47 protein-coding genes and 1 tRNA gene are annotated in these 54,465 nt (G+C 32.4%); 25 read left to right on the top strand and 23 right to left on the bottom strand.

Annotated elements, in window-relative coordinates:
• Positions 1-875 (top strand): SDR family oxidoreductase (locus tag OU788_RS03410; protein WP_274633852.1); only part of this gene is annotated, 875 nt, incomplete at its 5' end.
• Positions 876-879: 4 nt separating this feature from the next.
• Here the strand turns inward: OU788_RS03410 and OU788_RS03415 are convergent.
• Genes OU788_RS03415 through OU788_RS03425 form a run of 3 tightly spaced genes read right to left on the bottom strand, consistent with a single transcriptional unit; the run spans position 880 to position 3,415 of the window.
• Positions 880-1,350: a DUF4296 domain-containing protein gene (locus tag OU788_RS03415; protein ID WP_274633853.1), complete on the bottom strand. Its 471-nt coding sequence runs from the start codon at positions 1,348-1,350 to the stop codon at positions 880-882.
• Positions 1,351-2,688: a dihydroorotase gene (locus tag OU788_RS03420; RefSeq protein WP_274633854.1), complete on the bottom strand. Its 1,338-nt coding sequence runs from the start codon at positions 2,686-2,688 to the stop codon at positions 1,351-1,353.
• A 4-nt stretch (positions 2,689-2,692) separates the two neighbouring features.
• Entirely contained in the window at positions 2,693-3,415 is a 723-nt protein-coding gene (locus OU788_RS03425) for a polyprenol monophosphomannose synthase (protein WP_274633855.1), read from the bottom strand.
• Positions 3,416-3,491: 76 nt separating this feature from the next.
• On the opposite strand from OU788_RS03425, the gene OU788_RS03430 reads away from it, so the two are divergent.
• The 10 genes from OU788_RS03430 (at position 3,492) to OU788_RS03475 (ending at position 15,557) form a co-directional block, all read left to right on the top strand.
• Positions 3,492-4,130 (top strand): DUF4271 domain-containing protein, encoded by a 639-nt coding sequence (locus OU788_RS03430; RefSeq protein WP_274633856.1) that lies wholly within the window; start codon positions 3,492-3,494, stop codon positions 4,128-4,130.
• Between the two features lie 14 nt (positions 4,131-4,144).
• The gene (locus OU788_RS03435) at positions 4,145-4,891 is read left to right on the top strand and encodes a uroporphyrinogen-III synthase (protein ID WP_274633857.1); all 747 of its coding nucleotides are present in this window, start codon (positions 4,145-4,147) and stop codon (positions 4,889-4,891) included.
• Positions 4,892-5,031: 140 nt separating this feature from the next.
• Complete coding sequence (locus tag OU788_RS03440; RefSeq protein ID WP_274633858.1) at positions 5,032-5,775, top strand: hypothetical protein; 744 nt, start codon at positions 5,032-5,034, stop codon at positions 5,773-5,775.
• A complete protein-coding gene (locus OU788_RS03445) occupies positions 5,768-6,652 on the top strand; it encodes a sterol desaturase family protein (RefSeq protein ID WP_274633859.1) in 885 nt (294 codons plus the stop codon). Before OU788_RS03440 ends, OU788_RS03445 begins: the two co-directional genes overlap by 8 nt.
• Before the next feature lie 142 nt (positions 6,653-6,794).
• Complete coding sequence (locus OU788_RS03450; RefSeq protein WP_274633860.1) at positions 6,795-8,888, top strand: S46 family peptidase; 2,094 nt, start codon at positions 6,795-6,797, stop codon at positions 8,886-8,888.
• Between the two features lie 152 nt (positions 8,889-9,040).
• A complete protein-coding gene (locus tag OU788_RS03455; RefSeq protein WP_274633861.1) occupies positions 9,041-10,375 on the top strand; it encodes an NAD(P)/FAD-dependent oxidoreductase in 1,335 nt (444 codons plus the stop codon).
• An 18-nt stretch (positions 10,376-10,393) separates the two neighbouring features.
• Positions 10,394-11,974: a 4Fe-4S binding protein gene (locus tag OU788_RS03460; protein WP_274633862.1), complete on the top strand. Its 1,581-nt coding sequence runs from the start codon at positions 10,394-10,396 to the stop codon at positions 11,972-11,974.
• A 50-nt stretch (positions 11,975-12,024) separates the two neighbouring features.
• Positions 12,025-12,717, top strand: coding sequence for a glycosyltransferase family 2 protein (locus OU788_RS03465; protein WP_274633863.1), 693 nt, complete (start codon positions 12,025-12,027; stop codon positions 12,715-12,717).
• Entirely contained in the window at positions 12,717-14,207 is a 1,491-nt protein-coding gene (locus tag OU788_RS03470; protein ID WP_274633864.1) for a cellulose synthase family protein, read from the top strand. The genes OU788_RS03465 and OU788_RS03470 overlap by 1 nt, the downstream gene beginning before the upstream one ends.
• Positions 14,208-15,557 carry a mannosyltransferase gene (locus tag OU788_RS03475; protein WP_274633865.1) on the top strand — a complete coding sequence of 450 codons (1,350 nt, stop codon included), beginning with the start codon at positions 14,208-14,210 and terminating at the stop codon, positions 15,555-15,557.
• Positions 15,558-15,691: 134 nt separating this feature from the next.
• On the opposite strand, the gene OU788_RS03480 is transcribed toward OU788_RS03475, so the two are convergent.
• From OU788_RS03480 to OU788_RS03510, 8 genes are all read right to left on the bottom strand, one after another.
• The gene (locus OU788_RS03480) at positions 15,692-16,264 is read right to left on the bottom strand and encodes an acyltransferase (RefSeq protein WP_274633866.1); all 573 of its coding nucleotides are present in this window, start codon (positions 16,262-16,264) and stop codon (positions 15,692-15,694) included.
• 24 nt (positions 16,265-16,288) lie between these two features.
• Complete coding sequence (locus OU788_RS03485) at positions 16,289-17,032, bottom strand: energy transducer TonB (protein ID WP_274633867.1); 744 nt, start codon at positions 17,030-17,032, stop codon at positions 16,289-16,291.
• Between the two features lie 105 nt (positions 17,033-17,137).
• Positions 17,138-17,860 (bottom strand): energy transducer TonB, encoded by a 723-nt coding sequence (locus OU788_RS03490; protein WP_274633868.1) that lies wholly within the window; start codon positions 17,858-17,860, stop codon positions 17,138-17,140.
• A 63-nt stretch (positions 17,861-17,923) separates the two neighbouring features.
• Positions 17,924-18,301 carry a VanZ family protein gene (locus OU788_RS12965; RefSeq protein WP_446751474.1) on the bottom strand — a complete coding sequence of 126 codons (378 nt, stop codon included), beginning with the start codon at positions 18,299-18,301 and terminating at the stop codon, positions 17,924-17,926.
• A complete protein-coding gene (gcvH, locus tag OU788_RS03495) occupies positions 18,267-18,647 on the bottom strand; it encodes a glycine cleavage system protein GcvH (protein WP_274633869.1) in 381 nt (126 codons plus the stop codon). The genes OU788_RS12965 and gcvH overlap by 35 nt, the downstream gene beginning before the upstream one ends.
• A 26-nt stretch (positions 18,648-18,673) precedes the next feature.
• Positions 18,674-25,795, bottom strand: coding sequence for a T9SS outer membrane translocon Sov/SprA (gene sov, locus OU788_RS03500; RefSeq protein ID WP_274633870.1), 7,122 nt, complete (start codon positions 25,793-25,795; stop codon positions 18,674-18,676).
• Positions 25,796-25,816: 21 nt separating this feature from the next.
• On the bottom strand, positions 25,817-26,398 hold the full coding sequence (gene ruvA / locus OU788_RS03505; RefSeq protein WP_274633871.1) for a Holliday junction branch migration protein RuvA: 582 nt from the start codon (positions 26,396-26,398) through the stop codon (positions 25,817-25,819).
• A gap of 66 nt (positions 26,399-26,464) precedes the next feature.
• Entirely contained in the window at positions 26,465-28,765 is a 2,301-nt protein-coding gene (locus OU788_RS03510; protein WP_274633872.1) for an NADP-dependent malic enzyme, read from the bottom strand.
• Between the two features lie 217 nt (positions 28,766-28,982).
• On the opposite strand from OU788_RS03510, the gene OU788_RS03515 reads away from it, so the two are divergent.
• A complete protein-coding gene (locus OU788_RS03515) occupies positions 28,983-29,600 on the top strand; it encodes a PAS domain-containing protein (RefSeq protein WP_274633873.1) in 618 nt (205 codons plus the stop codon).
• 321 nt (positions 29,601-29,921) lie between these two features.
• Entirely contained in the window at positions 29,922-30,560 is a 639-nt protein-coding gene (locus tag OU788_RS03520) for a PAS domain-containing protein (protein ID WP_274633874.1), read from the top strand.
• Positions 30,561-30,591: 31 nt separating this feature from the next.
• Here the strand turns inward: OU788_RS03520 and queG are convergent, their stop codons facing one another.
• Positions 30,592-31,521: a tRNA epoxyqueuosine(34) reductase QueG gene (gene queG / locus OU788_RS03525; RefSeq protein WP_274633875.1), complete on the bottom strand. Its 930-nt coding sequence runs from the start codon at positions 31,519-31,521 to the stop codon at positions 30,592-30,594.
• Positions 31,522-31,640: 119 nt separating this feature from the next.
• Here queG and OU788_RS03530 point away from each other — a divergent pair, with 119 nt between their 5' ends.
• The 3 genes from OU788_RS03530 (at position 31,641) to moaD (ending at position 37,101) form a co-directional block, all read left to right on the top strand.
• Positions 31,641-34,241, top strand: coding sequence for an AsmA-like C-terminal region-containing protein (locus tag OU788_RS03530; RefSeq protein ID WP_274633876.1), 2,601 nt, complete (start codon positions 31,641-31,643; stop codon positions 34,239-34,241).
• A 129-nt stretch (positions 34,242-34,370) separates the two neighbouring features.
• Positions 34,371-36,836: a DUF5686 family protein gene (locus tag OU788_RS03535; RefSeq protein ID WP_274633877.1), complete on the top strand. Its 2,466-nt coding sequence runs from the start codon at positions 34,371-34,373 to the stop codon at positions 36,834-36,836.
• 22 nt (positions 36,837-36,858) lie between these two features.
• A complete protein-coding gene (gene moaD / locus OU788_RS03540) occupies positions 36,859-37,101 on the top strand; it encodes a molybdopterin converting factor subunit 1 (RefSeq protein ID WP_274633878.1) in 243 nt (80 codons plus the stop codon).
• 100 nt (positions 37,102-37,201) lie between these two features.
• On the opposite strand, the gene OU788_RS03545 is transcribed toward moaD, so the two are convergent.
• Genes OU788_RS03545 through recO form a run of 3 tightly spaced genes read right to left on the bottom strand, consistent with a single transcriptional unit; the run spans position 37,202 to position 40,721 of the window.
• Positions 37,202-37,483: a DUF3817 domain-containing protein gene (locus tag OU788_RS03545; RefSeq protein WP_274633879.1), complete on the bottom strand. Its 282-nt coding sequence runs from the start codon at positions 37,481-37,483 to the stop codon at positions 37,202-37,204.
• A 10-nt stretch (positions 37,484-37,493) separates the two neighbouring features.
• The gene (locus OU788_RS03550) at positions 37,494-39,995 is read right to left on the bottom strand and encodes a TonB-dependent receptor (protein ID WP_274633880.1); all 2,502 of its coding nucleotides are present in this window, start codon (positions 39,993-39,995) and stop codon (positions 37,494-37,496) included.
• Between the two features lie 3 nt (positions 39,996-39,998).
• Complete coding sequence (recO, locus tag OU788_RS03555) at positions 39,999-40,721, bottom strand: DNA repair protein RecO (protein ID WP_274633881.1); 723 nt, start codon at positions 40,719-40,721, stop codon at positions 39,999-40,001.
• 92 nt (positions 40,722-40,813) lie between these two features.
• On the opposite strand from recO, the gene OU788_RS03560 reads away from it, so the two are divergent.
• Positions 40,814-41,290 carry a CYTH domain-containing protein gene (locus OU788_RS03560; protein ID WP_274633882.1) on the top strand — a complete coding sequence of 159 codons (477 nt, stop codon included), beginning with the start codon at positions 40,814-40,816 and terminating at the stop codon, positions 41,288-41,290.
• Here OU788_RS03560 and trhA read toward each other — a convergent pair.
• Both trhA and OU788_RS03570 read right to left on the bottom strand, forming a co-directional pair.
• Positions 41,287-41,928, bottom strand: coding sequence for a PAQR family membrane homeostasis protein TrhA (gene trhA, locus OU788_RS03565; RefSeq protein WP_274633883.1), 642 nt, complete (start codon positions 41,926-41,928; stop codon positions 41,287-41,289). The genes OU788_RS03560 and trhA overlap by 4 nt on opposite strands.
• Positions 41,921-42,691: a lysophospholipid acyltransferase family protein gene (locus OU788_RS03570; RefSeq protein ID WP_446751475.1), complete on the bottom strand. Its 771-nt coding sequence runs from the start codon at positions 42,689-42,691 to the stop codon at positions 41,921-41,923. The genes trhA and OU788_RS03570 overlap by 8 nt, the downstream gene beginning before the upstream one ends.
• A 148-nt stretch (positions 42,692-42,839) precedes the next feature.
• Between OU788_RS03570 and trpS the strand changes: the two genes are divergently transcribed.
• The 4 genes from trpS to OU788_RS03590 all read left to right on the top strand — a co-directional run bounded on the left by trpS (position 42,840) and on the right by OU788_RS03590 (position 44,825).
• On the top strand, positions 42,840-43,808 hold the full coding sequence (trpS, locus tag OU788_RS03575; protein ID WP_274633884.1) for a tryptophan--tRNA ligase: 969 nt from the start codon (positions 42,840-42,842) through the stop codon (positions 43,806-43,808).
• A 36-nt stretch (positions 43,809-43,844) separates the two neighbouring features.
• Entirely contained in the window at positions 43,845-44,150 is a 306-nt protein-coding gene (locus OU788_RS03580; protein ID WP_274633885.1) for a DUF6370 family protein, read from the top strand.
• A gap of 159 nt (positions 44,151-44,309) precedes the next feature.
• The gene (locus tag OU788_RS03585) at positions 44,310-44,558 is read left to right on the top strand and encodes a hypothetical protein (RefSeq protein ID WP_274633886.1); all 249 of its coding nucleotides are present in this window, start codon (positions 44,310-44,312) and stop codon (positions 44,556-44,558) included.
• The gene (locus OU788_RS03590; protein ID WP_274633887.1) at positions 44,559-44,825 is read left to right on the top strand and encodes a type II toxin-antitoxin system RelE family toxin; all 267 of its coding nucleotides are present in this window, start codon (positions 44,559-44,561) and stop codon (positions 44,823-44,825) included.
• 51 nt (positions 44,826-44,876) lie between these two features.
• On the opposite strand, the gene OU788_RS03595 is transcribed toward OU788_RS03590, so the two are convergent.
• Together OU788_RS03595 and OU788_RS03600 are read right to left on the bottom strand one after the other, a co-directional pair.
• The gene (locus tag OU788_RS03595) at positions 44,877-45,917 is read right to left on the bottom strand and encodes an NADP(H)-dependent aldo-keto reductase (protein ID WP_274633888.1); all 1,041 of its coding nucleotides are present in this window, start codon (positions 45,915-45,917) and stop codon (positions 44,877-44,879) included.
• A 140-nt stretch (positions 45,918-46,057) separates the two neighbouring features.
• Positions 46,058-47,245 (bottom strand): phosphoglycerate kinase, encoded by a 1,188-nt coding sequence (locus OU788_RS03600; protein ID WP_274633889.1) that lies wholly within the window; start codon positions 47,243-47,245, stop codon positions 46,058-46,060.
• Positions 47,246-47,366: 121 nt separating this feature from the next.
• Here OU788_RS03600 and OU788_RS03605 point away from each other — a divergent pair, with 121 nt between their 5' ends.
• The 3 genes from OU788_RS03605 to OU788_RS03615 all read left to right on the top strand — a co-directional run bounded on the left by OU788_RS03605 (position 47,367) and on the right by OU788_RS03615 (position 48,472).
• Positions 47,367-47,789: a molybdenum cofactor biosynthesis protein MoaE gene (locus tag OU788_RS03605; RefSeq protein WP_274633890.1), complete on the top strand. Its 423-nt coding sequence runs from the start codon at positions 47,367-47,369 to the stop codon at positions 47,787-47,789.
• A gap of 59 nt (positions 47,790-47,848) precedes the next feature.
• Positions 47,849-47,921, top strand: a tRNA-OTHER gene (locus tag OU788_RS03610).
• A 17-nt stretch (positions 47,922-47,938) separates the two neighbouring features.
• Positions 47,939-48,472 carry a GNAT family N-acetyltransferase gene (locus OU788_RS03615; RefSeq protein ID WP_274633891.1) on the top strand — a complete coding sequence of 178 codons (534 nt, stop codon included), beginning with the start codon at positions 47,939-47,941 and terminating at the stop codon, positions 48,470-48,472.
• On the opposite strand, the gene OU788_RS03620 is transcribed toward OU788_RS03615, so the two are convergent.
• The gene (locus OU788_RS03620) at positions 48,469-51,219 is read right to left on the bottom strand and encodes a PD-(D/E)XK nuclease family protein (protein ID WP_274633892.1); all 2,751 of its coding nucleotides are present in this window, start codon (positions 51,217-51,219) and stop codon (positions 48,469-48,471) included. The genes OU788_RS03615 and OU788_RS03620 overlap by 4 nt on opposite strands.
• A 68-nt stretch (positions 51,220-51,287) precedes the next feature.
• Between OU788_RS03620 and OU788_RS03625 the strand changes: the two genes are divergently transcribed.
• Positions 51,288-52,073 carry an amidohydrolase gene (locus OU788_RS03625; protein WP_274633893.1) on the top strand — a complete coding sequence of 262 codons (786 nt, stop codon included), beginning with the start codon at positions 51,288-51,290 and terminating at the stop codon, positions 52,071-52,073.
• A gap of 30 nt (positions 52,074-52,103) precedes the next feature.
• On the opposite strand, the gene OU788_RS03630 is transcribed toward OU788_RS03625, so the two are convergent.
• From OU788_RS03630 to OU788_RS03640, 3 genes are all read right to left on the bottom strand, one after another.
• Positions 52,104-53,084 (bottom strand): acyl-ACP desaturase, encoded by a 981-nt coding sequence (locus tag OU788_RS03630; protein WP_274633894.1) that lies wholly within the window; start codon positions 53,082-53,084, stop codon positions 52,104-52,106.
• Between the two features lie 36 nt (positions 53,085-53,120).
• The gene (locus tag OU788_RS03635) at positions 53,121-53,849 is read right to left on the bottom strand and encodes a lysophospholipid acyltransferase family protein (RefSeq protein WP_274633895.1); all 729 of its coding nucleotides are present in this window, start codon (positions 53,847-53,849) and stop codon (positions 53,121-53,123) included.
• A gap of 139 nt (positions 53,850-53,988) precedes the next feature.
• On the bottom strand, positions 53,989-54,411 hold the full coding sequence (locus OU788_RS03640) for a hypothetical protein (RefSeq protein WP_274633897.1): 423 nt from the start codon (positions 54,409-54,411) through the stop codon (positions 53,989-53,991).
• Between the last annotated feature and the right edge of the window lie 54 nt (positions 54,412-54,465).

The raw sequence follows: 54,465 nt of genomic DNA on the forward strand, positions 1-54,465 counted from the left end.
TTTCTTTTTATACGGATGATGTGCAGCAGTACTTTTCAAAAATTGAATGGGTTAAAGCTGATATTACCGAAACTCCTTCTTTAGAAACTGTTTTTAATAATGTAACAGAAGTTTATCACTGCGCTGCCTTAGTTTCTTTCAACCCAAAGGATTACAGAAAAATGCGTCAAGTCAATATTGAAGGAACTGCAAACCTTATCAATTTTTCTATTGATGCTGGCGTTAAAAAATTCTGTTTTGTAAGCTCTATCGCCGCTGTGGGGAATTCTATTAACGGAAAGCCAATTAATGAAGAAAACGAATGGTCTGATGCTGATGAAAATCACGGATATGCAATTACTAAATACGGCGCCGAAATGGAAGTGTGGAGAGGAAGTCAAGAAGGTTTAGAGGTCGTAATCGTGAACCCTGGTGTTATTTTAGGTAGTGGTTTTTGGAACGAAGGGTCAGGAAAAATGTTTACCCAAGTACATAATGGATTTAACTTTTATACCGAAGGTAAAACTGGATTTGTTAGCGTAAAAGATGTGGTAAAAGCAATGATAAACTTGATGAATTCTGACATAAAAAACGAACGTTATGTTCTAGTTTCAGAAAATAAATCGTTTCAAGAAGTATTTAATGCTATTGCTGATGGGTTACAGAAAAAAAGACCTTCTAAAAAAGTAGGAAAATTAGCAACTGCTGTTTTTTGGAGAATTGATTGGCTTATAACAAAACTTACAGGAAAAGAGCCTTTATTGACCAAAAACTCAGCTAAATCTGCTCATAACACCTCGTTTTATACTTCAAAAAAGATTATAGAACAACTTGATTTTGAATTTGAATCAATTAATGAAGTGATTTCAGAAACTTGTAAAGACTTTAGAAAATAGATTCTTATTTTACTTTCTCTAGTTCTTTATAATCTCTTTCTATTAATAACTCTTCAGGAACTTCTTTGAACACTCGCTTGTCATTTAAAACAGAATCTTTTAGTATTTTGTCTTTTCTTTTTATAGAGTCTTGCTCTTTTTTCATTTCTTTATAAAAAGTAGCTAAAGAGTCTATATTACGTTTTACCTTTTTTAAGATTTCTGTATATTCATCAACTTGTGAGGTGTAATAAACATTGCTAATATCAAAACGAGTGGTGTCTATTTTATATTTTTCATACACCAAAAACATGTAATTATCCTCTTGTTCTAAAAACTTATTTTTTTGATTTTTAGCGGAAGAAGCTATATACATATCAGTTAACAACAAAACCATCGAATCTTTCGAAATCAGATTTTCTGGCTTTTTATAAATCGTATTACTGGTACACGAAACTAAAAGTAAACCGATAAGTGTATAAGCTGCTTTTCTCATCTATCTGTTAAATAGTAATCGTTTTCCTTTAATTTCTTCGTTAAACGTTCCTTCGTTATACATAAGGTTTCCGTTTACAAAAGTATGTGTAATTTGGTTTGAAAATTCAACATCTTCAAAAGGAGACCATCCACACTTGTATAAAACATTGTCTTTGGTAACTGTCCATTTTTTATCAGCATCAACTAAAACCAAATCGGCATAAAAACCTTCTTTTATAAATCCTCTTTTTTCAATTTTGAAGATTTTTGCTGGATTGTGGCTCATTTTTTCTACTGCTTTTTCAATTGGCAGCACTCCTTCTTTCACCTTTTCTAAAACAGCAATAACCGCATGTTGTACTAACGGACCACCACTTGGCGCCTTGGTATATACGTTATCTTTTTCCTCTATCGTATGAGGTGCGTGGTCGGTTGCAATGATATCAATTCTATCATCTAACAACGCTTTCCATAATCCGTCTTTATCTTTTTGCGTTTTCACAGCTGGATTCCACTTAATAAGTGTTCCTTTTTTATCGTAATCAGCATCGGTAAACCACAAATGGTGCACACAAACTTCAGCAGTTATTTGCTTTTCTTCTAACGGAATATCATTTCTGAATAAATGCGTTTCTTTTTCTGTAGATAAATGGAAAATATGTAGGCGAGCTCCTGTTTTCTTAGCTAATTCAATTGCTTTTGATGATGATAAATAACATGCCTCTTCACTACGAATTAACGGGTGATATTTTACCGGAATATCATCTCCATATTTTGCTTGATACTCTTCTGTATTTTTTCTGATAGTTGCTTCATCTTCACAATGAACTGAAATTAACATATCTGTTGAAGAAAATATTTTTTCTAATACTTCTTCATTATCTACCAACATATTTCCTGTTGATGATCCTAAGAATAGTTTGATTCCAGCAACATCTTTCGGATTCGTTTTTAACAACTCCTCTAAATTATCATTCGTTCCTCCGAACATAAAAGAGTAATTAGCATAGGATGTTTTGCTAGCAATGTCAAACTTATCTGCTAACAATTCTTGAGTTGTTGCTTGCGGTACCGTATTTGGCATTTCAATAAAAGAAGTGATACCTCCAGCAATAGCTGCCTTACTTTCTGTTGCAATATTTGCTTTATGTGTTAATCCAGGCTCACGAAAATGTACCTGATCATCAATCATTCCTGGAATTAAGTATTTACCAGCAGCATCAATTACCTGCATATCATCAGCAGGTACAATGGTTTCATCTATCTTTTTAATAAATTCTCCTTCTAATAAAACATCGCCTTTAAAAACCTTGTTTTCATTAACGATTTGTGCATTTTTAATTAAAATTGATTGCATGTTGTTATTTTGGTAATCCGTTAATTCTCATTTTTATCACGCCAAAAACAGCTTCTTTGATAATTCCTTTGCTGAGTTTCGATTTTCCTAATACTCTGTCTGTGAAAATAACCGAAACTTCTTTTATATTAAATTGATGTTTCCAAGCTTTGTATTTCATTTCAATCTGAAATGCATAGCCTACAAATTTCACTTTATCTAACTTAATCGTTTCTAACACTTTTCTTTTATAGCATACAAAACCAGCGGTGGTATCATGAATTGGCATTCGTGTAATCAATCGTACATACTTTGATGCAAAATATGATAGCAACACTCTACTCATAGGCCAGTTTACTACATTTACCCCTACTGAATATCTTGATCCTATTGCTACATCGGCTCCTTCAATAGCACATTCGTTATACAATCGAATTAAATCGTTGGGGTTGTGTGAAAAATCGGCATCCATTTCAATAATGTAGTCATACTTCTTGGCAATGGCCCATTTGAATCCATGAATGTAGGCAGTACCTAAACCATTTTTTCCTTTTCTCTTTTCAATAAAAAGCTGACTAGGGAACTCTTGTTGTAAATTTTCTACGATTTCAGCAGTTCCATCAGGTGAGTTATCATCGACCACTAATACATGAAATGCCTTTTCTTGACTAAAAGTTGCTCGAATAATAGCTTCGATGTTTTCTTTTTCGTTATAAGTAGGGATTATGACTAAGGCGTCTGACTTCATGTAATTTTCATATAAATCAAGGCAAAGATACACTAATTTATTACTAATTTTGTTTTAATTAAAAGTATAAAAACAATTGCAAGCAATAGAGCGAATTATTAATGATAGTAGTTGGATAACCTTGGTTATTGTTACAGCAATTATATTGCTAGCCTTGATGAAACTACTTAAACCTACGCAATTATATGGTTACGTTGTTGCTTTTATTTCTCCTGGTTTTTTTCATAAAAGAATTGAAGAAGGAGATTCTTTTTTCACGCCTTTTAGGTTGTTTTTATTTTTCTTTTCTACGATTGTAATTTCCTTATTTTTATTCCAAGCTGTACTTGCAGAATTATACTCTCAAGGTTTTTTAGCTTTTCTTGGACTCTTTTTCTTTGTTACAACATACCTTGCAATACGAGTATTTTTAGATCATGTAATTGCTAATATTTTAGGATTAACACCTATAATCACCTATTTTTTATACACAAAATCAGGCTATTTGTATGTACTTTGTATATGGTTACTTCCTTTCATCATAGTGTATCAATATACATTTCCTAATAAACTATTCTTAATTTCCTCATTCTGTGCATTGCTTATTATTAGGGCTTTTTTAATATTAAACAATAATAAAAAGCTTGTGCTTAGTAAGTTGTTCTATTTTATTTTGTACTTTTGCACCCTTGAAATAGCACCGCTATTAATTCTTTATAAAACAACAACTACGTAATAAAGAGAATGTTTATGAAAGTGAAAACTATTTTAGTCTCTCAACCAAAACCAAAGACAGAAACTTCACCGTATTTCGACTTAGCCGAAAAACAAAAAGTAAAAGTTGACTTTCGCTCATTTATCCATGTCGAAGGAATTCCTGTGAAAGAGGTAAGAGCTCAAAAAGTAGATTTAAAAAACTACACTGCAATTATTTTAACTAGTAGAAATGCTGTTGATCACTTTTTTAGAATTGCAGAAGAAATGCGTTTTACAGTGCCTGATGACATGAAGTATTTTTGTCAATCTGAAGCAGTGGCTTACTACTTACAAAAGTATGTAGTTTACAGAAAACGTAAAATTTATGTTGGAAACAGAACGTTTCCTGAATTAACTAAATTAATTAAAAAGCATAAAGACGAAAAGTTCTTATTGCCTTCTTCTGACAAACTGAAAGATTTAATTCCAGAAGAGTTAAATAAGTTAGGAGTCGACTGGAAGCGTGCCGATTTATACCGCACAGTAGTAAGTGATTTATCTGACTTAGAAGATGTTTTTTATGACATTTTAGTATTCTTTAGCCCATCAGGAATTGATAGTTTATTTGAAAACTTCCCTGATTTCAAACAAAACGACACTAGAATCGCTGTATTTGGTAATTCAACTATTCAAGCTGTTGAAGATAGAGGTTTACGTGTAGATATCGCTGCACCAACACCTGAAACTCCTTCAATGACGATGGCTTTAGAAAAGTACATTAAAGAGACTAACAAAAAGTAAGTAAATTAATTTTTTACATACAACCAAGAGACTGTCTACAAAGGCAGTCTCTTTTGTTTTTAACAAATCATTGTAACCTAGGTAACATTTCAAGCATATTTATTTCATTAATTTTACGAAATAAATTTATTGCTATAATAATGAGGTTATTAATAGTTCCTATTGGAAAAAACCATAAACCTATTGAAGAAGAAATCATCGAATTAGAAACAAATTCAGAAGAAAGTATTTCTAAAGCTTTGCTTTCTGTAATGAAAGGTAAAAGATACTCAATTGAAATCTATAAAAATTTAAAGGATTTCCTTGTATTACACATAGATATAGAAACTGGAGTTTCTTTTTACGTTGAAAACAAACAAGAGCATAAATACGTTTTTGAAAAACACCCTTATGAAGATGCTATTGATTTAATTAAAATATATATTGCTCCTAATGGTAGCGAGAAACTAAAACAAATTTTTGTTAACCATAAAGAAAAATTAAAAAGACTAGAAAAAGAAAGGTATGATAAATGGAAAATAGAGTACCATATAAACCAGAAAAAAGAAAGGAAAAACAACATTATAAAATACTCAATCTTATTTATTATTCTTGGAGTTTTTTCATCAATTGTTTATTTAATATTTATAGATGAATTGAGGTTTATAGGTAGAAAAACTATTACGAAAAAAGGAGTTATTACTAAAACTGACTTTCATCACATTGGATCTGGGTATTATATGCAAACAGTAAAATATAAATTTGTATACAATGATATTTTTTATTCAGATGATTTTGAAGCTGGAAAGTTATTAGGCAAACAATATGTTGGAGACTCTGTGTTAATTAAATTTAGAGAAACTAACCCAACTGTTTCAAAATATATAAAAACTATATATGAATAAATACCTAGACATCATAAAAAACTCATACACTGGTTACTGGAACTACATTAAACAATCAGTACTAATGGAGTTGAACTGGGAAAATTATTTTTACGGATTAATTATTATTTCTCTAGTGGTATGGGGATTAGAAATTGTGTTTCCTTGGCGTAAAAATCAACCTTTATTTAGAAAAGATTTTTGGTTAGATACATTTTACATGTTCTTCAATTTCTTTTTACTAAACCTTATCGTACTTATTGCTTTGTCAAATACAGCAGAGCAGTTTTTTAATGATATTTTAGGTTTGGTTGGACTATCCGTTGCGAATTTTCAATTATTCGACATCAACACATTTCCTTATTGGGCTAGACTTTTCGTATTTTTTATCATTATTGATTTTGTTCAGTGGTTTACGCATACGTTATTGCATCGGTATGAATTTTTATGGAACTTCCACAAAGTACATCACTCAGTAAAACAAATGGGGTTTGCAGCACACCTTCGTTATCACTGGATGGAGCCTGTTGTTTACAACTCCATGAAATACATTCCGCTTGCAATTATGGGTGGGTTTACAGCACAAGATGTTGCTATTGTTCATTTTTTTAATATTACTATTGGTCATTTAAATCATGCCAATATTAATTGGGATTATGGTTGGTTAAAATATATTCTAAACAATCCAAGAATGCATATTTGGCATCATGCAAAAGAGCTTCCTGAAGATAGAAAAATGGGCGTAAATTTTGGCATCACACTAAGCATTTGGGATTATATTTTTAAAACAAACTACATTCCCTATAACGGGCGTGATATAGAACTAGGATTTGATGGAGATGAAGAATTTCCTAAAGATTTTATTCACCAAGAAATGTATCCGTTAGGAAAGAAATAGCATTTTCACAAATAGAAAAACTCAACAGGGTCTTTCATCGTTAAAAAGAGTAATTTTTAACGTATTTTAACTTAATCCTGGTGGGCTTTCTCTAAGTAGTTTGTTTCCAATTTGTATCTTTATCGCTTTTAATAATTAACAGATGAAGTACATAAAAATTCTATTCTTATTTATTGTCGTTCAAGTTACCGCACAACAAGGTGGTATGTGGATCCCTTCCCTTTTAGAAGGAATGAACGAGCAAGAAATGACTTCTTTAGGAAGTAAATTAACAGCAAAAGACATTTACGATGTAAACAACTCAAGTTTAAAAGATGCTATTGGGCATTTTAATGGAGGTTGTACTAGTGAAGTTATTTCTCCTGAAGGGTTAATATTAACCAATCACCACTGTGGTTTCGGAGAAATTCAATCGCACTCTTCTTTAGAAAATGATTACCTAAAAGATGGTTTTTGGGCTATGAGTAAGCAAGAAGAATTGCCTAACGAAAACTTATACATTGAGTTTATTGTTCGTATTGATGATGTAACTACTAAAGCGTTAAATGGAGTTGCTAATACAATGACCGAGCGCGAAAAGCAATCGACAATTGATAAAAACATCAATGAAATTCAAAAAACAGTACAAAAAGAAGCATGGCAAGGTGTTAAAGTAAAACCTTTTTATAAAGGAAACCAGTACTTCTTATTTGTTACTGAAAGATTTGATGACGTTCGTTTAGTTGGAGCGCCACCAAGTAGTATCGGAAAATTTGGTAGTGACACTGATAACTGGGTGTTCCCTCGCCATACGGGAGATTTTGCGTTATTCAGAATTTATGCTGATAAAAATAACCGTCCTGCTAAATACAGCAAAGACAACGTTCCTTACAAGCCAAAACACTTTTTACCAGTTTCTTTAGATGGAGTTGAAGAAGGTGATTTTACAATGGTTTTCGGGTTTCCTGGTACTACTAACGAGTACTTACCTGCTGTAGCTATTCAACATATTACGCAAGAATTTAACCCTAGTAATATTGCGATTAGAGAAGCTGCTTTAAAAGAAATTGATGCACAAATGAAAGCAAGTGATGCTGTTCGTATCAAATACGCATCAAAACAAGCTCGTATTGCAAATGCATGGAAAAAATGGATTGGAGAAAACTTAGGTATAAAAAAGAGTAATGCCATTGCTGAGCGTCAAGCTTTCGAAGCTACTTTCAAAAAAGCTTTAAAAGAAAAAGGATTAGAAGCTAGCTACGGAAATATTCTTCCAGAGTTTGAAAAATTATATGCTGATTTTGCTGAAATTAACATTAGAAGAAGAAACTTTATTGAAGTTTTCTTAGTAAACAACGAATTAATGCAAATGATGTTTAGAGCTTACCAATTAGAACAAGTAGCCTTAAACAAACCTGAAAGATTTGACGAAGCTAAAAACTCATACATCAACAGACTTAAAGGAATCCACAAAGACTTTGATGCCAATGTAGACAAAGGAGTATTTAGCAATGTAATGCCTTTATACAATCCTAAAAATGTAGACGCTTCTATCTACGAAAAAACAAGCTTCACTAACTTAGATAACGCTTTACAATTATTTGAAGGAAATGCTAAAAAGGTAGTGAAAAACTTAAATAAAGATGCTGCTTACCAGTATGCAAAACCTATGATTAAAGAGTTTTTCACCAAAATTGATCCTGAGTTCCAACAAAAAAACCAACCTATTACAGCGTTACAAAAAACGTATATGAAAGCATTAATGGAAGCATTACCAAATGCACGCTATTTTCCTGATGCTAATAGCACTTTACGTGTTACTTACGGTCAAGTTCGTGGATACTCTCCTAGAGATGCAGTATACTACAACCCCGTAAGTTATTTAGATGGTGTTATTGAAAAATATGTTCCTGGTGATTATGAGTTTGATGTACCTCAAAAGTTAATCGATTTATACGAGGCTAAAGATTTTGGACAGTACACCGATAAAAACGGAAAAGTACCTGTATGTTTCTTAGGAACCAACCACACAACTGGTGGTAACTCTGGTAGTCCAGCTATCGATGCTCACGGAAACTTAATCGGGTTAAACTTCGACCGTGTGTGGGAAGGTACGATGAGTGATATGAATTACGATCCTGAAATTTGTAGAAACATCATGGTGGATGCTCGTTATATTTTATTTATCATTGATAAATACGCCGGAGCAAAACATTTAATTGATGAAATGAAATTAGTACATCCTAAAAAGAAATAATTCTTCAATAGAACTCAACTAAAAAAACCGATGAAAATTTCATCGGTTTTTTTTCTACTCTCATTTTAACAACTATTTATATCGATTTTAAATATTCTTTCTTTGTTAAGTTCTTAACTTTAACAACGACCTAAACTGCAAAATCAATTTTTATGGAGCATGTTGTTATAATTGGTAATGGAATTTCTGGTGTTACCGCTGCAAGACACATTAGAAAATTATCAGACAAAAAAATCACCATTATTTCTGCTGAAACTGAAGAGTTCTTTTCAAGAACAGCATTAATGTATGTGTATATGGGGCACATGAAATTTGAGCATACAAAACCTTACGAATCATGGTTTTGGAAGAAAAACAACATCGAACTCAAAAAAGATTATGTTACCAAAATACATACACCAACCAAAGAAATTGAATTTAGCAACGGTGAAAAATTAGCTTATGATACATTAATCATCGCTACAGGCTCTAAACCTAATAAGTTTGGTTGGCCAGGGCAGGGTTTAGAGGGAGTAATGGGCATGTATCACAAACAAGACCTAGAGTCACTTGAAAAATATGCTCCAAATAATCAAATATGCAAAAGAGCGGTAATTGTTGGTGGTGGTTTAATTGGTATTGAACTTGCCGAAATGCTTCATAGTAGAAATATTCCTGTTACTTTTTTAGTTCGTGAAAAGAGTTTCTGGAATAAAGTTTTACCTCCAGAAGAATCAGCTATGATAAATCGTGAAATTTTAGAAAACCATATTGATTTGCGTTTAGGAGTGAATCTTAAAGAAATTAAAGCTGATGAAAACGGACATGTAAAATCTGTAATTATTGAAGAAACTGGTGAAGAAATCACTTGTAATGTTGTAGGATTAACCGCAGGAGTTTCTCCAAATATCGATTTTTTAAAAGGTTCAGAAATTGAACTTAGTAAAGGAGTTAAAGTAAATCGTTTTTTAGAAACCAACATCAAAGATATCTATGCTATTGGTGATTGTGCTGAACAACACGAAGCTATCGGGTTGCGACATCCTATTGAAGCCGTTTGGTATACGGGTAGAATGATGGGGGAAACAGTAGCACAAACTATTTGTGGTAATAAAACTCAATATAAACCCGGGCATTGGTTTAACTCTGCTAAATTTATTGATATCGAATATCAAACCTATGGTTGGGTATGGGCACAACCTAAAGAAAATGAGACTCATTTTTATTGGGAGCATAAAAATGGTAAAAAATGTATTCGATTAAATTACGATAAAAACACGCAAGAATTTATCGGAATAAACACTTTAGGAATACGTATGCGTCATGCCTTTTTTGATAAAGTTCTGACAGAAAAACGTTCTGTAACTTATGTATTAGAACATCTGGCAGACGCTAACTTTGACCCAGAATTTTATAAACTTCATGAACCAGAAATTGTGGCAAAATTCAACAAAGAAAACAATACTACTATTCAATTAAAAAAGAAAAGCTGGAAACGCATTTTTTAGCATTTAAACCTAACCGTAATGAAAGTAATACAAAACATAGGATTAAGCATCTTTTTACTTGGATTAAGTATTTTCGTTTCTCTCATTTTCTTAGGGAAATATGAACTTAGTTCAGAACTTTTTGAAAAAGTAATCTCTAATAAAGGCATCAAAAGTGAGCTTTTTATTAATGATATAAAGAATAATGTTGTTGGAAAAGAATTCACTAATCCTTTTTCATTTTCTTCTAAAATTACTTCTGCCTTGGAAATAGCTAATACTACTCACAAAGAAAATAGTGGATGGGATAAAGTTATTTGGAGTAAACCCCATAGTTTTTCTTATGAAATAGCAAAAGAAGCTGGAACTGGAATTGTAAAAGAAAATAAAAGTATTTTTTGGCTACTGACCTTCGGTTTAGGAATCATTGGTTCTTTATTATTTATCATTCCAACTGTAATTACCCAAGGACCTCCAGGTATTAAAAACAATGGCATTTGGTTGAATTCTTCCACTAAAAGAGGCTGGATTGGTTGGTTGGTTTTTTTGTTCTTAGTTACGTTTTACATACTTCTTTATTTCTTTCCAGATTATATAGTAAATTGGACATATGTTGTTGATCCAATCAACCAATATTTGAGTGGAAATTTAGCTTCTCAGTGGTTTTTGTACGGATTTCTGTATTGTGTGGTAATGATTGTAATGGCAATAAGAATGTATATTAAATACCGTCATAATAAATACCAAACCCTTAGAACAACATCTGTTTTATTCTTTCAAATTGTTTTTGCTTTTTTAATTCCAGAACTATTAGTTCGTTTTGAAAAACCTTGGTATGATTTTAAAAATGCTTTTCCGTTAGATTATGATTTCTTTTTTAGTTGGAATTTAGATCAGCTAATTGCTAACGGTGGCTTCGGGTTGTTCATTTTAGTTTGGGGAATTGTACTCACTTTAGTCATTGTTCCAGTTATGGTATATTTCTTCGGAAAACGTTGGTACTGTTCTTGGGTTTGTGGTTGTGGTGGATTAGCAGAAACTTTAGGAGATCCTTACCGACAACTATCAGACAAATCATTAAAAGCATGGAAATTTGAACGTTGGATAGTCCATGGAGTTCTTGTATTTGCCTTAATAATGACTGGCTTCACATTATATTCTTATTTTTCTGGAAGTCAAGAAGTATTAGGAATTAAAACGCAAACTATTCAAGATATTTATGGTTTCTTAATAGGGTCTATCTTTGCAGGTGTTATAGGTACAGGATTTTATCCAATTTTTGGTAACCGCGTTTGGTGTCGTTTTGGATGCCCGTTAGCTGCTTATTTAGGAATTGTACAACGTTTTAAATCTCGATTTAGAATTACTACCAATGGCGGGCAATGTATTTCTTGCGGAAATTGTTCTACGTATTGTGAACAAGGTATTGACGTACGTGCTTATGCTCAAAAAGGAGAAAACATAGTACGTGCTAGTTGTGTTGGTTGCGGAATTTGTTCGGCTGTTTGTCCTCGAGGTGTATTAAAACTAGAAAACGGACCAGAAAAAGGACGTATCAATCCCACAGAAATTTTACTTGGCAACGATGTAGACTTAATGAAACTGGTGAATAAAAAATAAATTTTATTCAATTCTAAAAACACAATACCTTGCAAGCTTTAAAATAGCAAATGAAACCTTTAATTAAAGTAATTATCCCCGCTTATAATGAACAAGATTCTATTGCTCTTGTTATAAACGACATTCCTTCTATAGTAGATGAAGTCATTGTAATTAGTAATAATTCAACTGACAATACCGAAGTTAATGCAAAAAATGCAGGAGCCACAGTACTTTCAGAAAATAGAAAAGGGTACGGATATGCTTGTTTAAAAGGAATGGAGTATGTTTCCTTAAAAAACGAAAAACCAGATATCATTGTTTTCTTAGATGGAGATTATTCTGATTACCCTGAACAACTCAACGAACTTGTTGAACCTATACTTAAAAACAATATAGATTTTGTAATAGGATCCCGAGTAAAACACTTGCGTGAATATGGCTCTATGACTCCACAACAAATTTTCGGCAACTGGTTAGCTACAACTTTAATGAAACTATTTTTTGGCGCTAAATTCACCGATTTGGGTCCGTTTAGAGCTATTAAATACGACAAACTATTAGCTTTACAAATGGAGGATAAAACCTACGGATGGACAGTTGAAATGCAATTAAAGGCCTTAAAACAAAAATTAAGTTATACTGAAATCCCTATGAAATACCGAAACAGAATAGGCGTTTCAAAAGTTTCAGGAACTGTAAAAGGTAGTATATTAGCTGGCGTTAAAATTTTAGGTTGGATTTTTAAATATAGCTTTAAATAATGGTCTTAGAATATACAATAATTACGCTATACACCATATCGCTAGTTCTTATTTTACTATATGCTTTAGCGCAATTTAACTTGCTGATAAATTATTTAAAAGCAAGAAAAAAACAAGACAACTCACCTAAATTTGATTTTTCAAATCCGAACGAAATTCCTTATGTAACCATACAATTACCCGTTTTTAATGAGTTGTATGTAATGGAACGCTTGCTAAATAATATAGCAAAACTTGAGTATCCCCGTGAAAAATTAGAAATTCAAGTACTGGATGACTCTACAGATGAATCGGTTGAAAATACTGCAAAACAAATAGCAGAACTTCAAAAAACAGGATTAGACATTCAACATATTAGACGAGAAAATCGTCAAGGATTTAAAGCTGGAGCTTTAAAAGAAGGGTTAAAAACTGCTAAAGGAGAGTTCATTGCTATTTTTGACGCAGATTTTTTACCTAAAGAAAACTGGTTGTTAGAAACGGTTCCTTATTTCAAGAATCCTAAAATTGGTGTGGTACAAACTCGTTGGGGACACATCAACAGAAACTATTCGACCTTAACAAAAATTCAAGCTTTTGCTTTAGATGCTCATTTTACTTTAGAACAAGTGGGGCGAAATAGTCAAGGGCATTTCATCAATTTTAATGGTACCGCTGGTATTTGGCGTAAAGAATGTATTTATGATGCAGGAAATTGGGAAGGAGATACCTTGACAGAAGATTTAGACCTAAGCTACCGCGCACAATTAAAAAACTGGAAATTCAAATACTTAGAAAATGTTGTAACTCCAGCTGAATTACCTGTGGTTATTAGTGCTGCTCGCTCACAACAATTTAGATGGAATAAAGGTGGAGCCGAAAATTTTCAAAAAATGCTAAAAAGGATCCTTACAAGCAAGAATATTCCTTTGAAAACTAAAATTCACGGAACTCTGCACCTTCTCAATAGTTCAATGTTTACTTGTATTTTTTTAGTAGCTATTTTAAGTATACCTATGTTGTATATTAAAAACGAATATCCACATTTAAAAATTTACTTTTTAGTGATGAGTTTCTTCATCATAAGCACACTGATTTTCTTTATTTGTTATTGGTTTATGTACAAGAAAACTTCTGGAGGAGGTATGTTGAACTTTATAAAATATATCGGAGCTTTTTTTGCCTTTTTCTCAGCTGCCATGGGGTTCTCTTTACACAATACAATTGCTGTTTTAGAAGGGCATTTAGGAAAGAAAAGTGAATTTGTTAGAACACCAAAATTCAATATTAAATCGTTAAAAGATAGTTGGAAAAACAACAAATACATCCGTAAAAAACCTTCGTTACATGTAATTATTGAAGGAGTATTAACCCTGTATTTTGCATTTGGAATGTATAGCGCTTTTATTGTTGGAAATAAAGGTGGTGATTTTGGAATGTTTCCTTTCCACTTAATGTTATTTGTTGGTTTTGGATATGTATTTTATAAATCTCTGTTTTCTAAGGCATAAATGTCTTTGCTAAAAAAATACAACGTACTTATACTAACATTTGTTAGTGTATGCTTTTATACCTTTTTTGCTTACTCTTTAGAGCGCACCGAGTTTTACAAACTACTAATTTTGTGGATTGGCTTATTTGGTTCTTTTTATTTTTTGCTACAAAACAAACAGATTTCTTTTAAATATTGGGTTGCTATTGCAATTCTTTTTAGGTTGGTATTCTTATTTGCTATACCTAATTTGTCGCAAGATTTTTATCGATTTATTTGGGATGGCCGTATGATTTTAGAAGGATTTAATCCGTATTTATCTTTACCTCAAACTTTAATTGAGCAAAACAACGCTCCTATTTTACAAGCAACAGAATTGTATAAGGGAATGGGACAATTAAACGGAAGTCATTATACTAATTATCCTCCCATTAATCAGTTGTGTTTTTTATTAGCAGCTTTGTTTTCAAAACACAGCATTTTGGGAAGTGTGATTGTGATGCGCCTCCTCATTATTTTAGCTGATATTGGAATTTTATACTTCGGAAAAAAGCTCTTAGAAAAATTACAACTACCCGTTCATAATATCTTTTTATATATTTTAAATCCTTTCGTAATTATAGAGTTTACTGGGAACTTACATTTTGAGCCTATAATGCTGTTTTTTGTAGTTTGGAGTTTGTACAAGCTGCAACAACAAAAATGGATTTGGGCAGGTGTTTTGTTAGCTTGTGCGGTTTCGGTAAAACTAATTCCCTTGATTTTCTTACCCTTGTTTTATCAATGGTTTGTAAAAAATGAAACGTCTTATACTGTCGGTATCAAAAAATTAATTGGTTTTTACACAGTTGTACTATTAACAATTGCCATAACCTTCCTTCCATTTTTCTCTCTTGAATTCATAGCCAATTATTCGAATTCTGTAGGACTTTGGTTTCGAAATTTCGAGTTTAATGCGAGCTTCTACTATATTGCAAGAGAAATAGGTTATTTGTTTAGAGGATACAATGAAATTGCTATTATAGGTAAAACAATCCCTCTTCTTACTGTTAGTTTTCTTTTGGTTCTTACTTTTTTTAGAAGAAATACATCTACTATGCAATTGATAACAGCAATGTTATTTGGTTTATCGTTCTACTATTTTGTAAGTACAACAATGCACCCTTGGTATATTGGTTCTCTTTTAATTTTATCAGTATTTACCAAATATCGTTTCCCTATAGTTTGGAGCTTTGTTATTATATTAAGTTATCAGGCTTACGCTAATATTCCGTGGAAGGAAAATCTTTGGCTAATTACCTTAGAATATGTGGTTTTATACTCTTTCCTAATTTGGGAATTGGACATAAAAAAACCCACTCAAAATTGAGTGGGAAAAATTGCTATGAAAAAGAAAAAGAAAGTGGTTTTTCAACCACAATTCAAAGATAAATAAGTTTTTCTTTTTTACAAATACTTTTTTAAAAATTTTTAATCTTTTTTTTACCCTTTACAAACCTTTGGTTAACACTTTGTGACTTTATTATCTTTCAGTTGATATTTTTCTTCACTTTCTGGACAAACAGCATATCCTTTTTCATCAAAATCTAAGCGATGCCCATATTCACTTATCCAACCAATTTGCTTAGAAGGATTCCCTACAACTAATGCATAGGGAGCAACTTCTTTTGTAACTACGGCTCCAGCACCAATAAAAGCATATTCTCCTATATTGTTACCGCAAACAATCGTTGCATTGGCACCTATGCTCGCACCTTTTTTTACAATGGTCTCTAAGTATTGATCTTGTCTTTTAATAGCGCTACGCGGATTAATAACATTCGTAAACACCATAGACGGACCTAAAAAAACATCGTCTTCGCAAATAACCCCTGTATAAATAGAAACATTGTTTTGAACTTTTACATTGCTACCCAAAACAACTTGTGGTGATACCACTACATTTTGACCTATATTACAATTATTCCCTATTATACAATTAGGCATTATATGACTAAAATGCCAAATTTTTGTTCCTTCTCCAATAGTACATCCGTCATCTATAACAGCTGTTTCGTGTGCAAAAAACGTGATCAACCTAAATGGTTGAGCTTTTAATTATTATTCAACTTTAAAAAGAATTGGTAAGGTATATTTTACTTTTACTTCTTTGTTGTTCTGCTTTCCTGGTTGAAACTGCGGAATTTTATTCACCACTCTATCCGTTTCCTTTTCTAATTTAGCGTGTGGCGCTCTAATTTGAATATTCGTAACGTTTCCTGATTTATCAATAATAAACTGTGTTAATATTTTATATTTTCCAGAACTTAATCCTACGTCTTGCGCAAGTACTGAATTAAAATTACGTTGTACATGTTGCTGAATTTTTCGTTCAAAACACTTTCTGTTTTCTTCTTCTGATAGTCCTTCACAGCCTTTAAATACTGGAGTACTTTGTACGTTGTTAATTGAAATTGGGTCCTCTGTTTTATCAATTATTTCTTCTTCTTTTTCCTGCGGAATTGCAGTTACATCTATCATAGGTTCATCAACAGGCATTTCAATTACCATAGTAATTTCAGTATCATTGTCTACTACTTTTGGTTTTTGAATTTCTTTAAGTACCTTTTTTTTCTTTGGATATTCCGTTACCTGTTCAACTCTTTTTAAAATAACAGGCTGTTTAAAGCTGTAAACGGGTTCGTACAACTCACTACTTGAGGGTTTTAAAACCGCTACTTCCTTTTCTGTTTCGTGCTCTAAAGCTAAAAAAACTATAAATAAAGTGAGTACTAAGCCTAACTGAGTAAAAATTGTTGAGAATTTTTCTAACTGCTTTCTAGCATGTTTTTTTGTTGTTTTCATAGTGCATTTATTTTAAATTACTAATCATCTAAAAACAAGAAACATGCCAATAAAAAAGCAATCCTGAATGGATTGCTTTTAAGTTTTTATAAGTAAGATAATTTACTACTCTACGTTAAATGTAATAGGTAATGTATAACCAACTCTTACTGGTCTACCTCTTTGTTTACCTGGTTGCATTTTAGGAATTTTTCTAGCTACTCTTTCAGCTTCTTGCTTTAACCTTGGGTGTGGAGCTCTTGCTGTTACGCTAGTAATAGAGCCATCTTTGTCAATCTTAAACTGAACATAGATTCTCTTTTTTCCTGGTGATAAACCTAATTCGTTTGCTAATTCAGCGTTAAAGTTACGTTGTACGTGCTTTTGTAATTGCTTATTTAAACAGTCTTTCTTTTGTTGTTTTGTACCAGTACATCCAGGAAATACAGGAACATCTTCAATAATAGCGAAAGGTACATCTTCTATTACTTCTTCTACCTCTTCTACCTCTTCGATGTCTTCAACAATGATTTCTTCAGATTCATCAGTTTCTGTAGATTCGATGATTGTTTCTTCTACTTCTTTTTCGTCTTCTACTACTTCAATTTTTTCAGGAGCTGGTGGTGGTGGCGTATTTGGTTTTGGTTTTGGTGGCTCAATTTGAAGCTCGATTGTTTCTTCTTCAATTTCAGAAGCCATATTTGCCATACCTAAGTCAGCATATTCTTTATCATATGTTTTATTTTCGATAGCAACATACGTTACAAATAAAGCAAAAACCAAACCTATTTGCATAAATAGCTTACTGTAATTTTCTAAGTTTGATTTTGGATTTTTCTTGATTTCCATCCTAAATGTTTTTAATAGTTCGCTAATTTAATTAATTTATTTCAACTTATACAAGCATAATCTTTAAATAGCCTCATTTTTCTTAAAAAAAGAATTATATGCAATAAAGGCTATTAAAATACCCGTCGTGTTTGCGATTACATCTAAAATCTCTCCTGATCGATGTGATGTGATTGTAACTTGTAGAGTCTCAATAATTATGCCGTAAAAAGAACAACAAAAAACTATTAAATATTTACTAATTTTTGTTGTTCTTAAGGCTATCAACCATACGAAGCTTAGTACAAAATAAGCAAAAGCATGCTTAATTTTATCTAAATGGTTTATCTGTATGGGTGATTTTCCTAGCTTTATTAAACTAAGAATAGCAATACCTAAAGTAATAAGTATTGCTATTGTTGTTAGTTTATCCTTTAATAAGCTCTTGATATTGTTCAGCACTTAATAAATCTGCTACTTGTGAATCGTCTGATAATTTTACTTTTACCATCCATCCTGCTCCGTAAGGATCAGAATTTATCAATTCTGGTTCATCTTCTAAAGCTTCGTTAAACTCTACTACTTCACCTGATAAAGGCATGAATAGATCTGAAACTGTTTTTACTGCTTCTACCGATCCGAAAACCTCTTCAGCTTCTAATGTTTCATCTAAAGTATCAACATCTACATATACGATGTCTCCTAACTCACCTTGTGCAAAATCAGTAATACCAATAGTTGCTACATCACCTTCTACCTTAACCCACTCGTGATCTTTGGTATACTTTAATTCTGATGGAATGTTCATTGTAATTATTTTTTATTGTGTTTGTTTTAATTTCCTAAGTTATATACTAAATTAATTCCTGCATTAATTGATTGTCTTGGAAAAGTAGTAGAAACCGCATACTCAAACGTTTGATGATTATAATAAAAAGAAGCAGTTAAATTACTTGTTAAATTATAATCGGCGATAAATTTTAATCCGAATAACTTTTCTCCTCCTGTTATCTGGCTATTCTCTTTATCTACACTTCTTATCAACGTTAGGTTGTCTCTTAACGAAACATCTGCTCTTAAATTTATGTCTCCTTTTAAGGTTTCTTTCTTTCCTGTAAATCTGGTGACAAATTTAACATCTCTAATCTTATATCCAAATCCTAAAACATATTCTGTTCCTTTAATATCTGTTAACGTGTTATTGTTAAAGTTTAAAGTTAACGTTCTATCTTTTCTTACTTCTCCTTTAAACGAAATAGAGTTCTTCATTCTGAAATCTACTTTTATTAATGGAGAAAATTCATCAATTAAAGTTGCCGACGAAATTAAGAGTTCTGGTTGATAATTACCAGAAGTATTTGTATTTGTTGTACTATTCGCATCATACTGTAAATTATTGGTGTAATTACCTATAGTATAAAGGGAATTATATCCGTGTGATAAGGTAAATGAGCTAAAGTTTTTCTTAAACCATTTGTACTTCATAAATCCGTTATAACGCAAAGTCCAGTTAGGGATTGGAATGTTTTTAAAGATTCCTGTACTTACCGAATTAGGACTGTTACCCGAATATGCTGCAATAAATGCTGGCAACATTGCTTGTTGTCCGTTTGTTTTAAAACCTGGATCACTGTTAGCCGGATTGGAATTGTTAGCAGTTATACCTTGCTCATTAGCTAGTCTTCCTGAAATTTCTTGCCTATAATCTAAAAAGTTTTGATACAAGGTTTCATTATCTGTAAAAGCAGTTCCTAACATAAAGTGACTGATACTGTAATTACCCGTTTCAAAAGGTTTGATATTAGGGTCTTGCTCAAAACCTCCACTTCCGTTAGAAACAACATCTAACTGTTGTGTTAAATTACTTGTTTGAATTCTGTTTCCTTGTAAATCGATAGTTAAGTCTCTAAACGGTTTTACTGATACCGTATAATCTAGCTTTTTATATCTGGTTTTAGCGTAGTTTTTACTGTAATATTCTTCGCCGTCATTTCGGGTGATTAACCATCCGTTTTCAATTGCTCTATTTAAAATGTCTGTTTGACTACCAAAAACAAATCCTAAAGTTGGTGCTAAACCTCCATCATAACTATTTCTTCCTAAGAATCCTACCGAAGGTTTGTATCCTTGTAGTAGTGTTCCGTTATTTTGAGCATAACTTATTTTTGCTCTTTTTACAGATGTTAAAACATCATACAATCCTTTTCCTAGTTTTTGTCCGAAAGTAGCTTTGCTTTTTAACTTTACATTTTGTGCTACTTGATTCCCTCCTAAAGTAGCTGTTCCTTGTTGAGCTGGTTGTTTTTTTGCTCCTTTTAACAACAACTTATCTACCCCTATAATTTTATAAAAACGTCCAAAATCTATATTGGTATTTAGGTTATGAGTATTCGCATTTTGAATCATGTTTCCAACTTCTTCAATATAACTTTGCGAACCTGCTTTCCAATCAAAGTCTGCTGTATAACCATAATCAGCATTAATAAAGGTTAAAAAAGGAAACTTATCTAATGGTAATTTATACGTTGCGTTTAGCTTTTGATGATAATTATCGGGTCTACCAATACTAAAAAATTGATCGTAAACTTCTAGTTGTTCATCTTGTCCAAAACTATCATATATATAGTTGTTCGTTGCGTTGAAATTTAACTGTAACGATTTTGTTAAGTCAAAACCAACTGTATAATCCCAGTTAAATAAAAACCTACGCTGTATAAGTTCTGGTTGCGGTGTTAACCCAATATCTTGAATTAAATTTCGTGATTGTTGGCTATTGTAATTTCTATTAATTCTTGAATTTATTGCTAAGGTTTTAGGTACTGGATTAAAGTTTAAATCTTTTATAAATTGTAAATACCTGCTCTTAAATCCTTCTGAATTTTTAAATGGTTCAATAGAAAAAGGCACAAAATTGAAGTTGTAACTAGCTCCTGCCATTACATTTTTATTCTCGAACTTTTCAATATTGTAATCTTTATGAAACTCTTCGCTGTGTGCATAAGAAGCAGAGAAATTTTCTACATCGTAAAACTTTGGCTTTTTCTTACTCTCTGGATTCCTGTTTTTCTTTACATTGATAAAACTAATGCTTTTTCTTCTTGTATAATCTTGCGCATTTTTACTATTCGGGTTTTTATCAATCGCATCTTTTAATTCTACATCTTGAAACTGCGGATCGTATTTTGGATCTCTAAATTCTTCACCATACGTATAACTCATTGGTACTTGCATGTTCCATTTTTTAGGCATCATTTTACCTAACTGAACATTGGTTGCTACACTATATTGTTTAACCTCTTCAATACTTCGTTGCTGAACTCTATCTTCAACATTACCAAAACCAACGGTAGACATTCTTCCTGCTAAAGAAACATCTAACACATCAGCCATGTTTGCATCGGCATTTACTACAGCTGCCCAACCACCTTTATTATCAAAACCTACGGCACGTAATTCGTTAAACCAAACTTCTACTGATTTTGGAGAAACTGTCTTGTTTTTAACTCCCAACATTATGGTTCTTATTTGCGCCAATGTCGGATTTCCTTTAACCGAAATATCCAATCCTTTAGAGCTTACACCAGCAAAAATGTTAGAAATAGGATCTCCTGTTGGTCGTTGGATTTTAAGGTTTGCTAATTCTTCAAGTAAAATATCTAAGTTGTTTTCAGTTGGCCAAATATCTGTATCTATAGAAGCATTTGATGCTGATATTTTTAATGGCTTTTCAATTTGATAGTAATTATCGTTTAAGTCGGTTCCTAAACGGATAATTGCAACCATATCGTCATCACCTGCTCCTTCTGGGGTATTCGGACTTTCGGCATGTAAAAACATACGTAAGTTTTTATACCTACGCATATCAATGCTAATATTTTTATAAATCGTTCGCGCCTGATCAGCTTCTAAATCGGTAACTCTTAAGGTTACAGATTGCTCATTCTGACGTTGAATTCTATTCGTTCCTTGTAATTCTTCTCGTTCAATTCCTGGAGGCAACGCGTAACGTTCTGGGTTTTGTTCAATACTTACAACTCCTACTTCAAACTTATTTAAATCTACTGTTTGTAAAGGAACTGGTGTACCTGACTCTGGTAAAGTTTTGGTATATCTACGCCAATCTCCTCTAACCAATTCGAACTCTCCGAAACGTAAAACTACTGGCATTTTAAATCCTGCAAGAAACATTCGTATAAAACGGATACTGTTAAAATCGGAAATACCATTAATACGTTGAAAGTCTTCTACATTTCTTACCGGAATTCTAAATTGATACCATTTAACATCTCTCTCTGCTCCATTAAGTAATGTTACTCTTTCATTCTTAACATCTATAATGTGATTTTTATTTGTTCTTCCTGCTAAATCATTATTGTCTTGAGGTAAATCTGTTTTATTTAATGAAACCTCGTACTCAAAATAACTATTTACAGGATTCATCGTTTGATCCTTATTGATGTCTTCTGTATCTGGATAAGTGGTTGATGATGTTGGATACGATTCTCCTGATTGACTTGCTGTTGGCGAATTTCCTTCTGTACCGTTATAGTTTTTATAACGTGATAAAACCGAAGGGTTAGTACTTTCTATTGCTCCTCCTCTAAAAAATTGGAAATTATCTCCTGCCGGATCATCTAATCCTGCAAAAGCAGGAAACTTTTCTCTTTCTTCTTCGTCACTCAATCCGTCTAAACCAACATCTTGGTTTGTTCTTGCATCGTTACTAGAATCAAAAGCATATATGATTGATGGATTGATAGGCGTGGTTCCCCAAATAGATGTTTCAACATTTCCTCCATCTACTTTTTGTCCATCTTCAGGAAGTCCATTTTCATACTGTTTTCTTCCGTCTTTTAAAATATCTTCAGAAACATTTCCTAAGTTAATAAACAGCTTTCCTACTCGGTTAGTTGGGTCATCTGGATTAACTCCTGCTGGCAATCCTTCTTCCGCAGTAATTGAATAATTATCATACGGATCCATTAACCAAAACTGAATGTACTCTACGTTTGCTTGCTCAAAATTATTGGTGGTTAATGCTCGCATAATACCTCCCCAACGCTCTTCTGGCAACACAGTGTTAGCATTTTCATTATAGTTATACGGACCTCTTTCTGCAGGATAATAGGCTAAATCTAATGTACGAACTAAATTTTGCTGCGTAATATCTAAATCTGTTTCAGGAAATAACTCATTGTAACGTATTTGACGAACTTCATCTCTCGACAACTCATTTTCATCAATATTACTTGGTCTGTTTCCGCTTCCGTAGAATAACTGATCAACATTATACCATGCTAATTTTCCTCTTTTATAATTGTATTCTAAACCAAAAGCACCACCATCAAATCCTTGCGATTCTGGCGTACTTGCTAAAAACCATTGTTGTGGTGAGCTTAAGTTGATTGGAATTTGAGAAGCTTCAAAATCATCTAAATATGAAGTTGCTGTGCCGTCTACATTGATTCCGCTTGGAGCACCTGGTAATAAATAAGCCATATCTGCTCTTACCGAAACATTTGAAGGTACTTCGGTTTCTACGAATGGCAGTTTGTTTGCTAATTTAGTTAAATAAGGTACTTCAGAAGAGTAATCTAAATTTAACCCTAACATGATATTATCAATAGGTTCTCCACCAAAATTTACTTTGGGTGTAATTGGTTTTTCGCTAACATTTAAAAAGGTTCCTCCTAAAATAAAATCGTCTGAAAAACGATGCTCTACATCTACTCCAATAAACGTTTTTCTTTGTTGATTGAAAAAGGTATTATTTTCTACGGAAGCATTAATTGGAATTCCTGATGCTTCTAAACCTGGATCTAAAATTTGTACACGACCTAACTGATAATCTACCACGTAATCAACTCCTTCAACTAGTTGTCTTCCTCCTGCTGTAACACGTACTGAACCTCTTGGAACATTGAATGCTCCTAAAGAAATTCCTCTACTAGTTTCCGATTTAAAATATCCTTTTAAAAAGAATTTATCTAGATTTTGATATTCGTTTTTTGCTTGAATCTTAGTAGTTAAATACAATTTCTCAAAACCATATTTTTCTTGATCAAGCGGATTCGTTAACTTTAGTAATAAATCTTCTCCAAATGGTTCTGGTTCGGGAAACAAAATATATCCTCTTTCAGAATTTACCGTAATTCCTTCTACATAATCAAAAAAACCATCTCCATTCGTAACTGCATACTCACTTTGGTCTAGCTTATCTAAATTCAGTAACCTTAATAAAGGCTCGTTCTTTAACGCCGTAGTTGTCGCGTTTTGTAAGGTGTTTTGTAGTGTTCCTGTTTCGTCATCTCGATACAATAACTCGAAACGGAAACCATCACGTTGTAACGGAAATGCTCCTAAAGCATACACATTTTTCATCATTAAACGCCAGGTAGGAAAAGGCTCACCAGGATTCGTTGGTGTTGATGTTCCTGGACGAACTGTGTTTAAAATTTCACTACGTAATAATTTTACGGCAATGTTTGATGGCGCTACAATTCCGTCGTTTGAAAATTCACCTACTTTAAAAACTGTTTCGTTATTAGATGCACCAACAACAGTATACTCAAAAGCTACTGCTAAAACTTCTCCGTCGTTTAATCGTCGGTTTAACGAAATAAATCCTAACTGCGGATGCAACTTAAACTCATTAGGTTGTAACCTACGAGCATTTTGTAAATACGTATAGTTAAACCCTTGTCGAGCCGGAACACCAATACCGTTTATGGCATTATCTACCGTTGCAACATCTCTAATTCCTCCACTAGTAGCAGTTAATAAAGAACTTAAATTGTTTACTCCGTTATAAGGTAAAATCGCAGAATTAGCAGATACTGCTCCTGGAGTAGTGATAATTTCAGACGGATTCACCTCATTGTCATCATCTGACTCTCCTAAATCGGCAAAAGCAACAATGCTACGATAATCGCTTACATTTTGGTTTCTATTCGTTACCCAAACTTCTATACGAGTAATGTTTATCGGGCTATTAATTAGCGGGTATCTTTCTAATGCTTTTGAGTAATTTTCTCTAAAATATTGCGATAAGAAGAAGTGGCGATCATTATCATAGTCAGAAGCTCGTAACTCAAAAGGTTCAATCGTTGCCCCTCCTTCGGCTATTACCGTTTTAGACTGTGAATTTTGTTGTGAAAAAGCAGCTGTAACATACGTCTTACCGAATTGCAATTGTGTTTTTACTCCAAATAACGATTGCGCTCCGTTAATTAATGAGTTTTTAATCGGCATACTAATATTACCCGCTTCAATATTTCTTATAATATCGTCTTCGGTAGGTGTGTACTCTAATTTTATAACATTTTGAAAATCGAAAGTAGACTGTGTATCGTAATTTGCGGTTACTTTTAATCGCTTCCCTACTTTAGCTTGTATACTCGCACTAATTTGTTGATCAAAATCAAACGTAAAACTACTTTGGTTTTCTACAGAAATTTGAGGGTTCTCATTATTTTGATAAACTCCTCCCAATTTAATATTAATTTGCCCTGTTGGATTTACCTCCACTGTATTTCCACCAAAAACAGATTCAAAAAATTTAGAATTTACATAATATTTAGGAAGTAAATTTTTACGAGCAGCATCACTTCCTTTTTTCTTCGGATTGGTAGCATCTACCTTTTCTTTGAAGTAATCTTTTAAATCGTTTTTTAAACGATACTCATCATACTCTTTTGGTGTCATAAAAATAGGGGTTCCTACATAGTAATCTCCTACTTTTTCAACAATCATAAACTTGTTCAACACCTTATCATAAGTAACTACTTTTTGACTAGGGTTACTTAAAAAAAGAGCGCCGTTTTGGTTGTTTTTAAAATTATATTTGAGAGGAACAACAGTATCTTTCTTAACAGTTTTTGTACTATCGTTTTGCGTATTTTGTGAAAACGAAACAATACTTACTAAAAAAGCAAGTATTGTTAATAGTCTATTCATAACTGTTTTTTCCAAACTTTTTTATAATTTTTTCAACGCCTGCTTTATAAGTATTTCAACACTTGCATCAGGTGTTTCTTTTAATATTCCCCCTATTACTTTATCGGCCTGCTTCCTAACAAAGCCAAGAACCTCTAAAGCAGATAACGCTTCTTCTTTATTTGTATTGTTCTGTACTACAGAAACTTCATCAAGATCAAAGGTTTTTAAAACTTTATCTTTTAAATCAACAATAACACGTTGCGCTGTTTTTGCTCCAATACCTTTAACTGATTGTATTAGTTTTACATCTTCTGAAGCAATAGCTTGTTGAACTTCTTGAGAAGTCATTGAAGATAACATAGTTCTTGCAGTACTTGGTCCTACACCTGAAACTGAAGTTAATAATAAAAACACTTCTCGTTCCATCTTGGTTGAAAAACCATACAACGTGTGAGCATCTTCTCTAATAGATAAGTGTGTGTATAACAACACATATTCATCATTTGGTAATGATGAATATGTGTTTAGTGAAATATGGAGTAAATATCCTACCCCGTTACAATCTACAACGGCGTATGTAGGATTTTTCTCCACAAGCTTCCCCCTAATTTGTGTTATCATCCAGCGATTTTTTTCTATTAGTCTAAAATAGACAAAATTATTTTTTAAAAAAAGTTTCCTAACCCATTAAGAGTTCTGAAGAGCTTTCTTTTTAGCTTTCATTTCTTTGTTCTGAGCGTCAACAACTGCTACGGCAGCCATGTTTACCATTTCATCTACACTAGCACCTAATTGTAAAATGTGTACTGGTTTACTCATTCCTAATAAAATAGGCCCTATAGACTCTACTTCATCTACAGCTTTCATTAATTTGTACGTAATGTTTGCTGATTCTAAGTTAGGGAAGATTAAAACATTGGCTCTTTTTCCATTTAATTTAGAAAACGGGAATTCTTTAGCTAATAACTCAGGATTCAACGCAAAATCTGCTTGTAATTCACCATCAACAACAACATTAGGGTAATTACGGTGGATATATGAAACTGCTTCTCTTATTTTGGCTGAACTTTCAGATTTAGATGAACCAAAGTTTGAAAAACCTAACATTGCTACGTTTGGCTTCATTCCAAACATTTTAGCTAATACTGATGTTAACTGTGTAATCTTAGCTAAATCCTTCGCTGTTGGATTGATATTAATCGTCGTATCTGCCAAGAACATTGGTCCTTGCTTAGTTAACATCATGTTCGTAGCCGCCACTCTTGTTACTCCTTGATCTTTCTCAATCAATTCTAACATTGGCTTTACTACTGACGGATACGGTCTTGAATATCCTGTAATCAATGCGTCTGCTTCACCAGAATTTACCATCATTGCAGCAAAATAGTTACGTTCACGCATCCATTTTTGAGCTTCTAAAAACGTAACTCCTTTACGTTGTCTTGTTTTCCAGAAAGCTTCAGCATAACGATTTCTTCTATCTTCTTCTTCATCTGTTTTAGGATCGATAATCGGAATATCAGCATCAAAACCTAACTCAGCTTTTAACTCTAAGATGATTTCTCTTCTTCCTAATAAAATTGGATGTCCAATTTTTTCTTCATAAACTCTCTGTGCAGCTTTTAACACATCTAAATGATCTGCTTCTGCAAACACTAATCGTTTTGGAGCTTTCTTAGCTCGGTTATGTAACATCCTAACCTCTTTACTTCCTGTCCCTGAACGATCCATTAACTCTTCACGGTACTTGTCCCAATCTTCAATAGGCTCTTGAGCTACACCAGAATCCATCGCAGCTTTCGCAATTGCTGGAGGAATTTCATAAATTAATCTTGGATCAAATGGTTTTGGAATGATGTACTCTTTTCCGAAGGAAAGACTTACCTCATCGTACACAATATTCACTTGCTCTGGCACTGATTGCTTAGCTAAATCTGCCAACGCATGTACCGCAGCAATTTTCATTTCTTCGTTAATCTTTTTAGCACGAACATCTAATGCTCCACGGAAAATAAAAGGGAATCCTAACACATTATTCACCTGATTAGGATGATCTGACCTTCCTGTTGCCATGATGATATCATCTCTAGTAGCAATTGCTAAATCGTAATCAATTTCTGGTTCTGGATTCGCCATTGCAAAAACAATAGGATTTTTTGCCATAGATAATAACATCTCTGGAGAGACCACATTTCCTTTAGATAAACCGATAAATACATCTGCATTTAACATGGCTTCTTCTAAAGTATTCACATCTATATGTGTAGCAAACTCAGCTTTTTGAGAGGTTAAATTCTCATTATCTTTTCTAATAACACCTTTACTATCGCACATGATTACGTTTTCGCGTTTAGCTCCAAGAGCTAAATACAAACGTGTACATGAAATAGCTGCTGCCCCTGCTCCGTTCACCACTATTTTAACATCCTCAATGTTTTTTTCATTAATCTCTAATGCATTTTTTAAAGCTGCTGCAGAAATAATTGCAGTTCCGTGCTGATCATCGTGCATTACAGGAATATCTAATTCCTCTTTTAATCTTCGTTCAATTTCAAAAGCTTCTGGAGCTTTGATATCTTCTAAATTAATCCCACCAAAAGTAGGAGCAATTGCTTTTACTGTTTCTACAAATTTGTCTACATCTGTTGCGTCAACTTCAATATCAAAAACATCAATATCAGCAAAAATTTTAAATAACAATCCTTTTCCTTCCATTACTGGTTTAGACGCTTCGGGACCGATATCTCCTAATCCCAAAACAGCTGTTCCGTTTGAAATAACAGCTACTAAATTTCCTTTTGAAGTATATTTATAAACGTTGTTTGTATCTTTCGCTATTTCTAAACAAGGCTCAGCAACACCTGGCGAATACGCTAATGACAAATCGTGTTGAGTTGCGTATTTTTTGGTAGGTACTACTGCTATTTTTCCTGGCTTCGGTTTGGCATGATAAAGTAAAGCTTCATGCCTTTTTCTAGAATCTCTCATAGGTTCGTTCTTGTTTGTTTGAACTTACAAATATACATTTTGTTTGTTAAGTAAAAATAATTTACTATCCGATAAAAGTTATAGTACTCCTTATACTATTTATGTTAAATTTAAGAGTTACAGAACATCAATCAAAAAAAAATTGATAACCTGACAAAAGTCATGTTTAGTATTTCTTTTTCTCCTCAACTTTGTCTCAACCTTAAACCAATAGAAAATGGAAACCACACAAAGACACATTATTGACGAAGAAGTACAATGGGACAAAACTAAGACTATTGTAAGTAAAACAGATGTTTTCGGAACCATCCTTTATGCTAATGATGTTTTCTCTAACACTTGTGAATATAGCACAATTGAATTAGTAGGAGAACCTCACAACATTATTCGCCACCCAGACATGCCTAAAGTAGCCTTTAAGGTATTATGGGATGCGTTAAAAAAAGGTGAGAACTTTCATGCTATCGTTAAAAACCTAACAAGAACTGGAAGATACTATTGGGTTATTACCGATTTTACTATCGATAAAGATGAAAACGGTAAAACTATAGGGTATACTGCAAGAAGAAAAGCGGTTCCTGATGGTGTTGTTAAAAAGATTGAACCTATTTACAAAACTCTTTTAGATATTGAAAAATTAAAAGGAGAGAAAGCTAGCGAAATGTATTTCGAAGCATTGTTAAAAGAAGAAGTAGGTAAAACTTACAATGAGTTTGTTGTTGATTTATTTAACGAAGAGCTATCTAAGGAAGAAGCTGAAAAAATTAAGGCAGAAACGAACCCGCTAAAAAAAGGATTAAACTGGTTCTTCTTTGGAGATACCAATCCAACATAAAAACATAAATATCCCCAACAATCCCCTTTAAAATGTTTTTCTCGAAAGGGTTGAAACTTCTGTTTCAGCCCTTTTTTATTTTAATAAATCTTCTCTTTTTCCAACTGTTCTTATCTAAAAAATAACACATTTCTATCATCTTTCTTTGAAAGGTAACACATTCCTACACCGACAGTTACCTCAGACCAAATAAAGGCTATTGCTTTTAACATATTTTAACCCTTTTAAAAAAAACCAAAAGATTTTTTGCCACAAAAAACCTTATCTTTGCTCCCCAATTGCAAGTAAAAACCACCCCGAATAACTATTAAAACAAAAAAAATGGACACAAACAACGCTCTTAGACCATCTAAAGTCATAGACGAGGAGGTAAAATGGGACAAAACTAAAACTATTATTAGTAAAACAGATCCTGTAGGAACTATTTTGTATATGAATGATGCTTTTGAAACAGCATCTGAGTACAATAAAATAGAGCTTATTGGAGAACCTCACAATGTCATTAGACATCCTGATATGCCTAAAGTTGTATTTAAGGTATTATGGGATAACCTAAAACAAGGAAACAATTTCCATGCTATTGTAAAAAACTTAACAAGAACTGGTAGATACTATTGGGTTATTACAGATTTTGATGTTGAAAAAGACGAAAAAGGAAAAATTACAGGTTACACTGGAAGAAGAAAAGCGTTACCTCAAAGTGTAATTCAAAAAATAGAGCCTTTGTACAAAACTCTTTTAGAGATAGAAAAAATAAAAGGAGAAAAAGCCAGTGAATTATACTTCAATTCATACTTACAAGAAGAAGTAAACTCTTCTTATGAAGATTTTGTTGTAAAGTTATTTGAAGATAGTGGAGCTGCTGGATCAAATGGAGCAGTAGAAGACACTCCTAAAGAAGGAGGCAAGATTAAAAAAGGAATTAATTGGTTTTTCTTTGGAGATACCAACCCTAAATAAATTAAAAATAAAAGCAGGTTTAAACCTGCTTTTATTTTTTTAAGAAACTAATATTTCTTGTCAGTCCTGAAAACTTAGTGCGCTTTACTGCCGATTTTTTAAAAACTTTGCTAAACGTTTCTTGCGTCAACTCTTGCCAATCCCGTTTTGTCATATCTAATAAACTTTCTTGGGGTGCAAACAATGATTCTTCATGTGGTTTTGAAAAACGGTTCCACGGGCACACATCTTGACATACATCACAACCAAACATCCAATCTTGTAGTTCTCCCTTAAATTCTGATGGAATTGCATCCTTTAACTCAATTGTTAAGTACGAAATACATTTACTTCCATCCACTGTATTATTAGGTAAAATAGCTTGTGTTGGGCATGCATCAATACAACGAGTACAACTTCCACAATGATCTGTTTTAAAAGGAACATCGTATTCGAGTTCTAAATCGATTATCAATTCAGCCAAAAAGAAAAAGGATCCTTGCTGTTTTTGGATTAATAACGAATGTTTTCCATTCCAACCTAACCCAGATTTTGTTGCCCAAGCACGTTCTAACACAGGAGCAGAATCAACAAAACAACGCCCTGAAACTTCGCCTATTTCATCATTAATCAACTGTAATAATTCTCGTAATTTATCTTTTATGATATGATGATAATCTTGTCCGTAAGCATATTTAGAAATCTTATAACTTCCTTCTTGCTGAACTTCCGAAGGAAAATAATTATACGATAAAGAAATTACTGATTTCGCCCCATCAACCAATAACCTTGGATCTAAACGTTTGTCAAAATGGTTTTCCATGTAATGCATCTCTCCATGATATCCATTCTGCAACCATTTCTCCAATCGCGGAGCTTCCTCTTCTAAAAAATCAGCTTTTGCAATACCACATTCCAAAAAACCCACCAAGCGTTTTGCCTGTTCTTTTATAAAGTTTGAATATTGTAGTTTCTGATTCAAAATACGTGATTTTATCAGCGCAAAATTACCAAAAGAAAATTTATCATTTCATTGACTTTCTATTTACAAATAATTGCTGAACTTTGTTCATTAGTATTACATAACAAACTTTATTCTTTATGAAAAAGATCTATAAAATAATAATAGGTATAGTAGTTTTTTTCTTTATCCTATTGGTTAGCATTCCTTTGTTGTTTCAAGATAAAGTGATGAACTTGGTAAAAACTACCATTAACAACAACGTAAATGCTAAAGTTGATTTTAGCGACTCGAGTTTAAGCTTGCTTAGAAATTTTCCAAACGCATCAGTACAATTATCTAACCTAACGGTTATTAACAATACTCCTTTTGAAGGAGATACTTTAGTATACGCTAAAGAAGTAAACTTAGCCTTAAAACTTACCGAACTTTTTAAAGCTTCATCAGAACAATTAAATATTAAATCGTTTACTATTGATGATGCCTTGGTAAATGTACTAGTTGATGAAAAAGGAAATGCGAACTACGATATTGCAAAACCTACTGATACTAAAGAGGTAAAAGATGAAGAGCCATCAACTTTTGGGTTATCAATTAACTCATATGCTATTAACAACGCTACGATAAAATATAATGATAAACAAGGGAAACTAAATCTTGAATTAACTGAGTTAAACCATAGTGGTAGCGGTGACTTCTCTCAATCAAACACAGAGTTAGACACTCAAACTTCTACCTTAGTTTCTTTTGGAATGGATGGAAATTCGTATGCAAAGAATCAAAAAATAGAGTTAGACGCCATTTTAGGAATGGATTTAACCAATATGAAGTTTTCTTTCTTAAAAAATGAAGCGAAATTGAATAATTTACCTTTAATTTTTGACGGATATGTTCAAATAAACGAAAACAACCAAGAGGTAGATATTAACTTTAAAACCCCATCGTCTGACTTTAAAAACTTTTTAGGATTAATTCCTGAAACTTACACCAAAAGTATTGCTAACGTTTCTACTACTGGTAACTTTAGTGTTGACGGAAAAGTAAACGGAATCATTGACGACAACCATATTCCGAAGTTAGATATCACTATGAAATCTAACAACGCTTCATTTAAATATCCTGATTTACCAAAAAGTGTTCAAAACATCAACATAGATACCCAAATAAAGAATACTACAGGTAAAGTTGAAAACACCTTTGTTTTTATTAACAATTTATCGTTTAAAATTGATGAAGATACTTTTTCTGGAAAAGGAAATGTCTACAATTTAACAACTAACCCTAAAGTAAATGCTACAGTTAAAGGAACATTAAACCTTGCTAAACTAAATCAGGCATATCCTATTGATTTACAAAATGAATTAAGCGGTATTTTAAAAGCAGATTTACATACCGAATTTGATATGAAAGCTATTGAAAATAATGTTGTAAGTCGTATTAAAAACAACGGAAAAATGGAGGTAAGCGATTTTGTTTTTTCTTCAGAAGATGTTGTAAATCCTCTTCATATTAAAAACACCGTTGTTACTTTTACACCAAGTACTGTTTCATTAACCAAGTTTGATGCTACTACAGGAAAAAGTGATTTAAATGCTACCGGAACTCTTAAAAACTTATTAGGTTTTTTACTTTCTGACAACAAACTACAAGGGAACTTCAACCTAAATTCAAATGCTTTTTATGTAAGCGATTTTATGCAAGAAAATCCGGAGGCTTCTGAGAAAAAAGAAGAAACCTCTAAAGAAAACACACCTAGTGAATCTTTAAAAATTCCTGCTTTCTTAGACTGTTCTGTAAAGGCAAATGCAAAAACGGTATATTATGATAACTTAACTTTACAAAATGTTACCGGAACACTTCTTTTAAAAGACGAAAAAGCCATCTTACAAAATATGAATGCTGGTATTTTTAATGGTCAAATTGCTTTAAATGGAGAAGTTAATACACAAAAAGAGAAGCCTACTTTCGATATGAAGTTAGGTATCAAATCTTTTGACATTGCTCAATCCTTTACTAGTTTAGATTTATTACAATCATTAAGTCCTATTGCGGGTGCTATGAGTGGTAAATTAAATTCTGATATTGATTTATCTGGTAGTTTAAACGATGATTTTACCCCAAACCTTGCTTCGGTTTCTGGTAAAGCATTAGCTGAACTATTAACGACTAGCATCAACCCTGAAAAAACTAAAGCTTTGAGTTTATTAAACGATAAATTATCATTTATGGATTTAACAAAACTAGACCTATCAGATATTAAAACATATTTATCTTTTAAAGACGGACAAGTAGTTGTAAAACCTTTCGATTTAAAGTATAACGACATTGGAATTACTGTTGGCGGAAGTCATGGTTTTGACAAAACAATGAACTACAATGTTACTTTAAATGTTCCTGCTAAATACTTAGGTAACGAAGCTGAAGGATTACTTTCTAAATTAAGTGCAAAAGAGCAGCAAAATATTACAGTTCCTGTTACCGCTAATATTACGGGTAACATGATGAGCCCTTCTGTAAAAACAGATATGTCTTCATCGGTTAGTAAATTAAGTCAAAAACTAATCGATCAACAAAAAGATAAATTAGTCAATGATGCTTTAGGTGGTTTATTAGGAGGCAAAAAGAAAGATAGTACTTCTACAACCACTAAAAAGGATGAAACTGTTAAAAAAGTAACCGACGTATTAGGTGGGTTATTCGGAAAGAAGAAAAAAAAACAGCAAAAAGATACGGTTAAGTAATCTTTTGTAACATTTCTTTTACCTCATAGTCTTACTATTAATTAAGAGAACTTTGTAAGTTATTTAACACTTCTTAAATACACTTTATAAAGTTCTTCTTTTATGTTTGTTACCATCAACTAACTGACTATGAAAAATATAACTACTTTTTTATTTCTAATATGCTCGTCAATAACCTTTTCTCAAGTTAAAGGAAGAGTTACAGACACTAAAAAACAACCTATTTCTTTTGTAAGTGTTTACTTAGAAAACACGATTACAGGTACAACTACCAATACCAATGGAGATTATGAATTAGCACTCTCCAAAACAGGAAATCACACCCTAATTTTTCAAATATTAGGTTATAAAACCATAAAAAAAACAGTTAAAATCAATTCTTTTCCTTTCACATTAGATGTTTCTTTAACAGAAGAAGAAGTGGTTTTAGATGAAGTTGTGGTTTCTTCAGAAGAAAATCCTGCCAACAAAATTATTAGAAATGCTATTACTCATAAAAATAAAAACACTGATAAATTTGCTGAATATACTGCCGATTTTTACTCTAGAGGATTATTTAAAGTAAAAGATCTTCCTAAAAAGTTTTTAGGGCAAGATATTGGCGACATGGGTGGTGGATTGGATTCTACCCGAAGTGGTGTGGTGTACCTTTCTGAAACGGTATCAAAAATCGCTTTCCAAAAAAGACCTAAAAATTTTAAAGAACACATTATAGCCTCAAAAGTTAGTGGTGAAGACAATGGCATTAGCTTTAACCAAGCTGAAGATGTTAACTTTAATTTTTATGAAAATTCTTTTAATCTAGCGGATGTTCGTATAATTTCTCCTATAGCAAACGGAGCTTTCGGGTACTATAATTACAAGCTAGCAGGGGTATTTTATAATGAAAACGGAAAATTAATTAACAAAATTCAACTACTACCTAAACGTAAAAATGACCGTGTTTTTAGTGGATATATTTATATTGTTGAAGATGATTGGGCTGTGTATGGAGCCGATGTTATTGTAACAGGAGCGCAAATAAGCTTACCAATGGTTGATTCTTTACATATTAAACAGAACTATAATTTTTCTACAAAAAATAAAGCGTGGGTTCCCACAACTCAAACCATCGATTTTAAAGCAGGTATGTTCGGATTTCATTTTAACGGACGCTTTTCTGCTGCTTATTCAAATTATAATTTTTCTCCTGATTTTAATGAAAAGACTTTTAGTAACGAAATACTTTCCTTTGCTGAAAATGCTACAGAAAAAGATTCTACATATTGGAACACCATACGTCCAGTAGCTCTAACAGTAGAAGAGATATCAGATTATAAACTGAAAGACAGTATTAAAACTATTCGAAAATCAGAAAAATATTTAGATTCAATCGATACCAAAAACAACAAATTTAAACCGTTGGATATTCTTTCTGGTTATACCTACCGAGATTCTTACAACAAATGGTCGTTGAGCATTTCTTCTCCCATTGAAAACATCAATTTTAACACCGTACAAGGCTGGAATTCTTCTTTAGGAATTAACTACCGAAAAACTCTAAATAAAAAAGGTAAACGATTTGGTATGGGAGCCGATGTTAATTATGGCTTTTCAGAAAAAAAAGCACGCCCTACTGCCTACTTCAACTACCAGTGGAATAATACAACAAGACCATACCTGCATGTTTCTGGGGGAATTGCCACACCACAATTCAACCAAAAAGAACCTATTTCTAAGTTTTGGAATACTATAAGTTCAATTGGTTTTGAAAGAAATTACCTGAAAATCTACGAAAAAACCCATGCAAAAGCTTCTTTTTCACAAGAAGTAACTAACGGAATTCGTATGTTTTCTTCTCTAGAATTTGCCGACAGAAAACCGCTGTTCAATACCTCAGACTATGTAATGTTTCCTAAAAAGGATGTTGATTATACTTCTAATAACCCACAAGAACCAAACAACTTTACTTTAGGATTTACTCCGCATCATATGTGGACATTTTCGGTAGGAGCTAACATCAATTTTGGTCAAAAGTATTTATCATATCCTGATGGAAAATACAATATTACCAGTCGTAAATATCCATCGTTATATATTGGTTATCAAAAAAACTTCGGATCTGGAAATTCTGAGTGGAATTCAGATATCATATTCTCACAACTGTACCAGCATATTAATTTAAGCAACTGGGGAGAGTTTTCCTACAAAGCTAAAGGAGGACTGTTTTTAGAACAAAAAGATATTCCGTTTATGGATTATGCTCATTTTAACGGAAATCGTTTATTAATAGCTCCTAACAACAATTATTTAAACAACTTTTACATGCTTCCTTATTACAAATTAAGTTCTAACGATAAATATGCTGAACTTCATGGAGAATACAACTTTAAAGGAGCATTATTAAGTAAAGTTCCTTTATTAAATAAGCTGAACTTTCATTTAGTTACAGGAGCAAAAGGACTGTTTACAGCAGGCAACAAACCCTATTCTGAATTTGCTATTGGTTTAGATAATGTTGGTATTGGAAAATGGCGTTTTTTACGTGTAGATTTTGCTCGCTCAAACTTTAACGGAAAAAATGAAAACAGAGTCCTTTTTGGGATAAAATTGTAGATTTGTAATACAACTTACTCATATGAAAACAACCCTATTACTTTTTGGTATCGCTGCAGATTTAGTTGATAGTTCTTCATTAACCCTAGAACTACCTAACAAAAGCACGGTAGCTAGTTTTAAAGAATTTCTTTCTAATGAGTTTCCTGAATTTCAAAAAATGAGTTCGTATGCTGTGGCTATTAATGAGAGTTATACAAGCGATGATACACTCATACGAGAAAATGATGTAATAGCCATTATACCTCCAGTAAGCGGAGGATAGTTGTTCAATGATATACTTAGCTAATGTAATAATGATTTAATGTAGCATGAACATTAAGAAAGTCATTATTACATTAAATCACTAACACATTAAATCAATATTATACTGTTTCTTGCTTAAGATATCTTCCTACGAAAAAGGTTCCGAAAGGTAAAATAGATAACAAACAAACGATTCCGAAAGTTTTTCCGTTCCAGTTTAACTCGTATTTCAACATAATTGCTAGTACGATATACCCTACAAATAATAGTCCGTGAGGCATTCCTAACATTTTTACATATTCAGGATTTCCTTGCATGTATTTAATTGGAACCGCTATAAAAAGCAATAAAATGTAAGATAATCCTTCTAATAAACTTACTAATCTGAAAAAATTAATCATTTGTTTGCGCTTAAAAATTCGTTTGCAAAGATACTGAAATATTGCGTCCTGCAGAAGATACTCCAGAGGCAAATTCTTTATAATGTTCGTCAAATAAATTAGACAATTGCGCTTGTATTGCTATGTTTTTAGTGAACTGATATTTTCCGTACAATCCAACAGTCATCCAACTAGGAGTACCGTAATACATATCAATATCATTTGTTGCATCAGGGTTCACAATTGGTGTTTGATCGTGATTATCTATGCCTTCTGTTAGGTTATAATCAGAAATATCTTTTTTAGCATTGAAAACTAGGTTAGCTCCTCCTTCAAACTTCTTATTTACATAACTTAAATCGAAACGACCAAATAATGGTGGAATAGATGATAATGGTTCATCTGGCACTCCTTTTTCTTCCGACTTTAATGTATTCCCTTTAGTGTATGTAATTGACCCTGAAGTTTTCCAATTTTTAGAGATTTTACCTTCGTAACTCGCAGTAAATCCTGTTATATAAGCTCTTCCTCTGTTATAATTTGTTAAAATTTCTCCATCAGCAGTATTGTACTCATCTCCATCATAAAACACCGTACTTTGTCCAAAAAATTCATACGGAATTCGAGTGATATTTCGATCTAATATTGTGTAATAGGCATTCATTCCTACTCTAAACTTTCTATTGTTAAAATATTTTTGAAGTCCTATTTCGAAGTTATATGCGTATTCGGGTCCTAACTCGGTATTAGGAACTGTTAACCTACCGCTTTTCTCTCTAATTTTTCCTACATCATCAATATTTGGAGAACGGAATCCTGAAGAAATAACTCCGTTTAATTGCCAATTTCTTGTTGGCTTATACACATAACCTATCGTTGCTGTGATGGATTGATTATCTAATCGAATATCATTTTGTGGAATATCTATGAATGTTTCATCGATCCATTTAGCTTTTAATACTGTATGTGTACCTCTAATTCCTGTATTTAAAGTAGATTTAGCATTGATATCCTGACGGTAATCTACATAAAAAGCAGAGCTTAAATAACTACTTCCACCATCAGGATAACGAGATTGCACTGCAAAATCACCATCAAATCCGATAATGTCATTTCCGCTTAATCGCAATGTTTTTCCATAAGAATTAGAAGCTACATCATTATAAGCAAGCTCAACCCCATACCCTAAGTTTCTATGTGCTGCTAACGGAACTGTAAAATCTCCATTCAAACTAAAAACATCTACTGCTTCCTTTCTATATGATCTATCTAAACTTCCAAATTTTCGCTGAATACGACTCTCTTTTATGTTTTGATATGCTAAGGTAATTGTTCCTTTATCCATCCATTTTTTCTTTGGATTGATAAGCAATTGTGGCGAAACTAATAATCTTTCTTGCGGTCCATAATACCACTCTGCAAATTTTAAATCTCCATTTCCTTTTAACTCTGTTAATTTATCAAAACGTGGGATATTTGAAGAGTTTGAATATTGAATGTTTAACTTAAAATCGGTGTCTTTTGAAAAAGGAACATAAAACTTCTGCAATACATCTGTTTGACTGTAACCAGTATTTCTCTGAATATTTAAATTAGAATTTGCAACTGGTGTATCGTTGTAATAACTATCAGTATTATTAGAGTAGAAAGGTACTTTGCCCCAGTCATTAAAACCATGAGAACGATTTTTTCCCATTCGTAAATCACCAAAATTACTGTGAGCTACACTGGTAAATGATGCCCATTTTTTAAATCTAAGTTCGGTAGAAACTACATTGGTTACCTCATTATTTGCTGAACTGTATCGTAAAAAGGCACTTCCTTTTACTTCGCTACCTTTTTCTGATATTTTTGGTGTTTTTGTATAGTAGTGAATTACTCCACCTAAAGCATCTGAACCATAAATTACTGATGACGGACCAAAAACAATTTCAGTTCTATCTAATAAATTGGGAGCTACTGTAATTGAATTTTGTAAGTGTCCTTTTCTATAAATCGCATTATTCATACGAACACCATCAACCACTAATAACACTCGATTACTTTCCATTCCTCTCATGACTGGACTTCCTCCTCCAAATTGTGATTTTTGAATTTTTATTCCAGGTACACTCGATAATAAATCTGCTGATGTTTGTGGTGATAATTTTTCTATCTCTTTTGATGAAACTACCGCAATTTGTTCTGCTATACGATTTGTTTTTTCTCTGTTCTTAAATACCGAAACGACCACCTCATCTAACTGCTCTGAGTTTTTTGACAAATACACATGATAATTATTTGCCTTTAAAGCTGATTTTTTCTCTTGATATTCTGCATACGAAACATGCGAAAAAATTAGCACTTCATTTTTTGAAAAAGCTGAAATATCAACTTTTCCTAACTCATCGCTTACAGCATACGTTGTATTATTTTTATTAAATACAGTAACTGATTCAACAGGTTTTCCTGTTTCAGCATCAATAACAGTAAGGTTTTGTGAAAAAATTGTGGTTACAATTAGTAAAAAAAATACAGTAATTATTTGTTTCATAAATTAACTAAAAACAGTTTCTAACACGTCTAACGACTTGGGTTTCCGAAATCCTTCTAAATGTAATTCATAATATTTTATGATAATTCGAAGAATAATTTGCCTATCATTTTTTGAATAGGAAATTGAATTTATTTCATCAAAATTTATGCCTAACAAGCTTTTAAAAAGATTAATTTCTTTACCTGTTAAATTCCCTTTTTCATATATCAAATCAGTAAAACTTCCTTCTAACAAACTAAAGGCTTTTTTATCAGATTCGGAAGTATCTGGATAAAACCCTAAATACTTTGATAAATTTAATAAAAACAACAAGTGAAAATTAGCTACCTCATCATGAGTATCTATCCAAGCTAAAGATGTTTCTAAGTACTGGTATAATGGAACATTTTCTTCTTCTTCTTGAATGATTTTTGATAATATTTCAGACAAAAACAATATAATAGATTGCTTTACTATTGAAGTGTGTATTGTTTCGTACGGATGAATTACCTGCACTTCTTTAATAGAGTGTAAAGAACTTTTAGTACTATGATTTGCTGTAATTTGTAATTGTGTTAACGGTTGAAAGTGAGCTGCCTTTAATTTTCCTTTTTTAGCTTTTAAAATCCCTTTTAACATATACGATTTCACCCCTTCTTGTAACGTAAAACACTTTACAATTAAACTTGTATCACCATACTTTAGCGAACTTAAAACAATAGCTTTGGTAGCAACAACCGGCATTTAATCGAGTTTATCAGTTAAAATCATCAATCAAAGATATTTAATATTGACTATAAAAATGGTACTTTCGTACAAATTTGATGCACTTTGGTATGGCTGTAGAAATAGAAAGAAAATTCTTAGTAAAATCAGAAGCTTTTAAAGAAAGTTCATTTCAAAAAAATTATATAAAACAAGGGTTTTTAAATTCAGACAAAGAACGAGTAGTTCGAGTTCGAATAAAAGACGACAAAGGTTTTTTGACTATAAAAGGAGCTTCAAATACTAGCGGAACAACCCGTTTTGAATGGGAAAAAGAAATTGATAAAAATGAAGCTAAAAGTCTTTTTAATCTTTGTGAAAAAGGGATTATAGAAAAATACCGATACTTAGTAAAAATTGATAATCATACTTTTGAAGTAGATGAGTTTTTAGGAGAAAACAACGGCTTACTAATTGCCGAAGTTGAACTAAAAAATGAAAATGAAAATTTCACAAAACCAGAATGGTTAGGAGAAGAAGTTACAGGTATCGCAAAATATTACAACTCAAACTTAAGTAAACATCCTTTTATTAATTGGTCTTCTTAGATACAGAAATAAACAGCTATAAAGTGGCTTAAACTTCCTAATAATACGAAGACATGAAACGTTGCGTGATTGTATTTTAGCTTTTTAATCGAATAAAAAACAGCGCCAACAGTATAAAAAACGCCTCCCAAAAAAAGATAGAATAATCCTTCGCTAGAAAAACTATCAATTAACGGTTTAATTAAAAAGACTATTTGCCAACCCATTAATAAGTATAACGCTGTTGATAATTTGTCAAACCTTCCTGTAAAAAACAATTTTAAAACGACGCCTGTTAACGCAAAACTCCAAACAACGATAAATAAATACCACCCTAAATTCGGTGATAAAACCAGCAAGCAAAAGGGAGTATATGTTCCTGCTATAAGCACATAAATAGCAGCATGATCAAAAATATTAAGCCTTCGTCTAAGCTTGGGCTCTTTAGCAGCATGATAAAAAGTAGATGCTGCGTATAAAACAATCATGCTTATTCCGTAAATCACCAAACTAATACCTTTCCAAAAGACATTATATTCAAATGATTTTTGCAGTAATAAAGGAAAAGCAATAATACTTAAAAGCAATCCTAAACCATGAGAAAACACATTAAGTCTTTCCTCTTTATCACTATAACGATGATTTAATTTCTCACTCATTATTTAATCGGTTTGTATCTTTCATATACAACTCATCATTAATCAATTCATTGTATATAACACTGTAAGTTTGCTCTTTAAGTTTTTTCTTATCTTCTTGAACTAAGTTTTCTGTTTCAATAAAACTACATTGTTTTACTCTAAATGTTCCTGGAGATCCTTTAAAAAAATCCCAAGAAAACAAACGTTTTCCATCGTAGTATACTTGAGGAACTATTGGTATCTGATGTTCAATTGCTAAACTAAACGCTCCATTTTTAAACGGTGCTAAAACTACATTTTCATCAGGAACCAATCCTTCAGGAAAAATAGCGACGCTTGTTCCGTTTTTCAATCTGCTATGTGCTTGCTCATATACTTTTCTTCTACTTTCTGCATCACTTCTATCAACCATAATAACCACTTTCTTGTAAAAGAACCCAAAAACAGGAAACTTTACCAACTCTTTTTTTCCTACAAAAACAATTGGATTTTTACTCATGGCTATTAACACCCAAGGATCTAAAAAAGAAGCATGATTAGCACAAAACATATAACTTTTATTTCGATCAATCTCTTGCTCTTTTTCAATTTTTAATCGGAAACCCATTCCGTAAATTAAAAAGAAAGCCCAAGCTCTAACAACTTTCCAAAAAACTGGATAGTACTTTTCATCTGATGTTAAAATCAACATAAAAGGAGCCATTAACAAAATTGAAGCGACCATTAACAAGTAAAACCAAACACGCCAAATAAATCGAATAGGAAAAAAAATATACTTCAAGCCTTTAAAATTAAAAATGGATAACTCTTTTTTCTCATCAACTTAACAAAGGAGAGTAAATAGAAATGCGAATGTAGTAATTTCTTTTGTTTGATGAATTTTAAGCTTATTTTTGCTTACTTAAGTAAAAAATTTTCAAAACAGATTTATGTCAAGAATTTTAACAGGTGTACAAAGTACAGGAACCCCACATTTAGGAAATTTATTAGGAGCAATTTTGCCTGCTATTGAAATGGCTAATGATTCAAAAAACGAATCGTTTATTTTCATTGCAGATATGCACTCTTTAACTCAGATTAAAGACGGTAACGAATTGCGCGAAAACACCTATAGTGTAGCGGCTACTTGGCTTGCCTGTGGTATTGACATTAATAAAACCGTATTTTATCGCCAAAGTGATATTCCTGAAGTTACTGAATTAACTTGGTATTTGAGTTGTTTCTTTCCGTATCAACGTTTAACTTTAGCACATGGTTTTAAAGACAAAGCCGATCGCTTAGCTGATGTAAATGCTGGTTTATTTACCTATCCTATGTTAATGGCTGCAGATATTTTATTGTACGATGCTGAAGTTGTTCCTGTAGGAAAAGATCAGTTACAACATTTAGAAATGACGCGTGATGTTGCAAACAGATTTAACAACATTGTAGGTGAAACTTTAGTTCCGCCTCAAGCAAAAATAAATGAAGACACCAAATTAGTTCCTGGAACTGATGGTGAGAAGATGAGTAAATCTCGAAATAATTTCATCAATATTTTCTTACCAGACAAAAAGTTACGTAAGCAAATTATGGCTATTCAAACGGATAGTAAAGCCTTAGAAGACCCAAAAGATCCAGATACTGACAATGTTTTTGCTATATATAAATTATTAGCTTCGGAAGAACAAATTGCCGAAATGCGTGCTAATTACGAAAATGGAGGTTATGGGTACGGACACGCTAAACAGGCTCTTTATGAACTAATTATTGATAAATTTGCTGATGTACGCACAAAATATAACCACTACATGGAAAACCGTCATGAAATTGATGAAGCTTTAGCTGTAGGAGCTGAAAAAGCACGAGTGATTGCTAAAGATGTTTTGCAAAGAGTACGTGGTAAAATAGGATATTAATCCTACCCAAACTAGTAACTTAAAACTCTCAATAATATGAAAAAACTAGTATTTCTTTTTTTCTTCGGAATCTTGGCTTGTAGTACTCCAAAAGAAAAAACACAAATTGTTGAAGCTTCATGCGGACAATGTAAATTCGGATTAAAAACCCAAAACGGATGCGATTTAGCTGTTAAAGTTGATGGGCAAGCCTATTTTGTTGATGGTGCTCACATAGACGATTATGGAGACTCTCATGATGAAAATACCGGTTTTTGTAATGTTGTTAGAAAAGCTGAAGTTTCTGGAAAAGTAGAAGACGGAAGATTTAAAGCTACTTCTTTTAAAATTGTAGAAGAATAGTTTTTAGATTTTTAGAAACAAGATTTCTTTCTAGATAAAAACATAAAAAAATCCGAAGTAGAAAACTACTTCGGATTTTTTATATACATTAATAATTATATATACTTTATATATTATGTATATTTGTATCACCTTTAAATTATTAAAACAACTTAACAAATGAAAAAATTGGTAGAAGTAAACGATACTCTTCTTACCAAACTGAAAGTATTATCCGCTTTTGAAGGATTAAGTGTAAAAGCTTTAATGGAAAAAGCTATTGAATTGTTTGTTATTCAAAAGGAAAGAGAACAATTAGATAGTTTAACCGATGAACAAAAAGAAGATTTAGGCTTATTACTCTTAATGCAACAAGCTGATAGAACTAAAACAGTTAGTAAAGATGAGATTTTTAAACTGTTAGAATAAATGAATGTAATTTACCTAGAAAGCTTAGCTAAAGATTTAAAAAAAATTAAAAACAAAAAACTATTAAAGTCTCTTTCGCAAGTTTTCACAACACTTGAAGAAACTGATGATTTGTTTAAAATTTCTAGTGTAAAAAAAATGTCTGGTCATCCAGATGCTTATCGAGTTAGAATAGGTGATTATCGTCTAGGTATTTATTATTCTGATAATAAAGTTACAATTGCTCGGTTTGTAAAGCGAAACGATATTTATAAATTATTCCCATAAAAAAATCGATGTAAACTTTACATCGATTTTTTATTTTAGATTTTATTCAACTTATGGAGCTGGATTCGGAATTACCTTGTGCACTGCTTCAATCTCTGCTAAAATATCTTCTGACAATTCAATATTGATAGAATTGATATTTTCTTTTAACTGACTCATTTTCGTAGCTCCAATAATATTACTCGTTACAAATGGTAACTGATTGATATATGCTAACGACAACTCTGTTAATGTTAATCCGTGTTTGTTTGCTATTTTTTGATACTCTAAAACCGCTTTTTCTGAACCTTCATTTTTATATCTAGCGATAAACCTTGGAAATAAGGTTCCTCTTGCTCCCTCTGGAGTTTTACCATCAATATATTTTCCTGTTAATACTCCTTGTGCTAATGGAGAATACGCTAACAAACCAATATTTTCTCTCATAGAAACTTCAGACATTCCTACCTCATATCCTCTATGAATTAACGAGTATGAGTTTTGAATCGTAACCATTCTTGGCAAACCGTGTTGTTCTGCTGTTTGCAGATATTTCATCGTTCCCCAAGGTGTTTCGTTAGACAAACCTACATGCTTTATCTTTCCTTGTTTTACAAAATCGTTCAAGGTTTCTAAAATCTCTAAATGCTTTTCAGCTTCTTTAGTAGAAGTTTTATACGGATAATCACGCACTCCAAAACAGTTCACTCCACGATCTGGCCAATGTAACTGATACAAATCAATATAATCGGTTTGTAAACGTTTTAGACTACCTTCAATCGCTTCAGATATATTTTTTCTATTGAAACCACCTGTTCTGATGTGTGCCGTATAATCGCCTCCTCCAGCGATTTTAGACGTCAACACTACTTTTTCTCTGTTTCCTGTTTTTTTGAACCAAGAACCTATAATTTTTTCCGTAGCTCCGTATGTTTCTGGGAGTGCTGGCACAGGGTACAATTCCGCGGTATCAAAAAAGTTTACCCCTTGTTCTAAGGCATAATCCATTTGTTCGTGACCGTCTGCTTCTGTATTTTGTCGACCCCAAGTCATTGTTCCTAAACAAATTTTAGAAACTTTTACATCGGTATTGGGTAGTGTTGTATATTTCATTCTTTATATCGTTTAACTGTTGAATTGTGTAATTGTTTAAAAAAGCAACATAATAAACACTTCAACAATTACACATTTAAACTTTTAATTTGAAAGTTTGTTGATTTGAAAATTAGTGAATTAACTCATTTTCAAATTTGCTAATTAAGAATTGCTTCAATTCCTGGTAAGGTACGTCCTTCTAACATTTCTAACATCGCTCCTCCACCTGTAGACACATAACTCACTTTATCTGCAAATCCGAATTGTTTTACCGCAGCAACTGAATCTCCACCACCGACTAACGAGAAAGCTCCATTTTTAGTTGCTTCTTCAATTGCATTTCCTAAACCAATTGTTCCTTGTGCAAACTTTTCCATTTCAAAAACTCCTAGAGGACCATTCCATAAAATTGTTTTAGACTTTGCGATAACTTCAGCAAATTTTTCAACGGTTTTAGGCCCGCAATCTAATCCCATCCATCCATCAGGAATTTCATTTGTGTCTACTACCTGCGTATTCGCATCGTTTGAAAAAGCATCTGCAATAACTGCATCTACTGGTAAATGAATTTCTGTATTATTCTCTTTTGCTTTCGCTAAAATTTCTAACGCTAAGGCTAATTTATCCTCTTCAACTAATGAGTTCCCAATCTTCCCTCCTAAAGCTTTGATAAACGTAAACGTCATACCTCCACCAACAATAATGTGATCTACTTTCTCAATAATATTTTCAATCACACCAATTTTAGACGACACTTTTGCACCTCCTAAAATAGCAGTTACTGGTTTTTCTGAATTGTTTAATACCTTATCGATGCTTTCAATCTCAGTTGCTAGTAAATTTCCGAAGCATTTATTTTCTGGAAAAAATTGTGCAATAATTGCAGTAGATGCATGTGCTCTGTGTGCAGTACCAAAAGCATCATTTACATAAACATCTCCCCATTTTGATAATTGTTCAGCAAAAGCAACATCTCCCGCTTTTTCTTCTGGATAAAAACGTAAGTTTTCTAACAATAAAACTTCTCCGCTTTTTAAATTTGCTACTGCCTCTTCAACAGTTGAGCCAATACAATCATCAACAAATTTTACTTGTACACCTAACACTTCTGTTACTTTACTAACAATATGGCGTAACGAAAATTGACCTTCTTTACCTTTTGGACGCCCTAAATGCGACATTAATACACAGCTACCGCCATCTTCTAATATTTTAATAATCGTTGGTTTTGCTGCTTGAATTCTTGTATCGTCTGTTACTTCAAAACTATCGTTTAAAGGCACATTAAAATCTACACGGATTAATGCTTTTTTATTTTCGAAATTGAAATCGTTCAATGTTTTCATTTTAAGTTATATTCTATAGTTGTGTTCTGTTTCAGCTAACAAAAATAATTATTTAAATCTGATTGGTTTCTATTCTTTTTGAGCTTTCAATCTTTTATCTTTGTTAAACTTACATACCTATATGAGCACGACTTCTATAAAAATATCTTCGGAAAAACTTAATTTACAAGAATGTTACGATTTTGTAACTGATCCTTCTTGTGGTGGAATTGCTGTTTTTGTAGGTACTGTAAGAAATGCTACTCAAAACAAAGAGGTTACTCAACTTGATTTTTCTACCTACAAGCCTATGGCAATTAAGGAAATGCAAAAAATTGCGGATGCTGCTTTGGAAAAATTTGGAGTAAAAAAGATTGCCATTCATCATGCAGAAGGTTTGTTAACTATTGGTGATATCCCTGTAATTATTACGGTTTCTTCTCCGCACAGAAAAGCTGCTTTTGAAGCTTGCCAGTACGCCATTGACACCTTAAAAGAAACAGTACCTATATGGAAAAAAGAATTTTTTGAAGATGGCGAGGTTTGGGTGAATGCGCATCCTTAAAAATGTTATATTTGATATTAAGTCATTTCTAATAATGTAAATGCATAACAATCTTTATTGGGGCATTAGCTCAGTTGGCTAGAGCGTCCCGATAAGTCGGGAAGGTTTAGTGTTCGACTCCGATATGCTCCACTTTTTATCTTTAAATTATGATTGAGTTCACAACTGCAACCAACCCAACAGAATTGCTTCAAATACTAGAGTTGCAACAACAAAACTTGCCCGAAAAATTATCAGAAACAGATAAAAAAGAACAGGGATTTGTTACGGTTCGTCATGACTTAGAATTGTTGCAAAAAATGAATGATGTACACCCACATATTATTGCAAAAAGTAATGGTACTGTTGTTGGTTATGCTTTGTCAATGTCTAAAATTTTCAGAAATGATATCCCTATTCTCATTCCTATGTTTGATGAAATAAATACTACTTCAGAAGGCACTAAACCTTATATTTTAATGGGACAAGTTTGTATAGACAAACATTACCGAGGAAAAGGTATTTTTAGAGGTTTGTACACAAAAATGAAAGAAGAATTCTCTGGAATATACGACTTTATTATTACAGAGATTGACGAAAAGAATACTCGATCTATCAACGCGCATAAAGCGATTGGTTTTAAAACTTTAAAACCCTATACGAGTAACAACCAAGATTGGGGAATTGTTTATTTAACTATTTAATACGGTAAATCAGTAGCTTCTACAAAGCTGAGTTCCGGATTGTAGAGCTCGGTTAATATTGCTTTTATTTCAGTCATAAATTCTTCTAATCTTTCTTCTGTAATAGCATTGTCAGGTTTTCGATAATTGGATGAGAAATTCATCTGTAAAAAACCATTTTTTAGGTTTTTAAACGAAATAATTCCTGCTTGAATATCTTGTGTGTTATTATGGGTCGAATTGTACATATACGCATATAAAAGAACCTGAATGGCTTTGCTAAACTTATAATCTTTAATAGCAGAAAAATCAGTAACCTTTAAATCTGATTCTTTTACCATCCCTGTTTTATAATCGATAATTCGAGTAACACCATTGAACTCATCAATTCGATCGACAATTCCTTTTATTTTTATTGGAAAATCAATTCCTTCAACCTTTATTTCTGAAGATAACTCCTGCTCAGTAGCAATTATTTTTAGTTGATTGTTCTCATCCTTCAACAGTTGTTTTTCCTGCAGTAAAAAATTCTCTACAAAACGATTGGCTACTTCAAAAATCAATCGGTTTTTACCTGTGGTTACATCGCCGTTTTTAAAATGCTTCGAAAAGTAAAAAGTGATGAGTTTTTTAGTTTTTTGCTGCATGTCTTCAATATCATTCGCTTGCAAAAACTTCCCTATAAATGGTTTGTACAACTCTTCTAATGTATCATGTACTACTGTTCCCATTGTATTGGCTGCAACTGTTTCTTCTACATCCTCTAGTTCATTTATTTTTAAAATTTTCTGCTTGTAAAATGCAATCGGATTGTATAAATAATTGGTCAATGCCGATGGAGAAATTCCTTTTTGAGCTATTTCTTGCAAACGTTCTAGTACCTTTTCATCCTTTTGAATTTCCTTTAATTGAATAGGTGACGTAACTACTTTTGGACTGATGATTTTTTCAGTAATATCATCTCGCATCATTTCTAACTGCGTTACAAAACGACTTTTTTCTCCACTTCCAAACACATCGTGCTCGGTATTGTATAAAATGTAAATATTTTTGGCACGTTGTAACAATCGGAAAAAGTGGTAGGAAAACAGCGCATCTTTTTCTCTGTATGTTGGTAAACCAAACTCTATTTTTACATCAAAAGGAATAAATGTGTTTTGTTGATGATTTCCTGGCAAAACTCCTTCATTTACTGAAGTGATAATTACATTTTCAAAATCTAGTACACGTGTTTCTAATACTCCCATTAACTGTAATCCTTGTAACGGTTCTCCTTGAAATGATAAACTTTCTGATTGTATTAGTTGCCTAAAAAATTGATGTAAGGTTTTTAAATCTTGTACATAACCAAATTCATTATGCAAGTTTTGCAACTGAGTAAACGCTGTGTAAAAACGGAATAAATATTCTTTTTCTAGTTCGTTAGCATTTTCTTTCAACAAGTTGATCAACTCAATAATTCTGTTTAAAAACTCACTAATTGATACAAACGAATTGAAAATAGTAACTATTCTTTCTTTAATCTCCTTACTAACTGGAGAAAGAAATGTTATGATTTCTTCTTGATTAATAAAGGTGTTATTCTCTTTAGCTACTGCTTCTGAAAGCACATCTGCAATGTTTGTTTGCTCATCAACCTGTAATAATCTGTAAATAGTAGCATCCTTTACCAAGCGTACCACATCTTTATGATAAAAAAGGTTTTCTTCCTTCTTTTCTAACTTTTCTTGATTAAGAAATAATTGAAAAATAGCAAAGATTAAACTCGTTGTTGGAATATCTTTTAGTGGATATCCCATCGTAATATTAATCGCATCTACACTTGATGGCAACGAATTCAACGTAATTGGCAACAGTGTTTCATCTGCCAAAACCAACGCTGTGTTATTATAATTAGGAAGTTTTTCTAAAATCTCTCCTGCATATTTTGTCTGTGTGATGTTTTTAGATGCTCCAATTACCTCAATATGTTTACTTTCTGAAAAGTAGTCTTTAATCGTTTGAATTGGGTGCTGCTGATAATAGTTCCAACGAGTTTTATACTTTCTTAAAAAACTTCCTGCTTGATGTTGACTTTCAAAAAATGTTTTGTCAATATCCCAATAGGCTTCTGCATTTCCATTCAACAAAAATTGTTCAAATAACAATTCTTCCGCAGCATTTAACGCATTAAACCCTATAAAAAAGTATTTCTTTTGTTGATTTCTATGGATGAAATCCGCTACTTTTTTAGTTGATTCTCGATATAAAACCCCTTGATATCCGATATTGTTTTCAACCAAAAATTGATAAAAAGCATCGTAATACTTATTCAACTTTTCCATAAATGAAAAGTGATCTTTCATCAATTCGGTTTCTTTAAACTCTCCTTTTACCGACCATTTTCGCAAACGATGAATATCCCGCAAATACACAAAGATTTCTCTCGAATTAATTAAATGTTGATCGATTTCATTAAAATCTTGTAAAAGCGTAAATGCCCACGACGAAAACACATCAAACGAATCTGGATTCTCTTCTTGTTCTTTGTAAATGGTATAAAAATGGAAAAGGAGCTGAACTGCATCAATCTTTTTCATTTCAGAAATTTCTTCAACAAAATCACCTATATTGATAATCTCTGGTAAAAAACCTGCCGAAATTTTCTTTTTAAATGTTTCTTTTACAAAAACTCCTGCCCTTTGTGAGGGCAATATAAACACAACATTTTCAAACGATTTGGTGTTTTGTAAAATACTATCTAACGTTTCTGAAATAAAAGACTGCATACCTTGGTTTTCTTGTAAGCAAAGTACAATTTTTATCCTACTTTTGATAGTACAAACAACCTTTAGTCATGAACACAACGAATACTTTAAAAGTAGCTTTGATTCAATCGGATTTGGTTTGGGAAAACCCAACAGAAAATAGAAAACGATTTGAAGAAAAAATGAATGGTTTGTCAGATGAAATTGATTTAGTCGTTTTACCTGAGATGTTTACTACAGGTTTTACCATGAATGCTTCAACTGTTGCTGAAACTATGGAAGGTGAAACGGTACAATGGCTACAATATTTGGCTCAAAAAAAATCCACAGCTATTGTAGGCAGTATTGTTATTCGTGAAAATGATTGTTTTTACAATCGTTTGTTGTTTGTTCGTCCTTCAGGAAAAATAGATTCGTATAACAAAAAACACACATTTACATTGGCAGGTGAGCATGAAGTATTTTCTTCTGGCACTGAAAGAATTATAGTTGACTACAAAGGCTGGAAAATTTGTCCACTAATATGTTATGATTTACGTTTTCCTGTATGGGCTAGAAATACTGAAAATTACGATTTATTGCTGTATGTAGCTAGCTGGCCTAAACCTCGTATTGAAGCATGGGACAGCTTATTAAAAGCGCGTGCTATCGAAAACATGAGCTATACCATTGGTGTGAATAGAGTAGGTGTTGATGCTAACAACTATGAGTATACTGGAAATACAGTTTGCTATAATACTTTAGGAAACTGTTTGACGAAAAACGATCAAGGAACCGAAGAAATATTATTTGTTGAGTTAGATAAAGAAGCACAAACAAAAACACGTGAACGATTTCGCTTTTTGGATGATCAAGACAGGTTTATATTACAATAAAAAAGCAACCAAATTGGTTGCTTTTTATTTTTATGCAGGAATCATCCATTTAAAATTTAACTTTGTATCAGGTACTACGATACGTTCTGTGATTCGGTACATTCTGTCTGGTAATTTCATTAAGAAATCACGTGCTTTTTCTGCTTCTGGAGTTAAATTGGTTATTTTATCAATTTCCCAAGTCTCATTCAACTTTTTAAGAATGTCAACATAGTCAAAGCCAGTGTATACACCTATTCTTTGCGCTACTGTTGAAAAATCATCAAACAAACTTCCTTTTTCTCCAAAAGATTCTCTTAAATGCATTGCAGGCATTACAATTTTGTGTTTCATCATGTGTTGAAACGCCAACATCATTTCACTTGGATCAATCTTAAAGATTTCTTTTACAAACTCAGTATATGCTAAGTGATGACGCATTTCATCTCCTGCGATGATTTTAGACATTTTTGCCAAAGCTTTGTGTCCTTGCTTTTTGGCAATTTTAGCTACGTTATTATGCGAAATATACGTTGCTAACTCTTGAAAACTTGTGTACACGAAGTTTTTATACGGATCGGTAGCTGTACCAATATCAAATCCGTCAGCAATTAAATGCTGTGTAGATACTTCTACTTCTCGCATATTTACTCTTCCAGATAGGTATAAGTATTTGTTTAACACATCTCCGTGACGGTTTTCTTCTGCTGTCCAAGCACGCACCCATTTTGCCCAACCATTATCTGGTTGTTGTGTAACTCCGTCTAAGTCTAATAACCATGACTCATAGGTTGGTAAAGCTTCTTCAGTAATAGTATCTCCTACTAAAACCACCCAAAAATCATCATCAAGTTCTTTTGAAAGTTCTTGAATTTCTTTTACTTCATCAATAAAAGAATCTTTTTGTGAATTGGGGAGAAAATCGGTTGGCTGCCAAATCTTTTCTATTGGCATCAAGAATTTGTCTACAAAACTGTCTATGTTTTTTTCCAGCGTTTGCATTACTTCCTTTCTAATGTTTTGTATCGACATAATTTAAGGGTTTATATTTATTGTTGTTTGTTTTGTTTAATATATAGCAGACTTTACAGCTGCTTCAGTTTTTGCTATTAACTCATCAAACGGTAAACTGTTTACTTTTATAGGTTCGTGAGTTTGGATCTTTATAGGACTTCCTATTCCTAATGGAAATTTTCCGTATTTAAATACTTTCCACGAATTATTGATTGATAAAGGCACCACATACGCTTCTGGATTGTATTTAGCGATCATTTTAAGTCCGTTTACAGAGAATGCCTTTGGTTTTCCTGTTCTGCTTCGGGTTCCTTCTGGAAAAATAGCTGCAGACCAATTATTTTTATTAATTCTCTTAGCAAACTTTCCTAATTCAGATAAGGCTTGTTTAGGGTCTTTTCTATCAATTAAAGCAGCTCCTCCGTATTTTAAATTGAAGGAAATACTAGGAATTCCTTTTCCTAGTTCTTTTTTTGATACAAATTTTGGGTAGTGTCTTCTAAGATACCAAATAATTGGCGGAATATCAAATGTACTTTGATGATTGGCTACAAAAATTAAGGTGGTATTTTCTGGTAAGTTGTGTTTGTTTTCAAATTGAACTCGTATTCCTAAAATCAATAACGATTTAACAAGAAACCAATTCATGAAATTTACTACATTTTGATGCCCTTCTTGACCAAAAAGCTTCAACCCAATCCATTGTATTGGATGAAAAATTAACAATAGCGAAAAAAACACCAATGCAAAGATTGATGAGAGAATATAACTTAAAATCTTCATTCTATTTAGTTGTTTTGTTGTTTACTAGTTTAGTTTTTTACTAATTAAAACCGCTGCAAAAACATACCGATTTCATTTTTAAAACTTTACTAGTGCGTAAAAATAAAAAATCCCGCGAAAGCGGGACTATAATTTTATCTTAAAACCAGTTGCTCCAAGGAATTCTTGAGAGAATTAGTAATAAAGCCAATCCGTAAAAGATGGCAAAGGTTTTAAACTTAGCTTCGCTTTTTACTTGTTTTTTGTGTTTAGACCATCCAATTGTTATTAACACAATAGCAATTATCATCATTAATGGGTGCTCTACTGCTAACAAACGTGCCATTGGCTCTCCCATAACCTCACTTCCATTAGCTTTTAAAGCTTTATACCAAGGAGACATAAAATACCATCCTAAACCAATTAATAATTGAATATGAGCTGTTATTAATGTAAATAACCCTAAACGGAACTCTTTGTGGGTAAATTCTTTCTTTTGTACTAATCCTATAATAGCATTTACCACCGTAAATATTAAAACTGCTAATACAATGTATGCCCAATAAGAGTGTAATGTTTTCATCATGATTTTTAAGTTTTGTCTGTGTAAAAATACTGAATTTTCTGCATAAAAAAA

The sequence above is a fragment of the Tenacibaculum sp. L6 genome, assembly GCF_028823685.1.
Lineage (GTDB): Bacteria > Bacteroidota > Bacteroidia > Flavobacteriales > Flavobacteriaceae > Polaribacter.

Excerpts from the sequence above, each read along its gene's own strand:
- OU788_RS03415 (WP_274633853.1), bottom strand. The coding sequence starts at position 1,350 with ATGAGAAAAGCAGCTTATACACTTATCGGTTTACTTTTAGTTTCGTGT.
- OU788_RS03420 (WP_274633854.1), bottom strand. The coding sequence starts at position 2,688 with ATGCAATCAATTTTAATTAAAAATGCACAAATCGTTAATGAAAACAAG.
- OU788_RS03425 (WP_274633855.1), bottom strand. The coding sequence starts at position 3,415 with ATGAAGTCAGACGCCTTAGTCATAATCCCTACTTATAACGAAAAAGAA.
- OU788_RS03435 (WP_274633857.1), top strand. The coding sequence starts at position 4,145 with ATGAAAGTGAAAACTATTTTAGTCTCTCAACCAAAACCAAAGACAGAA.
- OU788_RS03440 (WP_274633858.1), top strand. The coding sequence starts at position 5,032 with ATGAGGTTATTAATAGTTCCTATTGGAAAAAACCATAAACCTATTGAA.
- OU788_RS03445 (WP_274633859.1), top strand. The coding sequence starts at position 5,768 with ATGAATAAATACCTAGACATCATAAAAAACTCATACACTGGTTACTGG.
- OU788_RS03450 (WP_274633860.1), top strand. The coding sequence starts at position 6,795 with ATGAAGTACATAAAAATTCTATTCTTATTTATTGTCGTTCAAGTTACC.
- OU788_RS03455 (WP_274633861.1), top strand. The coding sequence starts at position 9,041 with ATGGAGCATGTTGTTATAATTGGTAATGGAATTTCTGGTGTTACCGCT.
- OU788_RS03460 (WP_274633862.1), top strand. The coding sequence starts at position 10,394 with ATGAAAGTAATACAAAACATAGGATTAAGCATCTTTTTACTTGGATTA.
- OU788_RS03465 (WP_274633863.1), top strand. The coding sequence starts at position 12,025 with ATGAAACCTTTAATTAAAGTAATTATCCCCGCTTATAATGAACAAGAT.
- OU788_RS03470 (WP_274633864.1), top strand. The coding sequence starts at position 12,717 with ATGGTCTTAGAATATACAATAATTACGCTATACACCATATCGCTAGTT.
- OU788_RS03475 (WP_274633865.1), top strand. The coding sequence starts at position 14,208 with ATGTCTTTGCTAAAAAAATACAACGTACTTATACTAACATTTGTTAGT.
- OU788_RS03485 (WP_274633867.1), bottom strand. The coding sequence starts at position 17,032 with ATGAAAACAACAAAAAAACATGCTAGAAAGCAGTTAGAAAAATTCTCA.
- OU788_RS03490 (WP_274633868.1), bottom strand. The coding sequence starts at position 17,860 with ATGGAAATCAAGAAAAATCCAAAATCAAACTTAGAAAATTACAGTAAG.
- gcvH (WP_274633869.1), bottom strand. The coding sequence starts at position 18,647 with ATGAACATTCCATCAGAATTAAAGTATACCAAAGATCACGAGTGGGTT.
- sov (WP_274633870.1), bottom strand. The coding sequence starts at position 25,795 with ATGAATAGACTATTAACAATACTTGCTTTTTTAGTAAGTATTGTTTCG.
- ruvA (WP_274633871.1), bottom strand. The coding sequence starts at position 26,398 with ATGATAACACAAATTAGGGGGAAGCTTGTGGAGAAAAATCCTACATAC.
- OU788_RS03510 (WP_274633872.1), bottom strand. The coding sequence starts at position 28,765 with ATGAGAGATTCTAGAAAAAGGCATGAAGCTTTACTTTATCATGCCAAA.
- OU788_RS03515 (WP_274633873.1), top strand. The coding sequence starts at position 28,983 with ATGGAAACCACACAAAGACACATTATTGACGAAGAAGTACAATGGGAC.
- OU788_RS03520 (WP_274633874.1), top strand. The coding sequence starts at position 29,922 with ATGGACACAAACAACGCTCTTAGACCATCTAAAGTCATAGACGAGGAG.
- OU788_RS03530 (WP_274633876.1), top strand. The coding sequence starts at position 31,641 with ATGAAAAAGATCTATAAAATAATAATAGGTATAGTAGTTTTTTTCTTT.
- OU788_RS03535 (WP_274633877.1), top strand. The coding sequence starts at position 34,371 with ATGAAAAATATAACTACTTTTTTATTTCTAATATGCTCGTCAATAACC.
- moaD (WP_274633878.1), top strand. The coding sequence starts at position 36,859 with ATGAAAACAACCCTATTACTTTTTGGTATCGCTGCAGATTTAGTTGAT.
- OU788_RS03545 (WP_274633879.1), bottom strand. The coding sequence starts at position 37,483 with ATGATTAATTTTTTCAGATTAGTAAGTTTATTAGAAGGATTATCTTAC.
- OU788_RS03550 (WP_274633880.1), bottom strand. The coding sequence starts at position 39,995 with ATGAAACAAATAATTACTGTATTTTTTTTACTAATTGTAACCACAATT.
- recO (WP_274633881.1), bottom strand. The coding sequence starts at position 40,721 with ATGCCGGTTGTTGCTACCAAAGCTATTGTTTTAAGTTCGCTAAAGTAT.
- OU788_RS03560 (WP_274633882.1), top strand. The coding sequence starts at position 40,814 with ATGGCTGTAGAAATAGAAAGAAAATTCTTAGTAAAATCAGAAGCTTTT.
- trhA (WP_274633883.1), bottom strand. The coding sequence starts at position 41,928 with ATGAGTGAGAAATTAAATCATCGTTATAGTGATAAAGAGGAAAGACTT.
- trpS (WP_274633884.1), top strand. The coding sequence starts at position 42,840 with ATGTCAAGAATTTTAACAGGTGTACAAAGTACAGGAACCCCACATTTA.
- OU788_RS03580 (WP_274633885.1), top strand. The coding sequence starts at position 43,845 with ATGAAAAAACTAGTATTTCTTTTTTTCTTCGGAATCTTGGCTTGTAGT.
- OU788_RS03585 (WP_274633886.1), top strand. The coding sequence starts at position 44,310 with ATGAAAAAATTGGTAGAAGTAAACGATACTCTTCTTACCAAACTGAAA.
- OU788_RS03590 (WP_274633887.1), top strand. The coding sequence starts at position 44,559 with ATGAATGTAATTTACCTAGAAAGCTTAGCTAAAGATTTAAAAAAAATT.
- OU788_RS03595 (WP_274633888.1), bottom strand. The coding sequence starts at position 45,917 with ATGAAATATACAACACTACCCAATACCGATGTAAAAGTTTCTAAAATT.
- OU788_RS03600 (WP_274633889.1), bottom strand. The coding sequence starts at position 47,245 with ATGAAAACATTGAACGATTTCAATTTCGAAAATAAAAAAGCATTAATC.
- OU788_RS03605 (WP_274633890.1), top strand. The coding sequence starts at position 47,367 with ATGAGCACGACTTCTATAAAAATATCTTCGGAAAAACTTAATTTACAA.
- OU788_RS03615 (WP_274633891.1), top strand. The coding sequence starts at position 47,939 with ATGATTGAGTTCACAACTGCAACCAACCCAACAGAATTGCTTCAAATA.
- OU788_RS03620 (WP_274633892.1), bottom strand. The coding sequence starts at position 51,219 with ATGCAGTCTTTTATTTCAGAAACGTTAGATAGTATTTTACAAAACACC.
- OU788_RS03625 (WP_274633893.1), top strand. The coding sequence starts at position 51,288 with ATGAACACAACGAATACTTTAAAAGTAGCTTTGATTCAATCGGATTTG.
- OU788_RS03630 (WP_274633894.1), bottom strand. The coding sequence starts at position 53,084 with ATGTCGATACAAAACATTAGAAAGGAAGTAATGCAAACGCTGGAAAAA.
- OU788_RS03635 (WP_274633895.1), bottom strand. The coding sequence starts at position 53,849 with ATGAAGATTTTAAGTTATATTCTCTCATCAATCTTTGCATTGGTGTTT.
- OU788_RS03640 (WP_274633897.1), bottom strand. The coding sequence starts at position 54,411 with ATGAAAACATTACACTCTTATTGGGCATACATTGTATTAGCAGTTTTA.